Here is a 45,319-nt window from a genome sequence, read left to right as displayed (position 1 = left end):
GGTTAAGATCTTTCGCCTCAACCGAGGCGCGCATTCTACAGCAGCCTCATTTGCTGTCAAGTGATTATTTTCAGAAGTTTTTGAAGATTTCTTCAACAACTTCAACCACTTGCGCTTCCGATCTCTCGTCAGCGGGAGGCGAATTCTACAGCGTTACACGCTGCTGTCAACACCTCTTTTTCAACTTCCTTTTGGCTTCGATGAACTGAAGCAACTTACCGTCAAAACCTACGTAACTCATTGTTTATCAAAGAGTTTTCCGTTTCGACTGCGCCGGAAGTGAGGCGAATTATAGACAGATATAATTCGCCGTCAACACCTAATTTCAGCTTTATTCGGATTTGAGCGTGATACGCGCAAACGCCTTCTTCCCAGCCTGGCAAACGTGGGTAGCGCCCAGCTCGTATATAAAGGTGCGATCGACAACCTCACCATCTATACGCACACCACCCGACCCCAGAAGGTCCCGCGCAACCGCCGAGTTCTTAACCAGGCCCGCCTTATTAAGGACAGCCGCAATTGGCATCGCCTCAGCAGCAGAAAGCTCGATCTCCGGCAGATCATCCGGCAACTCGCCATCCTTCATACGGTTGCCCGCCGCGCGGTGAGCATTGGCTGCAGCCTCTTCACCATGGAACCGCGCAACAATCTCTTCCGCCAGCTTGATCTTCACATCACGCGGATTGGCACCCGCCTCGACTTCAGCACGCAGTGCATTGATCTCATCCATCGAGCGGAAGCTCAACAGTTCGAAGTAACGCCACATCAGCGCATCCGGAATAGAGACCAGCTTGCCGTACATCACACCCGGCGCCTCTTGGATACCTACATAGTTGCCCAACGACTTGGACATCTTCTTGACGCCATCCAACCCTTCCAACAAAGGCATGGTGAGGATGCACTGGGCTTCTTGCCCATACGCACGCTGCAGCTCACGCCCCATCAACAGGTTGAACTTCTGGTCGGTACCGCCCAACTCAACATCCGCGCGCAAGGCCACCGAGTCATAGCCCTGAACCAGCGGATAAAGGAACTCATGGATAGCGATCGGCTGGTTAGTGGAGTAACGCTTGTCGAAATCATCACGCTCAAGCATCCGCGCAACGGTGTACTGAGACGTCAGGCGAATGAAGTCGGCCGGACCCATCTGATCCATCCACGTGGAGTTGAACGCCACTTCGGTCTTGGCCGGATCGAGAATCTTGAATACCTGGGTCTTGTAGGTCTCGGCATTGTCGAGAACCTGCTCACGAGTCAACGGCGGACGCGTAGCACTCTTGCCGCTCGGATCGCCGATCATCCCAGTGAAGTCACCTATAAGGAAGATGACCTGATGCCCCAGCTCCTGGAACTGACGCAGCTTATTAATAAGCACGGTATGACCCAGGTGCAGATCCGGCGCAGTCGGGTCAAAGCCGGCTTTAATACGCAGGGGCTGGCCACGCTTAAGCTTTTCGATCAGCTCAGCTTCCACCAACAGTTCTTCCGCACCACGTTTTATCAGCGCTAGCTGCTCTTCAACCGACTTCATAACAGACCCGCAAGGCTCAGATTCAAAAGGGAACCAACCATACAAGATCAGGGACTAATTACAAGTTTTGCCCTGCGAACGGACACCGTTCAACAAGCCCAGCGTTCGCGAGCTTGCGCCACAGATGATTTGGTTATATTTTATACAGTTATTTCATCTTCATCATGTCATTCATCTTTTCCATTTCATCTTCAAAGTCAAAATTACTTATGACCACAGAACCGTCTAAAGCGCCGCCGCTTTACCCGAAGACCCACTTGCTCGCCGCAAGTGGCATCGCCGCCCTTCTCAGCCTGGCACTCCTGGTATTCCCTTCCAGTGACGTAGAAGCCAAACGAACATCCCTGAGCCTTGACCTGGAAAGTCCTGTTGAACAACTGACACAAGATCAAGACGCTTCCGACGCCCAACAAGCCACAAATGCGCCAACCGAATCGCCGTTCGCACAGATAGAAAGCACACCTGAGGACACCCAACAGGCTACCCAGGAAGCACCCGCCGCCAAGAACCCTCAACACCGCGAAGTCATCGTGGCCAAGGGCGACACGCTTTCCACCCTGTTCGAGAAAGTCGGGCTGCCCGCCGCAACCGTTAATGAGGTGCTGGCAAGCGATAAACAAGCCAAGCAGTTCACACAGCTCAAACACGGCCAGAAGCTTGAGTTCGAACTGACGCCCGACGGCCAGCTAAACAACCTGCACAGCAGCGTCAGCGACCTCGAAACCATCACCCTGACCAAGGGCGCCAAGGGTTTCGCCTTCAATCGCGTCACCACCAAACCGGTCATGCGGTCCGCTTATGTACATGGCGTGATCAACAGCTCCCTGTCGCAATCCGCCGCCCGTGCCGGCCTGTCCCACAGCATGACCATGGACATGGCCAGCGTGTTCGGCTACGACATCGACTTCGCCCAGGACATCCGCCAGGGCGACGAATTCGACGTGATCTACGAGCAGAAAGTCGCCAACGGCAAGGTGGTCGGCACCGGCAACATCCTCTCGGCACGCTTCACCAACCGCGGCAAGACCTACACCGCCGTGCGCTACACCAACAAACAAGGCAACAGCAGCTACTACACGGCTGACGGCAACAGCATGCGCAAGGCCTTCATCCGCACGCCAGTGGACTTCGCTCGCATCAGCTCGCGTTTCTCCATGGGTCGCAAGCATCCAATTCTGAACAAAATCCGCGCCCACAAAGGCGTCGACTATGCCGCTCCACGCGGTACGCCGATCAAAGCAGCAGGTGACGGCAAGGTGCTGCTGGCAGGACGTCGCGGCGGCTACGGCAATACCGTAATCATCCAGCACGGCAATACCTATCGGACCCTGTATGGCCACATGCAAGGCTTCGCCAAGGGTGTGTCCACCGGCAGCAACGTGAAACAGGGCCAAGTGATCGGCTATATCGGTACCACCGGCCTGTCGACCGGCCCGCACCTGCACTATGAGTTCCAGGTCAATGGCGTCCACGTCGACCCACTGGGCCAGAAGCTGCCGATGGCCGACCCGATCGCCAAGGCAGAGCGTGCGCGCTTCCTGCAACAGAGCCAGCCGCTGATGGCACGCATGGATCAGGAACGCTCCACCCTGCTGGCCTCGGCGAAGCGTTAAGCCATGACGCTCTATATAGGTGTGATGTCCGGGACCAGCCTTGACGGCCTGGACATTGCCCTGATCGAACAGGGCCCGGCGATCAACCTGATCGCCACGCATTACATCCCCATGCCGGACACCCTGCGCACCGAGCTGCTGAGCCTGTGCGCCAGCGGCCCGGACGAAATCGCCCGCTCCGCCATTGCCCAACAGCACTGGGTAAAACTCGCCGCCCAAGGCATTCACACCTTGCTCGACCAGCAAAACCTCAAGCCCCAGACCATTCGTGCGATTGGCAGCCACGGCCAGACAATCCGCCACGAACCTGCGCGGGGCTTTACCGTCCAGATCGGCAACCCCGCGCTGCTCACGGAGCTGACCGGCATCACCGTGGTCAGCGACTTCCGCAGCCGCGATGTTGCCGCAGGCGGCCAGGGCGCACCGCTGGTCCCCGCTTTCCACGAAGCACTGTTTGGCGAGCGCACTGGTAACCGTGCGGTATTGAATGTGGGAGGTTTCAGCAACCTCAGCCTGATCGAAACCGACAAACCTGTAGCCGGTTTCGACTGCGGCCCAGGCAACGTCCTACTGGATGCCTGGATCCACCTGGTCCGCGGCGAACACTTCGACCGCGACGGTCAGTGGGCAGCCAGCGGCCATGTCATGCCACAGTTGCTCAACGCCCTGCTCAGCGATCCGTTCTTCGTGACCAAAGGCCCGAAAAGCACCGGGCGCGAAGTGTTCAACCTGGGATGGCTGCAACAACACCTCGGGCGTTTGCCGGCATTCCCGCCACAAGATGTGCAAGCGACGTTGCTGGAACTCACCGCCCTTACCATCGTCGAGTCCCTGCAAGCGGCCCAATCCAACACCGAAACCTTGCTGGTCTGCGGCGGCGGCGCCCACAACGCCACGCTGATGCATCGCCTGGCAGCACTGCTACCTTCCACACAGGTCGCCAGCACCGCCGCTTACGGTGTAGACCCTGACTGGGTCGAGGCCATGGCCTTTGCCTGGCTGGCCCACTGCTGCCTGGAAGGCATTGCCGCCAACCGCCCCAGCGTCACCGGCGCACAAGGGCTTCGAGTACTGGGCGCGATCTACCCCGCTTAAGCCCCAGACAGCAAAACGCCGCTTGACCTATGGAGGCCAAGCGGCGTTTTTGTATCCGCAATCGATCAGATCGAGAACGAAGACCCGCAACCACAGGTAGTGGTGGCGTTAGGGTTCTTGATCACGAAACGCGAACCCTCCAGACCTTCCTGGTAATCCACCTCGGCACCTGCCAGGTATTGGAAGCTCATCGGGTCCACGACCAGGCTTACGCCCTCGCGCTCAACGATGGTGTCGTCATCGGCCACATCTTCATCGAAGGTAAAACCGTACTGAAACCCTGAACAACCGCCGCCCGTAACAAATACGCGCAGCTTCAAGCGATCATTACCCTCTTCATCGACCAGGCTCTTCACCTTGTGCGCAGCACCGTGGGTGAATTGCAAAGCCGTGGGGGTGAAGGATTCAACGCTCATGCTGATAATCTCCCGGCGTACCGCCGCCATATGCGTAATGGCGAGCATTATCCGCTTCTCCTAGAAAAGCGGTCAACTATTGTTACGGTATATCAATCGGCGTTGCCGCCATTAAAAACACAAAAGGCCCGATCAACGGGCCTTTTGCTGAGCGGCTAAACAGCCTTAAGGCAGCATGCCCGCGTGGGACAGGCCCAGCTTCTCATCCAGGCCGAACAGGATGTTCATGTTCTGCACCGCCTGGCCCGACGCGCCCTTGACCAGGTTGTCGATCACCGACAACACCACCACCAGGTCGCCATCCTGCGGACGGTGCACGGCAATCCGGCACACGTTGGCGCCGCGCACGCTGCGCGTTTCCGGGTGGCTGCCAGCCGGCATCACGTCGACAAACGGCTCATTGGCATAACGCTTTTCAAACAACACCTGCAGGTCGACCGAGCGATCCACCACGGTTGCGTACAACGTGGAGTGAATGCCACGGATCATCGGGGTCAGGTGCGGTACGAAGGTCAGACCTACGTCCTTGCCCGCAGCGCGGCGCAAGCCCTGGCGGATTTCCGGCAAGTGACGATGCCCTTTTACCGCATAGGCCTTCATGCTTTCGGACGTCTCGGAGTACAGCGAACCCACCGCAGCACCACGGCCGGCACCGCTGACACCCGACTTGCAGTCGGCGATCAGGCGCGAGGTATCCGCCAACCCAGCTTCCAGCAACGGCAGGAAGCCCAGCTGCGTAGCCGTTGGATAGCAACCCGGCACCGCGATCAGGCGTGCCTGCTTGATCTGCTCACGATTGACTTCCGGCAGTCCGTAAACGGCTTCTTCCAACAACTGCGGCGCACCGTGAGGCTGGCCGTACCACTTGGCCCACTCATCGGCGTCTTGCAGGCGGAAGTCCGCCGACAGGTCGATCACCTTGGTGCCAGCCGCCAGCAGTTCACCTGCCAACGCATGGGCAACACCGTGCGGCGTAGCAAAGAACACCACATCACAGGCGCCAAGAGTCTTGATGTCCGGAACGCTGAATGCCAGGCCGTCGTAGTGGCCTCGCAGGTTCGGGTACATATCAGCAACGGCCAGCCCGGCCTCGGATCGGGAAGTGATGACCACCACCTCAGCTTGCGGATGCTGAGCCAACAGACGCAGCAATTCGACACCGGTGTAACCCGTGCCGCCGACGATACCGACCTTGACCATAAACCTGCCCTCAACGAACCCACTGGAAAGCCGTCGATAATAGGGGCCGCATCGTCCTGCGACAACCGTCAACGTGACGTACGGGCGCATGAGCCACTACTATCGTGGCTACCGTGAACCTGGGAATAACTAAAAATGCTTTATCTATGGGTCAAAGCCTTCCACATCATCAGCATCGTCTGCTGGTTTGCCGGGCTGTTCTACCTGCCACGCCTGTTCGTCTACCACGCCCAAAGCGAAGACACCGTCAGCAAGGAACGCTTCAGCCTCATGGAGCGCAAGCTGTACCGCGGCATCATGGGCCCGGCGATGGTTGCGGCACTGATCTTCGGCGGCTGGCTGATCTACCTCAACCCGAGCATCTTTCATTCGGGCGGCTGGATCCACGCCAAGCTGACCCTCGTGGTACTGCTCATCGGCTACCACCACATGTGCGGCGCGCAGGTAAAACGCTTCGCCCGTGGCGAAAACACCCGCAGCCATGTCTTTTATCGCTGGTTCAATGAAGTGCCCGTTCTGATATTGCTGGCTATCGTAATTTTGGTCGTGGTCAAACCGTTCTAACTTCAATCACACGGGGTACCTCCAATGTCGCTGCCCGCTCTGCTTGAACAACGTCTGCGCCTGCCCGTGGTGGCGGCGCCGATGTTCCTGATTTCCAACCCGCAACTGGTCCTGGCGTGCTGTCGCAATGGAGTGGTGGGGAGCTTTCCCGCCCTCAACCAGCGCGAAAGCAGCGGCTTCAAGGCCTGGCTGGAAGAAATCGAGGCGGGCCTGGCACAGCTGGACAACCCCGCACCGTATGCCGTCAATTTGATTGTGCATAACAGCAACCCACGGCTGGAGGCCGACCTGGCGATCTGCGTCGAGCACAAAGTGCCGATCGTCATCACCAGCCTGGGGGCTGTGAAAGAGCTGGTCGACGCCGTCCACAGCTACGGCGGCCTGGTGTTCCATGACGTCACCACCCGACGCCATGCCGAAAAAGCCGCCGAGGCCGGTGTCGATGGCCTGATCGCCGTAGCAGCGGGCGCCGGTGGCCATGCGGGCACCTGGAGCCCGTTTTCCCTGATTGCCGAGATTCGTCAGTTCTTCGACAAGACCTTGCTGCTGGCCGGTTGCCTCAACCATGGCCACGAGATCCTCGCCGCCCAATTGCTCGGCGCCGACCTCGCCTATTTCGGCACACGCTTTATCGGTACCACTGAAAGCCACGCGCCGGATGCGTATAAAGAGATGCTGCTCACATCGCGCGCCGCCGACATCGTGCACACTCCCGCAGTCTCCGGCGTGCCCGCAAGCTTCATGCGCCAGAGCCTGGAAAACGCCGGCTTTGACCTCGCCACCCTGCAGGGCAAGGGCGAAGTCAACTTCGGTTCCAAGCTCAAGCCGTTGAGCGACGAGGCCAAGGCGTGGAAGACTGTATGGTCTGCCGGCCAAGGCGTCGGTGAGATTGATGATTTGCCCAGCGTCGATGAACTGATTGCCCGCCTGGATGCCGAATACCGCAAGGCACGCGAGCAAGCAGCACAATTGCGCTGGCCACGCTGACCCAACCGCAAGGCCTGCCAACCGAGCAGGCCTGCCCCCCCTCCCAGACAAGTGACAAGGATGCCCGCATGAGCGACAACCGTTTCAAGATTGTGTTTGACGGAGCCTTGCTCCCGGGTGTCGAAAGCACCACTGCCAAACTGAACCTCGCCGAACTGTTCAAAAGCGACGTGGGCGCCATCGAAAAGCTGTTTACCGGTCGCCCGGTTGCGCTCAAGCGTGACCTGTCCCGTTCCGACGCCGAAACCTACCTTACTGCGCTGAAAAACGCCGGCGTCGACGCGCGTATCGAAGCGGAACAACCCGTGGCTTTCAGCCTGGCTGAAACCCACGAGACTGATTCCAGCGCGCCTGATTATTCGCGCCCCGCCGCATCGCCCTACGCGCCACCCCGCGCGGCCGTCGGTGATAACGGGGCAGAATTCTCGACACTCAAGGTGTTCACCATCCATGGCCGTATCGGCCGCCTGCGCTACCTGGCGTGGACACTGGTGTTGACCCTTGCAATGCTCGTAGCGGGCGGCATTATCAGCACCGTCAGCTTTGCCGTGGCGACCGCTTCGCCGACGTTGGGCGCCATTATTGGTGTGCTGCTGGGCTTGGCACTGTGTGTGGCGATTGTTTGGGTCAGCGTGCAAATCGGAGTGCAACGACTACATGACTTGGGCTGGTCCGGCTGGCTGTGGCTCTTGCATCTGGTGCCACTGGTAAACAGCGTCTTCCCTATCCTGCTGCTGGTATTGCCGGGTAACGCTGGTGCCAACCAATATGGCGCGCCACCACCGCGTAACTCCACGGCAGTAAAAGTCTTGGCCGCCCTGTGGCTCGCGTTTATTCCACTGATGTTCGGCCTTTTGCTGACGCTGGGTATGAACGGCTACCTGAACCAACTCGAAGCCAATATGGACAGCAGCTATGAAAGCAGCTCCATCACCTCCGATGACGCCACCGATCAAAGCGTCACCGTTGATGAAGAAGAGCGCGCGCAAAGTGCTGACGACACAGCCGAACCTGTAGACTCTCCAGAACAGTGAAGAAACGCCCGTCGCCTGTGATGCCTCTGTCACAGGCCCGGTCGCGTTGCGATGGAGAAAGGCATGACCCGTTACGCTCTGATCACCGGTGCCTCCAGCGGCATCGGCCTGGCCTTGGCCGAAGCATTGGCCCGTCGCGGCCGCAGCTTGATTCTGGTGGCCCGCCAGCGTGATCAGTTGGAAAGCATTGCAATCGAATTGACCCAACGGTTTGGCGTCGAAGTGCTGTTTCGGGCCTGCGACCTGGGCGAGCCGCTGCGCTTGTCCGGTTTTTTGCTGGAGCTTGAAGAGGGTGAGCGGCAGATCGACCTGTTGGTCAATTGCGCCGGTATCGGCACCAGCGGGCCGTTCCTGGCCCAGGACTGGATGACCGAACAGGACCTGATCGAAGTCAACATCCTGGCCCTGACCCGTATGTGTCACGCGCTCGGCAACGCGATGGCGCTACAGGGGGGCGGGCAGATCCTCAACGTGGCCTCGGTTGCAGCCTTTCAACCCGGCCCGTGGATGAGCAGCTACTACGCCAGCAAAGCGTATGTACTGCACTTCTCCGAAGGCCTGCGCGAAGAGCTGAAGACCTGTGGCATCAAGGTCTCGGTGCTCTGCCCCGGCCCAACGCGCACTGCCTTCTTCGGCACGGCACAGATGGACTCCACCAAGCTCGACGCCAGCGAAAAGCTGATGAGTTCCGAGGAAGTGGCACTCTACACGGTGCGCGCGCTGGAAAAGAACAAAGCCATCATCATTCCCGGCCGACGCAACCGCTGGATCACTTTCAGCCCACGACTCAGCCCGCGCTGGCTGACACGCAAGATCGCCGGCGCCATCAACAAGGCCTATTGCCCGCGCTGAACGCCTGGGTACACTCACCCTGCACTTTCATAATGGAGAAACAGCTGTGGATACTCTGTTCACCAAGATCATCAACAGAGAAATACCTGCGGACATCATCTACGAAGACGACCAGGTCCTGGCCTTCAAGGATATTCATCCAGCGGCGCCCGTGCATTTCCTGGTCATTCCGAAGAAACACATCCCGACCCTCAACGACCTGACCGAGGAAGACAAAGCCCTGGCCGGTCATATCCTGTTCACCGCCCAGCGCCTGGCCGTGGAACAAGGCTGCGAGGAAGGTTTCCGCGTGGTGATGAACTGCAACCCGAAAGGCGGGCAGACCGTTTATCACATCCATATGCACGTGCTGGGTCAGCGCCAAATGAACTGGCCTCCGGGCTGATCACCCTTTGGGCGGCGGTCGCGGCCTGCAGGCTGCGACCCTATGCCCTTGACTCAGCGCAAACGCTCGCCCTTCTCTTGCGGTAAACTGGCCGCCGAGATTCTTCCCGGAGGTCAGCATGACTACCCAACGTCACTACTCGCCGATTGATCGTCTGTTGCTGCAAGCCGACATGGCCATGCGCACGTTGTTGCCGTTCAGCGGCCAACCATACCGCCCGTCGCCCGCCATCGTGCAGCCCGACGCACAGTTGAGCGAGACCGACACCCGCCATGTTGCCGGCCTGATGCGCATCAACCATACCGGTGAAGTCTGTGCCCAGGCGCTGTATCAAGGCCAGGCCCTGACCGCCAAGTTGCCGCAAGTGCGCGCAGCCATGGAACATGCCGCCGAAGAAGAGATCGACCACCTGGCCTGGTGCGAACAACGCATTCGCCAGCTCGGTAGCCATCCCAGCGTGCTGAACCCACTGTTCTATGGCTTGTCGTTCGGCATCGGCGCCGCCGCCGGCTTGATCAGCGACAAAGTCAGCCTGGGTTTTGTCGCCGCCACCGAGCATCAAGTGTGCAAGCACCTGGATGAACACCTCGAGCAACTGCCCGCCGAAGACGAAAAGTCCCGGGCCATTCTTGAGCAGATGCGCATCGACGAAGAACACCACGCAGAAAGCGCGCTGGATGCTGGCGGCTTCCGTTTCCCGGCGCCGGTGAGGTTTGGCATGAGCCTGTTGGCCAAGGTCATGACTAAAAGCACGTACCGAATCTGAGCCGAAAAAAGGGCGCTATCAAAACGCCCTTTCTTTTTGCCCACCGATTGCGCGATCAACCCAATTCGATGATTTCGTAATCATGAGTGATGGTCACGCCAGCCGCACCCAGCATGATCGACGCCGAGCAATACTTCTCGGCCGACAGCTCGATAGCACGCTTGACCTGGGCTTCCTTCAACGCCCGGCCCTTCACCACAAAATGCATGTGGATCTTGGTGAACACCTTGGGGTCTTCAGTGGCGCGCTCGGCTTCCAGGAAGGCCTCGCAGCTTTCCACGGCCTGGCGGGATTTCTTCAGGATGCTGACCACGTCGAAATTGCTGCAACCGCCCACGCCAAGCAGGAGCATTTCCATCGGGCGTACGCCCAGGTTTCGGCCACCGGCTTCCGGCGGGCCGTCCATGACCACCACATGGCCACTGCCCGACTCACCGAGGAACATGGCTTCGCCCGCCCATTGGATGCGTGCCTTCATCGCCCAGACTCCACTGCTAAAAAAGGGTCGCCAGCTTAGCACAGGGTCAGATCGCTACAGCGTTTCCCATCAAAGCGATCAATAGCAGGCTTTCCCCAGTAAATTGGCTAATCGAGTCAGAATGTGTCTGGTAAGCTGGCGCCAGCGAAATGGCGCATTGCCATCCTTTGTACAGCGTGTATCAATGCCGATACCTCTGGATAAAAACAACTCCAACCACACCGTGCAGTCTTTTCGGGATACAACCATGGTTGCTCTTACTCCCATACCCAAGATCAAGAATCTCGACAAACTGTTGATGCACTGCCAGCGTCGCCGCTACCCCGCCAAGCACAACATCATCTGCGCGGGGGAACGTTCCGAAACACTGTTCTTCATTATCAAAGGTTCGGTCACCATCCTGATCGAGGATGAAGACGGCCGCGAAATGATCATCGCCTACCTGAACACTGGCGATTTCTTCGGGGAACTAGGCCTGTTCGAACAAGCCGGCAAAGAGCAGGAGCGCAGTGCCTGGGTACGGGCCAAAGTCGAGTGCGAAGTGGCCGAAATCAGCTACACGAAGTTTCGTGAACTGGCCCAGCACGATCCCGACATCCTGTATGCCCTGAGCGGCCAGATTGCCCAGCGCCTGCGCGACACCACCCGCAAAGTGGGCGACCTGGCATTCTTTGATGTCACCGGTCGTGTAGCTCGCTGCCTGCTGGAGTTGTGCAAGCAGCCTGACGCCATGACCCACCCCGACGGCATGCAGATCAAAGTCACACGCCAGGAAATCGGGCGCATTGTCGGCTGTTCACGGGAAATGGTCGGGCGCGTGCTCAAGGACCTGGAAGAACGCAACCTGGTGCACGTCAAAGGCAAGACGATGGTGGTGTTCGGGACGCGTTAACCCGGCAGGAAACCGGTCAGCATCGTTCGGTACAGCTCATCCAGCCGACTGATTGCCTCCGGAGCCGGGAAGGCTTCGTGCAAGGCGATGTGGCTGGCGGCGCGGACACGCTGGTCGAGACCACACGCTTCATTGAAGCGATTGACCGCCGCGATCAGTTCTTCACGGTCGTTTTCCAACAGCAATGCGCCATGGATCAGGCCCACCGGGCGCCCGCCACTTTGTCGCCAACGCTGTGCGGTGCCGACCATCTTGCGGCCATTGAGGTTGACGTTGTAACGACCGTCGCAAAACGCCCCGTCGATTTCGCCAACGGAGGCATCGCCGCCCAACTCGATCAGCAAATCGCAGATCGGCTGGCACAAGCGCAGGTAGCCGGTTTCGATACGCCCCTGGTCGCCTTCGCTGCGGGGCGGCGCATAAACCAGGGCGATATTGACCGTGGCACTCGACTGCGGCACCGGCTCGCCACCGGTTTCCCGCAGCAATACGGGCCAACCGGCATCGGCTGAAACCTGGCTGGCGGCGTCGAAGGCCGGCAGGCGGCTCAAGCGACGCGGCATGACGAGGGCTTGATCGATGGGTTGCCAGAACAGCAGGCCGAATTCCTGTTCGCCTGCGCAAACAGCGGCCAATAGGGATTGCTCGGCAGCAAGCCCTGCTTCAACCGTCATCCTTACTGGCTTATCCATCAACACCCACCTCCCTGAACAAACACACTGCCCCTGTAGGAGCCGGCTTGCCGGCGATCGCATCACTTAGGTGCCATAGAAACACCGAGGTGTCTGCATCGCAGGCAAGCCAGCTCCCACAAAAGCCAGCCCCCACAGTTATCGCGTTTCGATCAGTCTAATGTAGAGCCGCTGACCGCCACACCACGCTCCGGGAAGAACAGGCGCTGCAATTCCGCCCCCGGGTTCTCGGCACGCATGAAGGTCTCGCCCACCAGGAACGAATACACCCCACTGATTTCCATCAACTCGACATCGGCACGGTTGACGATGCCACTCTCGGTGATCACCAGGCGGTCGCGCGGGATGCGCGGCAGCAGGTCGAGGGTGTTTTCCAGGCTCACTTCAAAGGTGTGCAGGTTACGGTTGTTGACCCCCACCAGCGGTGTGTCGAGGGTTTTCAGTGCGCGCTCCAGCTCATCGCCGTCGTGCACTTCCACCAGCACATCCAGGCCAACGCTTTTGGCCACGGCCGCCAGCTCGGCCATCTTAACGTCGTCCAGTGCGGAGACGATCAGCAGCACGCAATCGGCGCCCAGGGCACGGGCTTCGACGATCTGGTACGGGTCAACCATGAAATCCTTGCGGATCACCGGCAACTTGCACGCAGCGCGGGCCTGCTGCAGGAACAGGTCGGAACCCTGGAAGTAATCGATGTCGGTCAGTACTGACAGGCAAGTTGCGCCGCCCTTCTCATAGCTGGCGGCAATTTCTGCCGGTACGAAGTGCTCGCGGATCACACCTTTGCTCGGCGAGGCTTTTTTCACCTCGGCAATTACGGCCGGCTGCTTGAGCTTGGCCTGGGCAATCAGCGCATTGGCGAAACCACGTGGCGCATCAGCAAGCTTCGCCTGGCTTTCCAGCTCGGCCAAACTTACGCGGGCACGGCGCTCAGCGACTTCTTCGGCTTTGCGGGCCAGGATCTTTTCCAGAACGGTCGGCACACTCATCCTTCATTCTCCATCTTGAACACCGCAGTAAAGGCACCCAGTTCTTCGAGCTTTTCGCGAGCGAGCCCGGTGTGCAATGCATCGTGAGCGAGGGCCACGCCCTCCTTAAGACTGTAGGCGTGATCGGCGGCATACAGCGCCGCACCGGCATTGAGCACAATCATTTCTGCCGCTTTCTGGCCATTTTCGGTCTTGCGACGCCCCAGGGCATCGCGGATCAGCTCCAGCGAGGCGGCCGGGCTTTCCACCGACAGACCGTGCAGGCTCTGGCTCTTCATGCCCAGGTCTTCTGGCTCGACCCAATATTCGGTGACCTGGTCATTCTTCAGCTCCGCGACAAAGGTCGGCGCCGCCAGGCTGAATTCGTCCAGGCCGTCCTTGGAATGCACCACCAGCACATGCTTGCTACCCAGGCGCTGCAAGACTTCGGCCAATGGCCGGCACAACGCCTGGCTGAACACGCCCACCACCTGGTGCTTCACGCCGGCCGGATTCGTAAGCGGGCCGAGCATGTTGAACAGAGTGCGCAGGCCAAGGTCCTTGCGTGGACCGGCAGCGTGCTTCATCGCACCATGGTGCGACTGGGCAAACATAAAGCCGATGCCGACGCTGTCAATGCAGCGTGCCACTTGCACCGGGGTCAGGTTCAGGTAGATGCCGGCCGCTTCCAGCAAGTCGGCACTGCCGCTCTTGCCGGATACGGCACGGTTGCCGTGCTTGGCCACGGTGCAACCCGCCGCCGCCACGACAAAAGAAGACGCCGTCGACACGTTGAAGATGTTCGCACCGTCACCGCCGGTGCCCACCACATCCACCACGCCGTCGAGGGTGTTGAGTTCGACCTTGTCCGCCAGCTCGCGCATCACCGACACAGCACCGACGATCTCGTCGATGCTCTCGCTCTTCATGCGCATCGCCATCATGAACGCGCCGATCTGCGCGTCGGTGCATTGACCGGTCATGATTTCGCGCATCACATCGCTCATTTCAGCGGTGCTCAGGTCCAGGTGGCCGACGATACGGCTCAGGGCAGTCTTGATATCCATGGAAAGTCCTTAGCGCGTGCCGCCGCTCTGCTTGAGAAAGTTGGCGAACAGCTCGTAGCCCTGCTCGGTCAGGATCGACTCAGGGTGAAACTGCACCCCTTCGATATTCAGTGTCTTGTGGCGCAGGCCCATGATCTCGTCGACCGAGCCGTCTTCCAGCTGGGTCCAGGCGGTCAGTTCCAGGCATTCCGGCAAGGTTTCGCGCTTGACCACCAACGAGTGGTAGCGGGTCACGGTCACCGGCAAGTTAAGCCCATGGAACACGCCCAGATCATGATGAAATACCGGGCTGGTCTTGCCGTGCATCACCTGGCGCGCGCGCACCACGTCACCGCCAAAGGCCTGGCCGATGGACTGGTGGCCCAGGCACACGCCCAGGATCGGCAACTTGCCGGCGAAATACTTGATCGCCTCCAGAGAAATGCCCGCCTCGGTCGGCGTGCACGGACCTGGCGAAACCACGATGCGCTCCGGGTTCAGGGCGGCGATCTCGGCCACGGTCAGTTCGTCGTTGCGCACCACCTTGACCTCGGCACCCAGTTCGCCCAGGTACTGCACAACGTTGTAGGTAAAGGAGTCGTAGTTATCAATCATCAGCAACATGGGGCAAACCTCAGGAATTGGGAGTCTGTTCAGCCAGCGCTACAGCGCGGAACATCGCGCGGCGCTTGTTCAGGGTTTCTTCCCATTCGAGGGCCGGCACCGAGTCAGCGACAATCCCGCCACCGGCCTGTACGTGCAGCTCCCCGTCCTTGATCACGGCCGTGCGGATCGCAATCGCCGTATCCATGTTGCCGTTCCAGGCGAAATACCCCACGGCACCGCCGTAGACACCCCGCTTCACCGGTTCCAGCTCGTCGATGATTTCCATCGCACGAATCTTCGGCGCACCCGACAAGGTGCCCGCCGGCAGAATCGCGCGCAGTGCGTCCATCGCCGTCAAGCCGGCCTTCAGCTCGCCGGTGACGTTGGACACGATGTGCATCACGTTGGAGTAACGCTCGATGACCATCTTCTCGGTGAGCTTCACCGAACCGATTTCCGAGACGCGCCCGGTATCGTTGCGGCCCAGGTCGATGAGCATCAGGTGCTCGGCGATCTCTTTATCGTCGCTGAGCAGGTCTTCTTCCAGTGCCTGGTCGGCCTCTTCGGTCGCGCCACGGGGGCGAGTACCGGCAATCGGGCGCACGGTGATCAGGTTGTCTTCGACCCGCACCAGCACTTCCGGCGAGCTGCCCACCACGTGGAAGTCACCAAAGTTGAAGAAGTACATGTACGGCGTCGGGTTGAAGCAGCGCAGCGCGCGGTACAGATCGATCGGCGCGGCCTTGAAGTCGATGGACATGCGTTGCGACGGCACCACCTGCATGCAGTCACCGGCGAGGATGTATTCCTTGATGGTGTCGACGGCGCGCTCGTAGTCATCCTGGGTAAAGCTTGAGCGAAACACCGGGTCGGCGGCCGGTGGACGGCTGAGGTCCAGGCCACGACGCGGGGTGATCGGCTGGCGCAGCTTTTCCAGCAAGGCTTCGAGGCTGGCCTGGCCCTGTTCGAACGCATCCGCCTGGGCCGGGTCGGCCAGCACAATGGCGTGCATCTTGCCGGCGAGGTTGTCGAACACCACCACCGCGTCGGAGACCATCAGCAGAATGTCCGGCACGCCCAGCGGATCCGGGTTCGGGCATTTGCCCAAACGCTTTTCCACATAGCGCACGCAGTCATAGCCGAAATACCCCACCAGGCCGCCGTTGAAGCGCGGCAGGCCAGGAATGGTCGGCACGTTGTAGCGCGCTTTGAAGGTTTCGACGAACGCCAGCGGGTCTTCTACGTCGTGGCTTTCGATCTCGACGCCATCATGGGTGATGCTCACATGGTGGTCATGCACCCGCAGAACGGTGCGGCACGGCAAGCCGATGATCGAGTAACGGCCCCACTTCTCGCCGCCCTGTACCGATTCGAGCAGGTAGGAGTTGGGCTCGTCAGCCAGTTTTAGGTAGATCGACAGCGGCGTGTCGAAGTCGGCCAGGGTTTCGCAGGCCAGGGGAATGCGGTTATAGCCGGCAGCGGCCAAACGCAGGAATTCTTCGCGGATCATGTGTGCCTCGTGGCTTGAGGGTCTAACAGTCAGGTATGCAAACGTGCCGCAGAGCGCGGCCAGGATCAGTCAGGCGCGCCAACGCCAGCGGGCCAGGGCCTTGATGACTTTCATCCAGAGTTTGCGAGTGACCACCACGATGGAATTTCCAGAAGGGGACGAATCAATGTCGGGCAACGTTATCTCAGCGCCAGCTCCCAAGCAACCGGGGATTAACAGTCGCAGGTCGTCAATCACCAGCGCAGGCGACTCTTCGGCAATCGGCCGGCCGTGGTTATAGCCGTAACTGAGCGCTACGCACTGCACGCCAGCAGCCTTTGCCGCCAACACGTCACTGCGCGAATCGCCGACGAACAAGGACTGGGAGGCCGGGATATTGGCCATTTTCATCACGAAAAACAGCGCCGCCGGGTCAGGCTTTTTCTGCGGCAAGGTATCGCCGCCAATGATCCAGCGAAAATACCGGCCGATTTTCATCTGGTCCAACAGCGGCGCGACAAAACGCTCCGGCTTGTTGGTGATCAGGGCCATTTCCACGCCCTGCTTGTGCAGCCATTTGAGGGTGTCGCGCACGCCGGGGTAAACCACCGTCAGTTCGTGGCCGTCCTCGTAGGCGGCGTTGAACAGTTCCAAAGCATGCTCGGCCTCCACGTCATCGACACCTTCGGCATCGATGTGGTTGGCCAGGGCGCGGCGTACCAGCATGTGCACGCCGTTGCCCACCCACTCACGCACTGACTCAATCCCCGCAGGCTTGCGCCCCAGCTTGAGCAGCATCTCGTCCACCGCCGCCGCCAGGTCTGGCACCGAGTCGATCAAGGTACCGTCCAGATCGAACATCACCAGCCGTGGCAGTTTGCCGGGGAACAGCTGCTCAAAGCCGCTCATGGACGTGCCAGCGCCAGTTCGGCGCGCATCTTGTCGATGACGTCCTTATAGTCCGGCGCGTTGAAGATCGCCGAGCCGGCCACAAAGGTGTCGGCGCCAGCGGCCGCGATTTCGCGGATGTTGTTGACGTTGACCCCACCGTCGATTTCCAAACGGATGTCACGGCCCGACGCATCGATCAGCGCGCGGGCTTCGCGCAGCTTGTTCAGCGTGCCGGGGATGAACTTCTGCCCGCCGAAACCCGGGTTGACGCTCATCAGCAGGATCATGTCGACCTTGTCCATCACGTACTCAAGCACGCTCAGCGGAGTGGCCGGGTTGAACACCAGGCCGGCCTTGCAGCCACCCTCGCGGATCAGTTGCAGGGTGCGGTCGACGTGCAGCGAGGCTTCCGGGTGGAAGGTGATGTAGGTGGCGCCGGCTTCGACGAAGTCGCCGATGATGCGGTCCACCGGGCTGACCATCAGGTGTGCGTCGATCGGCGCGGTGATGCCGTACTTGCGCAGCGCCGCGCAAACCATCGGGCCGATGGTCAGGTTGGGCACGTAGTGGTTGTCCATGACGTCGAAGTGCACGAAGTCGGCACCGGCGGCCAGTACCTTGTCCACTTCCTCACCCAGGCGGGCGAAATCGGCGGAGAGAATCGATGGAGCAATGACGAAGGGCTGCATGACGCACCTTTTTTGAGCTAAATCACGATGGCGCGCATTGTATACCTCATGCTTTGCTGCGCGCACCGTGACCTAACTCAACGGTTAGTAGGCAGCCCGGTAGATTTTCTCGATATCGGCTGCACTGAGCTTGCGCGGGTTGTTGCGCATCAGGCGCTCGATACCCGCGGCTTCCGTGGCCATGACCGGGATGGCCTCCTCCGGCACGCCAAAGCTGCGCAGCCCGGCGGGGATCTCCACTGCGGCACACAGTCGCGTCATCGCGTCGACCGCTTGATCGGCCGCCTGGTTGACGCTCAGGCCCGTCACATTCACCCCCATCGCCTGGGCGATGTCCTGCATGCGCTCCACACAGGCCAGCTTGTTCCAGTGCATCACGTAAGGCAGCAACAGCGCGTTGCTCACGCCGTGGGCGATGTTGAACCGCCCACCCAACGGGTACGCCAGCGCATGCACTGCGCCAACCCCGGCATTGCCGAACGCCATGCCGGCCATCAGGCTGGCGGTGGCCATGTCGTCGCGGGCCTGCAGGTTGGCCGGGTTGGCGTAGGCCTTGGGCAACGCACTGGCAATCAACTTGATCGCGCCGATGGCCAACGCATCGGTAATTGGCGAGGCGTTCAGCGACAGGTAGGACTCGATGGCATGCACCAGCGCATCCACGCCACTGGCAGCCGTGACGCTGCGCGGGCAGGTCAGGGTCATCTGCGGGCTGATCAGCGCCACATCCGGCAGCAGGTAATCGCTGACGATGCCTTTTTTGAGTTGCGCGGCCTTGTCGGAGAGGATCGCCACATTGGTCACCTCCGAGCCGGTGCCGGCCGTGGTCGGGATCGCGATCAGCGGCGGGCCCTTGCGCGGCACCTGGTCGACGCCGAACAGGTCCGCCAGCGCGCCGTGGTAACCGGCATAGGCTGCCACGCTCTTGGCGATGTCGATGGCACTGCCGCCGCCCACGCCAATCAGGCCGTCATGCCCGCCTTCGCGGTACACGCGCATGCAGTCTTCGACGATAGCGATTTCGGGGTCGGGCAGCACGCGATCGAAGATTTCGTAAGTGCGCTCGCCCAGGTGTTCGAGGGCCAATGCCACGGTGCCGGACTTGACCAGCGCGGCGTCGGTGACAATCAGCGGGTTGTCCACATCCAGGCGAGTGAGTTCGGCAGCCAGTTGTTCGATGGCGCCAGCGCCGGTGAGCAGTTTGTGGGCGATCTTGAATGAGGAAGTACTCATGTGCGCGGCCTCTTATTCAGAAATGGGCTGGCACAAGAGTAGCTGTCTGTGGCGTGTTGTCAGCTATTCAGCGAGTGAATACGGAGGCAATTCAAAGTGGGCACGGTCAATGTGGGAGCTGGCTTGCCTGCGATAGCGGTGTGTCAGTGCCAGATGAACAAGCTGGTCCACCGCTATCGCAGGCAAGCCAGCTCCCACAGTTAAATTTGTGCGGTACGCAGTTTTTCGCTACGGCCGCGCAGCCATTCCAGGGTCAGCAACAGCAACACCGAGAAGGCAATCAGCAAGGTGGCCGCCGCCGCAATCGTGGGGCTGAGGTTTTCGCGGATGCCGCTGAACATCTGGCGCGGCAAGGTCGCTTGCTCGGGGCCGGCGAGGAACAGCGTCACCACCACTTCATCAAACGAGGTGGCAAAGGCAAACAACGCCCCGGAAATCACCCCCGGCGCGATCAGCGGCAAGGTCACCCGTCGAAACGCGGTCAGTGGCGAAGCGCCCAGGCTGGCCGCCGCACGCACCAGGTTGTGGTTGAACCCCTGCAACGTCGCCGACACCGTGATGATCACAAACGGCACACCCAGCACCGCGTGCACCACGATCAGCGAGAAAAAGCTGTTGCCCAGCCCCAACGGCGCAAAGAACAGGTAACTGGCCACGCCAATGATCACCACCGGCACCACCATCGGCGAGATCACCAGGGCCATCACCAGCGCCTTGCCGGGGAAGTTGCCACGGGTCAGGCCAATCGCCGCCAGGGTGCCGAAGACCATGGCCAGCACCGTGGCGGCAGGCGCCACGATGATGCTGTTCTTCAGGGCGCGCATCCATTCGGCCGAGCCGAAGAAGTCCTGGTACCAATGCAGCGAGAAGCCTTGCAACGGGTACACCAGGAAACTGCCGCTGTTGAACGACAGCGGGATGATCACCAGCACCGGCAGTATCAGGAACAGCAGGATCAGGCCGCAGAGGATCCGCAAGCTGTAGAACCACACCCGTTCAATGGGCGACATATAAGGGCTCAGCATCGCAAGGTCTCCTTAGCTCAGGCGCAGGCGGCTGGCGCCGACCAATCGGTTGTAGATCAGGTACAGCAACACCGTGGCCAGCAGCAGCAAGCCGCCCAGCGCGGTGGCCATGCCCCAGTTGATGCTGGTGTTGGTGTAGAAGGCCACGAAATAGCTGACCATCTGGTCGTTCGGGCTGCCCAGCAAGGCCGGGGTGATGTAGTAACCAATCGCCAGGATGAACACCAACAGGCACCCGGCGCCGACACCGGCGTAGGTCTGCGGGAAATACACGCGCCAGAAACTGGCGAACGGGTGGCAACCCAGGGAAATCGCCGCCCGCATGTAAGTCGGCGAAATACCTTTCATCACGCTGTAGATGGGCAGAATCATGAACGGCAGCAGAATGTGCACCATCGAGATGTAGACCCCGGTGCGGTTGAACACCAGCTCCAGGGGCTTGTCGATCAGGCCCATGCCCATCAGTGCGCTGTTGATCAGGCCGCCGGATTGCAGCAACACGATCCACGCGGCAACCCGCACCAGGATCGAGGTCCAGAACGGCAACAACACCAGAATCATCAGCAGGTTGCTTTTGCGTGCCGGCAAATTGGCCAACAGGTACGCCAACGGGTAGGCCAGCAGCAGACAGATGGCGGTGATCACCAGGCCCATCCAGAAGGTGCGGGCGAAGATGTCCAGGTAGATCGCCTGGTCAGGCGTGGCCGGGGCCACTTCACCCAAGTCGTCGATACGGTGGTCGACGGCCGCCAGCAGGTAGAACGGCGTCAGGTTGCTGGTATTGCGCCGGATCGCCTGCCAGTACGCCGGGTCGCCCCAGCGTTCATCCAGGCTTTCCAACGCTTCTTTATAGGAGGCAGGCGCTTCGCTGAACGGCAGCGCCCGCGCGGTTTTGGTCAACAGGCTGCGGTAGCCCGCCAGTTCCATGTTCAAGCGCTTGGACAGGTCGCCCAAGGTCTGGTTTTTGCGCGCTTCGCCCAGGTCCTCACTGAGGGCCTGATACACCGGCTCACCGGGCAAACCACGCCCGTCCCAGGCAGTCACGGCCACCACGGTGCGCGGCAAGCCGCCCACCACTTCCGGGTTGCCCACGCTTTTGTAGAGCAGTGCAATGATCGGCACCAGGAACACCAGCACCAGGAACAGCACCAGCGGCGCAATCAAGGCCTGGGCCTTCCAGCGGTTGACCCGCTCGGCACGCGCCAGGCGCTGCTTGAGGGTGGGGAGAGCGGCGATGGCCATGGAAAACTCCAGATCTTGAAAATGACTACAACTCTGTAGGAGCCGGCTTGCCGGCGATGCTGACGACTCGGTGCAATGGTCACACCGAGGCGATGCCATCGCTGGCAAGCCAGCTCCTACACCCGCCCGTTCCCACAGAGGGTTATGCGGGGTTACTTGGCGGCCCAGGCGTTGAAGCGTTGCTCGAGCTGCTCACCGTTATCCGCCCAGAAACTCACATCGATCTGCACCTGGTTGGCGATGTTTTCCGGGGTGGTCGGCATGTCCTTGAGGATGTCCTTGGCCAGCAACGGCACGGCTTGGGTGTTGGCCGGGCCGTAGGCGATGTTTTCCGAATAGGTCTTCTGCTGTTGCGGCTGTACCGAGAAGGCGATGAATTTCTTCGCAGCGTCAGCACGGTCCTTGGCCAGGCCTTTAGGGATGGCCCAGGCGTCAAAGTCGTAGATGCCGCCGTTCCACACCACTTTCAGGTTGCTTTCTTTCTGCACAGCGGCGATGCGGCCGTTGTAGGCGGAGCTCATCACCACGTCACCGGAAGCGAGATATTGCGGCGGCTGGGCGCCCGCTTCCCACCATTGGATGTAAGGCTTGAGTTCGTCGAGTTTCTTGAAGGCGCGGTCCTGGCCATCTTTGCCGGCCAGCACTTTGTAGACGTCCTTCGGTGCGACGCCGTCGGCCATCAACGCAAATTCCAGGGTGTACTTGGCGCCTTTGCGCAGGCCGCGCTTGCCCGGGAACTGCTTCACGTCCCAAAAATCTTTCCAGCCGCCTGGCGGTGCTTTCAGCTTGTCAGCGTTGTACGCCAGCACGGTCGACCACACAAAGAAGCCCACGCCGCACGGTTGGATAGCGCCCTTCACATAGTCGGCGCCATTGCCGAACAGTTTCGGGTCCAGCGGTTCGAACATGTCTTCGTCACAGCCACGGGACAGTTCCGGCGACTCCACCTCCACCAGGTCCCAGGACACACTCTTGGTGTCGACCATGGCTTTGACCTTGGCCATTTCACCGTTGTATTCGCCAGCGACAATCTTGCCGTTGCCCGCGCTTTCCCACGGTGCATAGAACGCCTTGACCTGTGCGGCCTTGTTCGCGCCGCCAAAGGACACGACCGTCAGGTCCGGGCCTGCCATGGCCTGGGTTGCGCCAATCAGGCCAAGGGCCAGAGCGGAAAATTTCAGGGATCTCAACATTGTTGTTCTCTCCACGTGCAGGGTTGGTGAAGCCATGGGGCGATCAATTCGCCTCTAGAAGTGGGTCGAGTGCGCGAACGTGCTCGACTTGCCAGCCAATCGGTACCACGTCGCCGACCGCCAACGCCGGGTCCAGCTCGGCAATCGGTTGTTTCACAAAAAAATCGGCCTTGCCGCAGACTTCCAGGCGCACACGCACGTGGTCGCCCAGATAGATAAATTCCGCCACACGCCCCGAGAAGCGGTTGATGCAGCTTTCGCTGGAGCCATTGAGGCTGACGCGCTCCGGACGCACCGACAGGGTCACCGGGCCGCCGACCTGGCCGACATTCACCGCCAGCGCCTCGACCTTCTCGCCACGCGCCAACTCCACCACGCAGCGCTCGCCGGTGTGGCTGTGCAGGCGGCCGTTGAGGCGGTTGTTCTCGCCGATGAAGTTGGCGACAAAGGTATTTTTCGGCTCTTCATACAACGTGCGCGGCGCGGCGATCTGCTGGATCTCGCCTTGGTGGAACACCGCCACACGGTCGGACATGGTCAGGGCTTCGCCCTGATCGTGGGTCACGTACACCACCGTCACGCCGAGGCGCTGGTGCAGGTGCTTGATCTCCATCTGCATGTGTTCGCGCAGTTGTTTGTCGAGGGCGCCGAGGGGTTCATCCATCAGCACCAACTGCGGTTCGAACACCAGCGCCCGGGCCAGGGCCACCCGTTGCTGCTGACCGCCGGAGAGTTGCGCCGGATAGCGCTGGGCGAAGGCGTCGAGCTGGACCATGCTCAGCACGCGCTTGACCCGCTCGCTGATGTCGGTCTTGCTTAAGCCTCGCACCGACAGCGGAAACGCGAGGTTCTCGGCGACGGTCATGTGGGGGAACAACGCGTAGTTCTGGAACACCATGCCGATGTCGCGCTTGTGCGGCGGCACGTTGTTGATGGAGCGCCCGGCCAGCAGGATTTCGCCGGCGGTCGGCGTTTCAAAGCCGGCGAGCATCATCAGGCTGGTGGTTTTGCCCGAACCGGAAGGCCCGAGCAGGGTGAGGAACTCGCCCTTGCGAATCTCCAGGTTGAGGTCTTTGACGATCAGGTTCTCGCCGTCGTAGCTCTTCTGCACGCCACGAAAGCTGACCAGCACATCATTTGAATCCACCTCGCTCATACCCGCACCTTTTTGTTTTGGACTGCTGTGGCACAAGCGTAGTCCAGGCCGCAAGCCCCGGAAATCGGGGGCCGAGAGAGAATTGCATCAGCCGGATGGAAGGTTTGGGGTAAGGATTGCCCTACACGGATGGCGGGGATAGAACAGTGCAATCACGACAATGGGCGTCCAGCTGCCAAGCCCACGTCGCAAACAGACACGCGCCCCCTGTAGGAGCCGGCTTGCCGGCGATTGCACCCGCAAGATCACCGTTGGCCTTAAGGGCCTCATCGCCGGCAAGCCGGCTCCTACAGGGGGCTGGCGAAGATCACAAGAGCTTGTGCTCCATGGCGTACTTCACCAGTTCAGCCAGGGAGGTGATATTGAGCTTCTGCATCAAGCGCGCCTTGTGGGTGCTGATGGTCTTGCTGCTCAGCGCCAACTGCTGGGCAATATCGTTGACGTTGGCACCCTGGGCCAAGCGCTCGAACACCGAGAACTCACGCTCGGACAACAACGAATGCAGCGGCCGCGTATCGGTGAGGCCCACTTCAAAGACCATGCGGTCGGCCAGGTCCGGATCGATGTAACGCCCGCCCGCCGCGACCTTTCGAATCGCCGTCAGCAACAATGCCGGGTCACTGTCCTTGGTGGCATACCCCGCCGCACCGACCTTCAAGGCGCGCGCGGCCATCTGGGCCTCATCGTGCATCGACAGCACCAGGATCGCCGGTGGATTGTTCAAGGCACGGATACGCGCAATGGCCTCAAGACCGTTGACCCCCGGCATGGAGATATCCAGTAACACCACCTCGCACGGCACATGGCGCAAGGTCTCCAGCAACTGCTCGCCATTGCTGGCTTCACCGACCACCTGCAGGTCCTTGGCCAGGCCGATCAATTGCTTGATGCCTTCACGGACGATGGTGTGGTCTTCGGCTACCAATACGCGAATCACAGGGGTTTCCTCTTATCGTTATGCATCCAACGGCACCGTGACGCTCAAGGTGGTGCCCTCCCCCAACTCGCTCGTCAGGCTCAATTGCCCGCCCATGATCAGCACCCGCTCACGCATGCCGACCAGGCCGAACGATACCGGCCGCCCCTGAACCTGGACAAAACCCACGCCATCGTCGCTGATGGTCAGCCGCAAGTCGTTGCCTTCCACCGCCAGGGTCAATTCCACAGTATGCGCCTGGGCATGGCGCATCACATTGGTCAGCGCTTCCTGCAGTATCCGAAACAAACCGATGGCTTTGGCGTCACTCAGGCTCGGCAAGTTATCCGGCACCTGCACCAGGCAAGGAATCTGCGTGCGCGCCTCGAAGCGCCGCGCTTGCCACTCGATAGCCGAGGCGATCCCCGCGTCGAGGATCGGCGGGCGCAGCGCCGTGGCCACATCACGTACCAGCTGGAACAACTGGGCGATCAGGCGCTTCATGCTGTTGAGTCGCTCGTGCAGCCCGGGGTCAAGTTGCGCATACGCCAGCTCGCACATGGAGGTTTCCAGCTTGAGCACCGTGAGCATCTGCCCCAGTTCGTCGTGCACTTCACGGGCGATGCGCGCCTTTTCTTCTTCGCGCACGGTTTCGAGGTGGGCCGACAGCTCACGCAACTGCGCGCGGGAGGCGTCCAGCTCAAGCTCGATGCGCTTGCTCTCGCTGATGTCCCAGACAATCCCGTCCCAGACCACCGTGCCGTCGTCCAGGCGGCGGCTTACGGCCTTGATGTCGGCCCATCGCTGCTGCCCGAGCCGGGTAAGGATGCGGCCTTGCCACGACCAGTTGCTTTCAGTCTCGATGGCCTGGTCCTGGGTGCGGTGGTAACTGGCGCGGTCATCGGGATGCACCAGACTGCGAATGCCCATGGCCGGATCACTGAGCACCGACGGCGAGTAACCCACCAGGCCTTCGCTGCCTTGGCTGATATAGGCGAACTCGATGGCCTCACTGCGTGGCAAGCGCTCCAGGCGGAACACCAGCCCCGGCACGTTGGCGGCGATGCCCTGCAGGCGCGCTTCACTTTCCTGCAAGGCGGCCAGGGCACGGCGGCGCTCGGTGACGTCGTTGAGGTACACCACCAGGTATTCGCCGCCGCCATAACGCAAGAAGCTCAAGGACACATCGGCCGGCAACACGCTGCCATCGGCGCGCAGGCAATTGGTGGCAAAACTCTGCGGCCCATCTTCGCTGGCGCGGGCGCGCTTCCACAGGTTGAGCCAGCGGTCCATGGTGAGGGTCGGGTCGAATTCGATCAGTGGGCGCTCGATCAACGCGCCAGGCTTGTAGCCAAGCATGGTTTCGGCGGCCAGGTTGGCGTAGCGCACATGGCTGTCCCAGTTGACCCACAGGATGCCCACGGTGCTCTGATCGATGGAAAACTGCGTCAGCCGCAACGCCTCGGCGCCCGCGGCGCGCGCCGCGCTTTCTTCCCGGGCCGCCAACAGGTTGTGCTCCAGCACGCGCTGCTGACGGCGTTGCCAAAACACCACCGCCAGGCTGGCCAGCAGGAACAGGCCCAACAACAGGCTCAGGTTTTGCCAGAAGCCTGGGGACTCCGACAGCCTTGGGTACTTGGGTTGCAGCCAGCGGCTGTGCAGTTGGTCCAGGTCGCGGGCAGGGATGGCACGCAAGGCGCTCTGCATGATGCTCGCCAGCTCTGGCCATTCGCGCCGCGTGGCCACCCGCAGCAACTGCGGCAAGCCGATATCGCCCACCACGGCCAGCCCGGCGAATTCCGCCTCGCCCGACAGCCGACTCAACTGCGCCTCATCCACCACGGCGTAGCGCGCTTGCTGGCTCACCAGCAACTGCAACGCCTGGCGCTCCATGGGCACGCCTTGCACATTCAACTTGGGGTAGGTGCTGCGCAAATAGTCGGCAACGGCACTGGGCATGCGCACCGCGACACGGGATTGTTCGTCGAGTTTTTCCAGGTCGACGGCGGCACCGCCTTCGCGAATCCCGACAATGTGCTGGGGCACGCGCATATACGGGTCGGTGAACAACCACAGGCGCAAGCCGGCCGGGGTCTGTTGCAGGCCGGGCGCGATGTCCACCTCGCCCTCACGCACGGCGGCTTCCAGTTGCTCCTGGGTCGGGAAGTTGCGCCAGGTCAGCTCGATGTTCAGCGCCTTGGCCAACCACTGCATCAACTCGACGTTGGCCCCGGATAAACGCTGCAGGCGTCGGTCGTATTGCGCATAAGGCGCTTGCAACACCAGGCCCACTCGTAGTTCCGGGTGTTGAGCCAACCACTCACGTTGCTGTGCATTGAGCTGCGCCTGGGGTGTGACAGGCGCAGGCGCGGCACTTGCCATCAAGGCAAAGCACAAGCAGCCGATAACCAGCAGACAGCGAAAACCCATGATCCACGTCTCACATCACTGACAAATACTGACCAACCCATTAGGCTGCTGGAATCACTTCTGGCCGGGAATTAACGATGCAATATCGAAACCGTTCGGCACTGCCAGCATTGTGCCTGTCGCTGCTATTTACCAGCGGCTTTTCTGTTCAGGCCGCTGACGCCCCCGCTCCCGCTGCGGAAAAACCGGTTGAGCGCCAGCCCTTGCCCGAGCGTAGCCAGGAAGACGCCAACGCCCTCGAGCGGCAGATCCCGCAGCAGGAACAGCAACAACTGCAAGCCGGCAGCGATTCGTTCCTGGCTCTGTGGAAACCGGCCAACAGCGCCGAACCCGAAGGTGTGGTGATTATCGTACCGGGCGCTGGGGAAAGTGCTGACTGGCCGCAAGCAATCGCACCGTTGCGGCGCAAATTGCCGGACGCCGATTGGGGCACTCTCAGCCTGTCGTTGCCTGACATGAGTCTGGACACGTTGCCGCCTCGCGTCATCGAAGCACCCAAGGCAGCCGTCGATACCAGCAGCAAAGAAGGCAGCACCGCCGCCAAGCCCATCGAGCAGGCCGCCAGTGCCGAGTCCGAAGGGACAGACCCTGCGGTGGTGCCCGGCACGGATGAACAGGACAAGACCGATGCCAAGCGCATCTTCGACCGTATCGATGCCGCCGTCGCGTTTGCACAAACCCACAGCGCGCGCAGCGTGGTGTTGCTCGGCCATGGCACCGGTGCCTGGTGGGCGGCACGCTACCTGAGTGAAAAGCAGCCAACCCAGGTGCAGAAGCTGGTGATGGTGGCCGGCAAGACGCCAGCGGCGCGTGAGCCCAGCCTGCAACAAATGGCGCCGGCCTTGAAAGTGCCCACAGCCGACGTCTTCTATCAGGACGACAGCCAGGCGCGCAAAACCGCCCTGGAACGGGTGCAGGCCGCCAAGCGTGCGAAGAATACGGGTTATAAGCAGGTGTCGCTCACGACCTTGCCCGGCAATAGTTCGGCCGAGCAAGAGCAGTTGTATCGGCGGATTCGCGGTTGGTTGAGCCCGCAAACGCAGGCGGACTGAACCCCACCCCCCTGTAGGAGCCGGCTTGCCGGCGATAGCGGTGAATCAGCCACTGGATGTGCAACTGACCTACCGCGATCGCCGGCAAGCCGGCTCCTACAGGGAGATTGGGTTTCCAGGGCCACATTCGGCAGCTAGCGGAAGTCCCGGCGCTCGCGAATCAACGCGTAGGCGTTGTGCAGCTCGCGGGTCCGCTCGGTGGCCTCGCGCACTTGCGCGGGGCTGGCGCCACTGCCGGCAATCTTGTCCGGATGGTGGCGGCTGAGCAGGCGCCGGTAAGCGCGCTTGATCGCCGAAGGCTCGGTGGTGGCTGTCACGCCCAGCACCCGAAGCGCTTCCTGGTAAGTCGCGTTACGGCTGACCAGGGGTTTGCGCTCCGGCGCGAAGTCGGCGGCCAGCGCTTGAAGCTGTTGCGGTGTCCAACCCAGCCACTTGCCCCATAGGTCGATCAGGTCGCGCTCGGCATCATCAGCCCTGCCGTCAGCCCAGGCCATGCGCCAGCACGCACGCAATACGCCTTCGGCGGCATGGGGTTGGGCCTTGAGCACACGCAGGTAACTGCGCACACGGTCGGTGCCTGACTTGCCACGGTTGAAGGCGGTGATGGCACGGCGTTGGGCCGACTCGGTCATGTCCAGCGAACGCATCTCTTGCCGCGCCTGCTGGATATGCCCGTCGGCCACCCGCCCATTGCTTTTCGCCAGGCGTCCCAGCAGCACAAACAGCAGTTCGTCGTTGCGCAGTGCCGGGCGCCCGCCCAAACGTTCGCGCAACTGTGCCCAACTCTGCAGTTGCAGGCGACGGTCCAGTGCCTGGCCCAACAAAGCCCCCAACAAGGCCCCCGGAATACTGGCAATGGCAAAGCCAGCCCCGGCGCCGATCAGCGTCCCTGGCCACAACATCCTATTGCTCCGCAGTCAGCAAGGCTTCGACTTGCGCCAAGCGTTCCAGCGTGCCGACATCTATCCAGCGTCCCGCCATGTGTTCCCCCGTTACCAGACCTTTAGCCATGGCCGCACGCAACAGCGGCGCCAGCTTGAAGGCACCTGCGCTACAACCCACGAACAACTGGGGGTCGAGCACTGAAATGCCACTGAAGGTCAGGTTATCGGCACCGGGCGCGGCATCATGAAGCAAACCCTGATCCAGATAAAAATCACCGCCCGACGGGTGATGCGCCGGGTTGTCCACCATCACCAGATGGGCCAGGCCCTGGAGCGGCTGGCGCAACCGGGCGAAGTCGTAGTCGGTCCAGATGTCGCCATTGACCACCAGGAACGGCTCATCCCCCAACAAAGGGAGTGCCTGGAATATTCCGCCGCCGGTTTCCAAAGGCTCGCCTTCGGGCGAGTACTGGATGCGCAAACCGTACTGCGCCCCGTCGCCCAGGTAGCTTTCAATTTGCTGGCCCAGCCATGCGTGGTTGATCACGATATCGGTGAAGCCGGCCTTGGCCAGCGCCTCCAGGTGATACTCGATCAGGCGCTTGCCACCCGCCTGCACCAACGGCTTGGGCGTGTGCAAGGTAAGCGGGCGCATGCGCTCGCCTTTGCCGGCCGCCAGGATCATGGCTTTCATACGCGGGCCTCGGTCGGAGCGCGCAGGCTGGCCAACAACTCGGCCAGGTCACTCAGCTCCGGGCGCTCGGCCAGTACCGCTTCTATATAAGCAAAGAAGCGAGGCACGTCCGCCAGGTAGCGTGGCTTGCCATCGCGGTGGCAGATACGCGCGAAAATACCGATGACCTTGAGATGGCGCTGTACGCCCATCAAGTCGCTGGCACGCAGGAACTCGTCGAAATCCGCCTGCACCGCAATGCCGGCTTGCTGGGCGCGCTCCCAATAACCACGCTGCCATTCCCGCACACGGGCTTGGGGCCAACTGAGGAAGGCGTCCTTGAACAGGCAGGTGATGTCGTAGGTCACCGGGCCGTACACCGCGTCCTGAAAATCCAGCACGCCGGGGTTCGGTTCGCTGATCATCAGGTTACGCGGCATATAGTCGCGGTGCACCAGCACCTTGGGTTGCGCCAGGGCGCTGTCAATCAGTTGATCGCTGGCACGCTGCCACAGTGTTTGTTGATGGGTATCCAGTTCGATACCCAGATGGCGGCGCACGTACCACTCTGGAAACAATTCAAGCTCGCGACGCAACAAGGCGACGTCATAGCTGGGCAGTGGCGCGTCCATCGGCAACTGCTGGAAAGCCAGCAAGCTGTCGATGGCATCGGCAAACAATTGATCGGCGTTTTTGTCGTCAATCACGTCCAGATAGGTTTTTCGGCCCAGGTCATTGAGCAAAAGAAAGCCGCGCGGCAAATCTTCTGCATAAATTTTTGGCACATTTATTCCCGATTTCGCGAGCAAATGGGCGATATCGACGAAAGGTTTGCAGTTTTCCTGGGGGGGTGGTGCGTCCATAACGACAAATGTATGGGCCCCACCTTCCCAGCGAAAATACCGCCTGAAACTCGCGTCGCTGCTGGCCGCAGTCAATGTGGCCGGGGGGACTGCACCCCATCCCTGAGCGTTGAAAAGGATCGGCAGCTGCTCATCAAGCCAGACTTCCAGCTGTTGCAAACGTAGATCTTGATCGGGCATTACAAGGGTCTCCGACGGCGCTAGCCGTCAAGCGGGTCATGCTTTATTATCACGCATCTTTTTCAGACCATCGAGAGGCGTGCGGCCCACACCGCGGGCAGATGGCACGCAGGAAGCCCGGACTAATAAGATGGCATTGAAATCCCCCGCGTTTCGTAGAAAATTTCCGTTGCTGGTAACCGGCAGTCTGCTGGCCATGCAACCTTTCGCCACCTCATTCGTGGTCGCCGCGGAACAGTATGACTGCTCAGTCTCTGCTTCGGGTGCCTGGGATTGCGCGCCGAAAACCGCCGCTGCCCCTTTACCACCGCGTCCTGTGCATGACGGCGCTGCCGTCAGCTCGGCCACCAGCACGGCGCAAACCGATGCTGGCGGCAAAGCCGATGCCGGACCGCAGACCACACTGGTCACCGAATCCAAGGGCCGTGGCCTGCGCTCGCGCAGCGCCGACTACAGCCACCTGGACTGGGTGCCTCGCGAGAAGCTGACCGCTGCCCAACTGGCTGAAACCGGTCCTTACTGCGGCGGTGCGTACATCGAGCCGACGCGTCCTGGCATGAACGACAAGACGAACAAGAGCGATGCGCCAACTTTCATCGGTGCCAAGGCCTCTCGTTACGAGCAGGAACAACAGGTCGCGACCCTGGCCGGTGACGTCGTCATGCGCCAGGGCAGCATGCAGCTGGAGGCTCAGGAAGCCAACCTGTATCAGGCCGAGAACCGTGGCGAGCTGAACGGCGATGTCCGTCTGCGCGACAACGGCGCCCTGATCGTGGGCGACCACGCCCAGGTCCAGCTCGACACCGGCGCTGCACAAATCGACAACGCCGAATACGTCCTGCACAAGTCGCGTATCCGCGGTAACGCGCTGTATGCCAAGCGTGCCGAAAACGCGATCATCCGTCTCAAGGACGGTACGTACACCACTTGCGAGCCAGACAGCAATGCCTGGCAGCTCAAGGGCAACAACATCACGTTGAACCCGGCCACCGGTTTCGGTACGGCCACCAACGCGACGTTGCGGATCAAGAACATTCCGATCCTCTACACCCCTTACATCTATTTCCCGATCGACGACCGTCGCCAATCCGGCTTCCTGCCACCGAGCTTCAGCACGGGCGGCGAAACCGGCTTCACCCTGGTGACGCCGTACTACTTCAACCTGGCGCCCAACTACGACGCCACGTTGTACCCGCAATACATGACCAAGCGCGGCCTGTTGATGGAAGGCGAATTCCGCTACCTCACCAAGTCCAGCGAAGGTCAGGTGGGCGGCGCGTACCTGAACGACGACAACAGCGAGCGTAAAGGTCAGACCGACTACGAAAAAACGCGCTACATGCTCAACTGGCAACACAAGGGCGGGCTGGATTCGCGTGTACTGACCCAGGTCGACTACACCAACATCAGCGACCCGTACTACTTCCAGGACCTCAAGTCTTTCCAGGAAGGCGTCCGCAGCCAGGACTACATCAACCAACAGGGTTCCGTGACCTATCGCGGCGACTCCTATCAGGCACGCCTGAACCTGCAGGCCTACCAGCTGGCAACGATCTCCCAGATCACGCCGTATGACCGCCTGCCGCAAATCACCTTCAACGGCGAGCTGCCGTTCCACCCGGGTGGTTTGAACTTCAGCTATGAAACCGAAGCGGTACGTTTCGAGCGTGACCTGGAAAACGGCAACTTCACCGACGAGAACGGTCTGGTTTCGCCGCGCCTGGACACCTACGTGACTGGCCTGACCCGTGCAAACGGTACCCGCCTGAACGTCGCACCGGCCGTCGAATACCCGATGAACTGGACCTACGGCTTCGTCACGCCGAAGCTCAAGTACGTCTACACCAAGTACGATCTTGACCTGGACAGCATCGGCAAGAACCAGATCATCGCGGCGCAAGCGGCCTCGACTGCCGCCAACCCGTATGCCGGTGGCAGCTTCAGCAGCTCCCAGGACCGTGCGGTTCCGGTTGCCAGCATCGACAGCGGCCTGTACTTCGATCGCAACACCAACTGGTTCGGCAAAGACTATCGCCAGACCCTTGAGCCGCGTGCCTTCTACCTGTACGTGCCGAACAAGGACCAGAGCGACATTCCGGTCTTCGACACCAGTGAGTACTCGTTCAGCTACGCCTCGCTGTTCCGCGACAACCGCTTCAGCGGTAATGACCGGATCGGCGACGAGAACAAACTGTCGCTGGGCCTGACCAGCCGCTGGATCGAAGACAACGGCTTCGAACGTCAGCGTGTGTCCGTGGGCCAGGCGCTGTACTTCAAGGATCGCCAGGTTCAACTGCCAGGCATCCTGGCCTCCGACCGTGCTGATGCGAACACCGACGTGTCGCCAATCGCACTGGACTACGAGTTCCGCTTCAACCGCGACTGGCGCGCCACTGCCGACTACAACTGGGACACCGAGAACCACAGTCCTCGCTCCGGCAGCGCAATGTTCCACTACCAGCCGGAAGACAACCCGAACAAGGTTATCAACGTCGGCTATCGCTATCGCAACGACCAGGTGGTGTACAACCAGCTGACCGGCAAATGGCAGTTCGGTGGTGACTACGGCACTCCGGGCGATCCGAACTTCGTGAAGGATTACTACAAAATCCAGCAACACGACTTCTCGATGATGTGGCCGATCGTTCCCCAGTGGAACCTGATCACCCGCTGGCAGTATGACTATGCCCGCAACCGTACCCTGGAAGCCTTCGGTGGTTTCGAGTACGACAACTGCTGCTGGAAACTTCGCGTGATCAACCGTTATTGGGTTTCCAACGACGAATACACTCAGATCGCCCCGTTGAACGAAAAGGGTGACCACGGGCTCTTCTTCCAGATCGTCCTCAAAGGACTCGGCGGCCTGACCGGCGCCAAGGTAGAGAGCTTCCTCGACAAAGGCATTGAAGGTTATCGTGAACGTGAAGACCAAGCTTTCTGATTGCTTGCGCCCGCTAGTGCTGGGCGCGCTGTTCCTGGGTACTGTTTCGGCACACGCTGCGGTTCAGCAACTGGATAAAGTGGCAGCCATCGTCGATAACGACGTGATCATGCAGAGCCAACTGGACCAACGGGTCAAGGAAGTTCAGCAAACCATCGCCAAGCGCGGTGGTGGTGTGCCACCTACCAGTGTGCTGGAACCACAGGTTCTGGAACGCCTGATCGTTGAAAACCTGCAACTGCAGATCGGCGAGCGTTCCGGCATCCGTATTTCGGACGAAGAACTGAACCAGGCCGTTGGCACTATTGCTCAACGCAACAACATGAGCATCGACCAGTTCCGCGCCGCCCTGGCCCACGACGGCCTGTCCTATGAGGACGCCCGTGACCAGATCAAGCGTGAAATGATCATCAGCCGTGTGCGTCAGCGCCGCGTGGCCGAGCGTGTTCAGGTGTCCGAGCAGGAAGTGAAGAACTTCCTGGCGTCCGACCTCGGCAAGATGCAGCTCTCCGAAGAGCTGCACCTGGCTAACATCCTGATCGCGACCCCGGACAGCGCCAGTGCCGAACAGCTCAATGCTGCTGCCGCCAAAACCCAGGCCGTTTATGACCGCCTGAAAGCCGGTGCCGACTTCGCCCAGACAGCCATTGCCGTTTCCGGCAGTGACAACGCTCTGGACGGCGGCGACATGGGCTGGCGTAAAGCGGCTCAACTGCCACCTCCGTTCGACCGTGAGCTGAGCGCCATGAGCGTGGGTGACATCACCCAGCCTGCACGTACACCGGGTGGTTTCATCATCCTCAAGTTGCTGGGCAAGCGCGGCGGCGAGAACTCGCTGAAAGACGAAGTGCACGTTCGTCACATCCTGGTCAAACCAAGCGAAATCCGCACCGAAGCCCAAACCAAGGAACTGGCCCAGAAGATCTATGACCGCATCGAAGGCGGTGAAGACTTCGCCACCCTGGCCAAGAGCTTCTCGGAAGACCCGGGTTCTGCCCTCAACGGCGGCGACCTGAACTGGATCGACCCTAAAGCGCTGGTACCGGAGTTCCAGGACGTCATGGCCAAGACGCCGCAAGGTGTTCTGTCCAAGCCGTTCAAGACCCAATACGGCTGGCATGTGCTGGAAGTCCTTGGCCGTCGCGCCACTGACAACACTGCTCAAGCCCGCGAGCAGCAAGCACTCACCGTACTGCGCAACCGCAAATACGATGAAGAACTGCAGACCTGGTTGCGTCAGATCCGCGACGAAGCCTACGTAGAAAACAAGCTGCCCGCCGCCGAGCAAACAGGCGCCGATCAGGCAGCCCAGTGAAACCCCAGCGTTTCGCGGTGACACCCGGCGAGCCAGCCGGCATTGGTCCAGACCTGTGCCTGCTGCTCGCCTCGCAACCCCAGCCACATCCCCTGATCGCCATTACCAGCCGCGACCTGCTCCTTGAGCGGGCCGCGCAGTTGGGGGTGGCTGTCAATTTGCTGGACGCAGCACCGGGCAACTGGCCCGACCTGCCTGCGCCTGCGGGCAGCCTGTATGTGTGGGACACCCCGCTGCAGGCCAAGGTCGTCGCCGGGCAGCTGGACAAGGCCAACGCGGCCTTCGTTTTGGAAACCCTGACCCGCGCAGGCCAGGGCTGCATCGACGGCACCTTTGCCGGCATGATCACCGCCCCTGTGCACAAGGGCGTGATCAATGAATCCGGCATCGCGTTCTCCGGGCATACCGAATTCCTCGCCGAGCTGACCCACACCGAACAAGTGGTGATGATGCTGGCCACTCGGGGGCTGCGCGTCGCCCTGGTGACCACCCACCTACCGCTGCGGGATATCGCCGATGCGATCACCGCCGAGCGCGTGGAGCGCGTTACGCGCATCCTGCACGCCGACCTGCAACAGAAATTCGGCATCGCCCAGCCTCGCATCCTGGTCTGCGGGCTCAACCCCCACGCCGGCGAAGGCGGCCACCTGGGCCATGAAGAAATCGACATCATTGAACCGACATTAGAGCGCCTGCGCCAAGAAGGCATGGACCTGCGTGGCCCACTGCCTGCGGACACTCTGTTTACCCCCAAATATCTGGAGCACTGCGACGCAGTGCTGGCGATGTACCATGACCAGGGGCTGCCCGTGCTGAAGTACAAAGGCTTCGGCGCCGCAGTCAACGTGACACTGGGCCTGCCGATCATCCGTACCTCCGTCGACCATGGCACTGCCCTGGACCTGGCGGGCAGCGGCAAGATCGATACCGGCAGCCTGCACGTGGCCCTGGAAACCGCCTATCAGATGGCCGAGACCCGTATATGACTGAGCATTACCAACACCGGGCGCGCAAGCGCTTCGGGCAAAACTTCCTGCACGATGCGGGCGTAATCGACCGCATCCTGCGCTCCATCCATGCCAAGCCCGATGACCGCTTGCTGGAAATCGGCCCGGGCCAGGGCGCACTGACTCAAGGCCTGCTGGCCAGCGGTGGTCAGCTGGACGTGGTTGAGTTGGACAAGGACCTGATCCCGATCCTCAACCAGCAGTTCGCCGGCAAACCCAACTTCAACCTGCACCAGGGCGATGCGCTGAAGTTCGACTTCAACACCCTCAACGCGGCGCCAAACAGCCTGCGGGTGGTGGGCAACCTGCCGTACAACATCTCCACGCCGTTGATTTTCCACCTGCTGAACAACGCCGGGATCATCCGCGACATGCACTTCATGCTGCAAAAGGAAGTGGTCGAGCGTTTGGCGGCAGGCCCTGGCGGCGGTGACTGGGGTCGCCTGTCGATCATGGTTCAGTACCACTGCCGTGTAGAGCACCTGTTCAACGTCGGGCCGGGCGCGTTCAACCCGCCGCCGAAGGTCGACTCGGCCATCGTGCGCTTGGTGCCTCACGCCGTACTGCCGCACCCGGCCAAGGACCATCGCCTGCTGGAGCGAGTGGTGCGCGAAGCCTTCAACCAACGCCGCAAGACCTTGCGCAACACGCTCAAGGCCCTGCTGAGCAACGCTGAAATTGAAGCCGCCGGTGTAGACGGCAGCCTGCGCCCGGAGCAACTGGACCTCGCCGCCTTCGTGCGCCTGGCTGACCAGTTGGCGATCCAACCCGCCCCAGTCGCCGAATAACCGTGTAGGAGCCGGCTTGCCGGCGATGCATGCGCCGCGGAGCATCCGTCAGCGCGCGTTGATGCAATCGCAGGCAAGCCAGCTCCCACATGTCTGGCCTAGTGCCCGGCTGATGGCCTAGACTGACCCGCATCTGCTGTCCTCCGCTTTTGCTTTTAAGGCCTCTTGCATGTCCGATCCTCGCTACCAGATCGACGTCAGCGTCGTCACCCGCTTCCTGGCGGACCAATCGCAACCTGACCAGAACCGCTTTGCCTTTGCCTACACCATCACGGTGAAGAACAACGGCCTGGTGCCTGCCAAGCTGCTGTCTCGTCACTGGGTCATCACCGACGGTGATGGCCAGGTCGAGGAAGTGCGCGGTGCCGGCGTGGTCGGCCAGCAACCCTTGATCGACATCGGCGCCAGCCATACCTACAGCAGCGGCACGGTCATGACCTCCAAGGTCGGCACCATGCAAGGCTCGTATCAGATGAAGGCCACCGACGGCCAGCTGTTCGATGCTGTCATTGCGCCCTTCCGCCTCGCCGTACCCGGAGCTCTGCACTGATGGCGACGTACGCGGTCGGCGACCTGCAAGGCTGCCTGGAACCGCTCAAGTGCCTGTTGGAGCGGGTGGCTTTCGACCCGGCCAAGGACCGCCTGTGGCTGGTCGGCGACCTGGTCAACCGCGGCCCGCAATCCCTGGAAACCCTGCGCTACCTCTATAGCCTGCGCGACGCCTTGGTGTGCGTGCTAGGCAACCACGACTTGCACTTGCTGGCAGCGGCCAAGAACATCGAGCGTCTGAAAAAGGGCGATACCCTGCGGGAAATCCTCGAAGCGCCAGACCGCGCCGAGTTGCTCGACTGGGTTCGTCGACAAAAGCTCATGCATTACGACGAGGCCCGTAACACGGCGCTGGTCCATGCCGGCATCCCGCCGCAGTGGACGCTGAAAAAGGCGCTCAAGTGCGCGGCTGAAGTCGAATGTGCCCTGGCCGATGACAACCTCTACGCAGCTTACCTCGACGGCATGTACGGCAACGAGCCAGTGAAGTGGGACAATGACCTGAGTGGCGTAACCCGCCTGCGCGTCATCACCAACTACTTCACACGCATGCGCTTCTGCACCGCCGAAGGCAAGCTGGACCTCAAGAGCAAGGAAGGCGCCGACACGGCGCTGCCAGGTTACAAGCCATGGTTCGCTCATAAAGAGCGCAAGACCCGCGACACCAAGATCATTTTCGGTCACTGGGCGGCCCTGGAAGGCCAGTGCGAAGAGCCCGGCGTATTTGCCCTCGACACCGGTTGCGTGTGGGGCGGCGCCATGACCCTGATGAACATCGACACCGGCGAGCGCCTGAGCTGCCAGTGCGAATCTCCCCTTTCCGTTACCCTGCCGGCCGCCAAGCCCTAGGAGCCCCCGTGAGCGAATTCAAACGTATCCCCCCCGAACAAGCCCTGGCCCTGCGTGAAAAAGGCGCTGTGGTGGTCGACATCCGTGACCAACCAACTTACGTGGCAGCCCACATCAAGGGCGCCCAGCACCTGGACAACGTCAACATTGCCGATTTCATCCGTGCCGCCGATCTCGACGCACCAGTGATCGTCGCCTGCTACCACGGCAATTCCAGCCAGAGCGCAGCGGCTTATCTGATCAGCCAGGGCTTCTCCGACGTCTACAGCCTGGACGGCGGCTTTGAGCTGTGGCGTACGACGTATCCTGCGGAAATTGCCTCCGGCGATTCGCAATAATTTTTTTCACACCCCGCTACCCCGCGTGACGCTTGGCCTCGCGCCGTTTCTGACGAACGGCGCAGCCAAACTAATTACGCATCGCGCCTTGACCTCCCTGATTCCGAACTATCCTTAAGCGCAGGCCATCCGAATCAGGGGAGAGCCGGTACACCGGCGTGCGGGTCATCGGTAGCGTTTCAGGGTGTTCTGGGGGGAAAACAGCCATTGGCGATCGTCAATGGCTGCCAGCATCGACTGATTGATCCGGCGTCGGCTCCACGTATCGAGCGAGGTGACGACGTCATGAGTATCTTTAGCCACTTCCAAAACCGCTTTGAGTCCACACAACAGGAAGAACTCACGCTTCAAGAGTATCTCGACCTGTGCAAAAAGGACCGCAGCACCTACGCGTCTGCCGCCGAGCGCCTGCTGTTGGCGATTGGCGAGCCGGAGCTGGTAGACACCTCGAACAATTCGCGCCTGTCGCGAATATTCTCCAACAAGGTGATCCGGCGCTACCCGGCCTTTGAAGACTTCCACGGCATGGAAGAATGCATCGACCAGATCGTCTCCTACTTCCGCCATGCTGCCCAAGGCCTGGAAGAGAAGAAACAGATCCTCTATCTGCTCGGCCCCGTCGGCGGCGGCAAGTCGTCCCTGGCCGAAAAGCTTAAACAACTGATCGAGAAAGTGCCCTTCTACGCCATCAAGGGTTCTCCGGTTTTCGAATCGCCTTTGGGGTTGTTCAACGCCACGGAAGATGGCGCGATCCTCGAAGAAGATTTCGGCATCCCGCGTCGCTACCTCAACACCATCATGTCGCCCTGGGCCACCAAGCGCCTGGCCGAGTTCGGCGGCGATATCAGCCAATTCCGCGTGGTCAAGCTCTACCCGTCGATCCTCAACCAGATCGGTGTGGCCAAGACCGAACCGGGCGACGAGAACAACCAGGACATCTCGGCACTGGTGGGCAAGGTCGATATCCGCAAACTCGAGGAATTCCCACAGAACGACGCCGACGCCTACAGCTACTCAGGCGCACTGTGCCGGGCCAACCAGGGCCTGATGGAGTTCGTGGAGATGTTCAAGGCACCGATCAAGGTGCTGCACCCACTGCTCACCGCTACCCAGGAAGGCAACTACAACAGTACCGAAGGCCTGGGCGCGATTCCGTTCACCGGGATCCTGCTGGCCCACTCCAACGAGTCGGAATGGCACACTTTCCGCAACAACAAGAACAACGAAGCCTTCATCGACCGGATCTACATCGTCAAGGTGCCGTACTGCCTGCGGGTCAGCGATGAAATCAAGATCTACGACAAGCTGCTGTTCAACAGCTCCCTGGCCAAGGCTCACTGCGCGCCCGACACCCTCAAGATGCTGGCCCAGTTCACCGTGCTGTCGCGCCTCAAGGAGCCGGAGAACTCGAACATCTACTCGAAGATGCGCGTGTACGACGGCGAAAACCTCAAGGACACCGACCCCAAGGCCAAGTCGATCCAGGAATACCGCGACAGTGCGGGTGTGGATGAGGGGATGAACGGCCTGTCGACGCGTTTTGCATTCAAGATCCTGTCCAAGGTCTTCAACTTCGACCCGCACGAGATTGCCGCCAACCCGGTGCATCTACTCTACGTGCTGGAACAGCAGATCGAACAGGAGCAATTCCAGGCTGAAACCCGCGAACGCTACCTGCGCTTCCTCAAGGAATACCTGGCACCGCGCTACATCGAGTTCATCGGCAAGGAAATCCAGACGGCGTACCTCGAGTCCTACAGCGAGTACGGCCAGAACATCTTCGATCGCTACGTGCTGTACGCCGACTTCTGGATCCAGGACCAGGAATACCGCGACCCGGAAACCGGCGAAATCCTCAATCGCGTGGCCCTCAACGAGGAACTGGAGAAAATCGAGAAACCGGCCGGCATCAGCAATCCGAAGGATTTCCGCAACGAAATCGTCAACTTCGTGCTGCGCGCCCGGGCCAACAACAACGGCAAGAATCCCACTTGGCTCAGCTACGAGAAGCTGCGGGTGGTCATCGAGAAGAAAATGTTCTCCAACACCGAGGATCTGCTGCCGGTCATCAGCTTCAACGCCAAGGCCAGCAAGGAGGATCAGCAAAAACACAACGACTTCGTCACACGAATGGTCGAGCGTGGCTACACCGACAAACAGGTACGGTTGCTCTCCGAGTGGTACCTGCGGGTGCGCAAATCGCAGTAAGGCAGCCCTAGGCGTGCACTGCCGGGTCACAGGCCCGGCATGTGACCGCTTGTCTCGAAGCTTCCAGCGCGTAGCGTGAAGCTTGTAACGTGAAGCTGCCCGGAGGGCTCCCCATGAGCTATGTGATCGACCGACGCCTCAATGGCAAGAACAAGAGCACGGTAAACCGCCAGCGTTTCCTGCGGCGTTACCGTGACCACATCAAAAAGGCCGTGGAAGAGGCGGTGAGCCGCCGTTCCATCACCGACATGGAACATGGCGAACAGATCAGCATTCCTGGCCGAGACATCGACGAACCGGTGCTGCACCACGGTCGGGGCGGCAAACAGACCGTCGTGCACCCAGGCAACAAGGAATTCACCACCGGCGAACATATCCAGCGGCCCCAGGGCGGAGGCGGCGGCAAAGGCCCGGGCAAGGCCGGTAACTCCGGCGAGGGCATGGATGAGTTCGTGTTCCAGATCACCCAGGAAGAATTCCTCGAATTCATGTTCGAAGACCTGGAACTGCCCAACCTGGTCAAACGCAACCTGACCGGCACCGACACCTTCAAGACCGTGCGCGCCGGGATCAGCAACGAAGGCAACCCGTCCCGCATCAATATCATCCGCACCCTGCGCTCGGCCCACGCACGTCGCATCGCCCTGTCCGGCAGCAGCCGCGCAAAGCTGAAGGAGGCCAAGGAAGAACTGGCGCGTTTGAAGCGCGATGAGCCGGACAACTTCGGCGATATCCAGGAAATCGAGGCTGAAATCGAGAAACTCAGCGCACGCATTCATCGCGTGCCGTTCCTCGACACCTTCGACCTGAAGTACAACCTGCTGGTCAAGCAACCCAACCCCAGTTCCAAGGCGGTGATGTTCTGCCTGATGGACGTGTCCGGCTCCATGACCCAGGCTACCAAGGACATTGCCAAGCGCTTCTTTATCCTGCTGTACCTGTTCCTCAAGCGGAACTACGACAAGATCGACGTGGTCTTCATCCGCCATCACACCAGCGCCCGGGAAGTGGACGAAGAGGAGTTTTTCTACTCGCGGGAAACCGGTGGCACCATCGTGTCCAGCGCACTGAAGCTGATGCAGGAGATCATGGCCGAGCGCTATCCCGCCAACGATTGGAACATCTACGCCGCCCAAGCCTCCGATGGCGACAATTGGAACGATGACTCGCCGATCTGCCGTGACATCCTGATCAACCAGATCATGCCGTTTGTGCAGTACTACACCTACGTCGAAATCACCCCTCGTGAGCACCAGGCCCTGTGGTTCGAATATGAGCGCATCGGCGAAGCCTTTGCCGACACGTTCGCCCAGCAGCAACTGGTCTCGGCCGGCGATATCTACCCGGTCTTCCGTGAACTCTTCCAGCGCAGGTTAGTGACATGACCGCCAAAAAAGAGCAAAAGCGCCAACCGATCTCGACCGGGTCCGAGTGGACCTTCGAGTTGATCCAGGCCTACGACCGGGAAATCAGCCGCATCGCGGCGGGTTATGCCCTGGACACCTACCCCAACCAGATCGAAGTGATCACCGCCGAACAGATGATGGATGCCTACGCTTCCGTCGGCATGCCCTTGGGCTATCACCACTGGTCCTACGGTAAACACTTCCTCAGCACAGAGAAGTCCTACAGCCGCGGCCAAATGGGCCTGGCCTACGAGATCGTGATCAATTCCGACCCGTGCATCGCCTACCTGATGGAAGAAAACACCATCTGCATGCAGGCGCTGGTGGTGGCCCATGCCTGCTACGGGCATAACAGCTTCTTCAAGGGCAACTACCTGTTCCGCACCTGGACCGATGCCAGCTCGATCATCGACTACCTCGTGTTCGCCAAGCAGTACATCATGCAATGCGAGGAACGCCACGGCATTGATGCGGTGGAAGACCTGCTCGACTCCTGCCATGCCCTGATGAACTACGGCGTAGACCGTTACAAACGCCCGTACCCGATCTCCGCCGAGGAAGAACGCCTGCGCCAGAAGGAGCGCGAGGAACACCTGCAGAAACAGATCAACGACCTGTGGCGCACCATTCCTAAAAAGACCGGGAAGAACAGCGACAAGGACAATGCACGCTTCCCCGCCGAACCTCAGGAAAACATACTGTACTTCCTGGAAAAACACGCGCCACTGCTGGAGCCTTGGCAACGGGAAATCGTGCGCATCGTGCGCAAGATCGCCCAGTATTTTTATCCACAGCGCCAGACCCAGGTGATGAACGAAGGCTGGGCGACGTTCTGGCACTACACCCTGATGAACGACCTGTACGACGAAGGCCTGGTGACCGACGGTTTCATGATGGAGTTCCTGACGTCCCACACCAGCGTGGTATTCCAGCCGGGCTTCGACAGCCCTTACTACAGCGGCATCAACCCGTACGCACTGGGCTTTGCCATGTACCGGGATATCCGGCGCATGTGTGAACACCCCACCGAGGAAGACCGCCGCTGGTTCCCGGAAATCGCCGGCAGCGACTGGTTGTCGACCATCAAGTTCGCCATGAGCAGCTTCAAGGACGAGAGCTTTATCCTGCAGTACCTGTCACCCCAGGTGATTCGCGACCTCAAGCTGTTCAGCATTCTTGATGACGACCTCAAGGATGACTTGGTGGTGCCCGCGATCCACGACGAACCCGGCTACCGCACCATCCGTGAAACCCTGGCGGCGCAATACAACCTGGGTAACCGCGAGCCCAACGTGCAGATCTACAGCATTGACGTGCGCGGCGACCGCTCGCTGACCCTGCGTCACCAGCAGCACGACCGCAAACCCTTGGGCGAATCCACCGAGGAGGTACTCAAGCACCTGCATCGGCTATGGGGCTTTGATATCCACCTGGAAACCCTGCAGGGCGATCAAGTGATGAAAACCCATCACGTGCCACCCCGCACCGATCACAACGACAACGACTACGGCCGCCTGGACCTGGCCGTCGTTCACCTCTGAAACAGCAAAGCCTCCATTGGCCAGGCACAGGCGGTATCCTGTGCCGCTAATGGAGGCTTTTTCATGAAAATCTACAAAGTCGGTGGCGCCGTACGTGACCGCCTGCTGGGCATCAAGGTCACCGATATTGACCGCGTTGTTGTGGGCGCGACGGCCGAAGAGATGCTCGCCAAGGGCTACAAGCCGGTCGGCGCTGACTTCCCGGTGTTCCTGGACCCGAAGAACGGCGAGGAATACGCCCTCGCCCGTACCGAACGCAAGAGCGGCCGGGGTTACGGCGGCTTCATATTCCACGCCAGCCCGGAAGTGACGCTGGAAGAAGACTTGATTCGCCGCGACCTGACCATCAACGCAATGGCGGAAGATGATGAAGGCAACCTGACCGATCCGTATCACGGCCAGAGCGATCTTGAAGCACGCATCTTGCGTCACGTTTCCCCCGCGTTCGCCGAAGATCCGCTACGAGTATTGCGCGTGGCCCGTTTTGCCGCGCGTTACGCCCACCTTGGTTTTACCGTCGCGCCGGACACCCTGGCGCTGATGCGCCAGCTCAGCGAGTCCGGCGAACTAGAGGCCCTGACACCCGAGCGCAGCTGGAAGGAAATCTCCCGCGCGCTGATGGAAGATCAGCCACAGGTGTTTATCCAGGTACTGCGTGACTGCGGCGCGCTAAAAATCCTGATGCCAGAAGTGGATGCGCTGTTTGGCGTGCCACAGCCCGAAGCCCATCATCCGGAAATAGACACCGGCGTGCATACGCTGAGCGTGCTAGAGCAAGCGGCTCTGCATAAACAACCACTGACCGTACGCTGGGCCTGCCTGCTGCATGACGTGGGCAAAGGCCTGACACCTGTGGATAAGTTGCCGCAGCATATTGCCCATGAACACACGGGGTTGAAGCTGATCAAGGCGGTCAACGAACGCTTCAAAGTACCAAGGGATTGCCAGGAACTGGCGCTGCTGGTGGGCCAATATCACACCCATGGCCATAGAGCCTTGGAGCTGAGGGCCTCGACGTTGCTGGAGTTGCTGCAGAGTTTTGACGTATACCGTCGGCCGCAGCGCTTTGAGGAGTTTGTGGTGGCGTGCGAGATGGATGCGCGGGGCCGCAAGGGGCTTGAGCAACGCAGTTATCCACAAGCGGATTATTTGCGTGGGGCGGCGCAGGCGGCGCGGGAGGTTGCAGTGGCGCCACTGTTGGAGAAAGGTTTCAAAGGCCCGGAGCTGGGCGAGGCGCTGAAGCGCGAAAGGCTCAAGGCGTTGAAAGCCTACAAGGAACACCACACCCTGTAGGAGTCCGGCTTGCCGGCGATGGCGATATTGCGGACGCCATCGC

The 45,319-nt window shown here is 60.7% G+C and carries 42 protein-coding genes; 21 read left to right on the top strand and 21 right to left on the bottom strand.

Going from position 1 to position 45,319, the window contains the following annotated elements; translation table 11 throughout:
- Positions 1-331: 331 nt before the first annotated feature.
- A complete protein-coding gene (gene tyrS / locus AC07SU_RS14200; RefSeq protein ID WP_065881612.1) occupies positions 332-1,531 on the bottom strand; it encodes a tyrosine--tRNA ligase in 1,200 nt (399 codons plus the stop codon).
- A 209-nt stretch (positions 1,532-1,740) separates the two neighbouring features.
- Between tyrS and AC07SU_RS14195 the strand changes: the two genes are divergently transcribed.
- On the top strand, positions 1,741-3,144 hold the full coding sequence (locus AC07SU_RS14195) for a peptidoglycan DD-metalloendopeptidase family protein (protein WP_178920261.1): 1,404 nt from the start codon (positions 1,741-1,743) through the stop codon (positions 3,142-3,144).
- 3 nt (positions 3,145-3,147) lie between these two features.
- Positions 3,148-4,239 (top strand): anhydro-N-acetylmuramic acid kinase, encoded by a 1,092-nt coding sequence (locus tag AC07SU_RS14190; RefSeq protein ID WP_494997360.1) that lies wholly within the window; start codon positions 3,148-3,150, stop codon positions 4,237-4,239.
- 65 nt (positions 4,240-4,304) lie between these two features.
- Here AC07SU_RS14190 and erpA read toward each other — a convergent pair whose 3' ends face one another.
- Both erpA and argC read right to left on the bottom strand, forming a co-directional pair.
- Entirely contained in the window at positions 4,305-4,655 is a 351-nt protein-coding gene (erpA, locus tag AC07SU_RS14185; RefSeq protein WP_003176443.1) for an iron-sulfur cluster insertion protein ErpA, read from the bottom strand.
- Positions 4,656-4,820: 165 nt separating this feature from the next.
- A complete protein-coding gene (argC, locus tag AC07SU_RS14180; protein ID WP_494997359.1) occupies positions 4,821-5,855 on the bottom strand; it encodes an N-acetyl-gamma-glutamyl-phosphate reductase in 1,035 nt (344 codons plus the stop codon).
- Positions 5,856-5,990: 135 nt separating this feature from the next.
- Between argC and hemJ the strand changes: the two genes are divergently transcribed.
- From hemJ to coq7, 6 genes are all read left to right on the top strand, one after another.
- Complete coding sequence (gene hemJ, locus AC07SU_RS14175; RefSeq protein WP_176996586.1) at positions 5,991-6,419, top strand: protoporphyrinogen oxidase HemJ; 429 nt, start codon at positions 5,991-5,993, stop codon at positions 6,417-6,419.
- Positions 6,420-6,443: 24 nt separating this feature from the next.
- Positions 6,444-7,406, top strand: a complete 963-nt coding sequence (locus tag AC07SU_RS14170) for an NAD(P)H-dependent flavin oxidoreductase (protein WP_494997358.1) — start codon at positions 6,444-6,446, stop codon at positions 7,404-7,406.
- Between the two features lie 68 nt (positions 7,407-7,474).
- Positions 7,475-8,440, top strand: a complete 966-nt coding sequence (locus tag AC07SU_RS14165) for a DUF805 domain-containing protein (protein WP_494997357.1) — start codon at positions 7,475-7,477, stop codon at positions 8,438-8,440.
- A 63-nt stretch (positions 8,441-8,503) separates the two neighbouring features.
- A complete protein-coding gene (locus tag AC07SU_RS14160; RefSeq protein WP_494997356.1) occupies positions 8,504-9,292 on the top strand; it encodes an SDR family NAD(P)-dependent oxidoreductase in 789 nt (262 codons plus the stop codon).
- A gap of 46 nt (positions 9,293-9,338) precedes the next feature.
- The gene (locus AC07SU_RS14155; RefSeq protein WP_010206940.1) at positions 9,339-9,677 is read left to right on the top strand and encodes a histidine triad nucleotide-binding protein; all 339 of its coding nucleotides are present in this window, start codon (positions 9,339-9,341) and stop codon (positions 9,675-9,677) included.
- Between the two features lie 118 nt (positions 9,678-9,795).
- Positions 9,796-10,443, top strand: coding sequence for a 2-polyprenyl-3-methyl-6-methoxy-1,4-benzoquinone monooxygenase (gene coq7, locus AC07SU_RS14150; protein ID WP_176996590.1), 648 nt, complete (start codon positions 9,796-9,798; stop codon positions 10,441-10,443).
- Positions 10,444-10,498: 55 nt separating this feature from the next.
- Here coq7 and AC07SU_RS14145 read toward each other — a convergent pair whose 3' ends face one another.
- Entirely contained in the window at positions 10,499-10,921 is a 423-nt protein-coding gene (locus AC07SU_RS14145) for an OsmC family protein (protein ID WP_169908076.1), read from the bottom strand.
- A 247-nt stretch (positions 10,922-11,168) separates the two neighbouring features.
- Here AC07SU_RS14145 and crp point away from each other — a divergent pair, with 247 nt between their 5' ends.
- Positions 11,169-11,813: a cAMP-activated global transcriptional regulator CRP gene (gene crp, locus AC07SU_RS14140; RefSeq protein ID WP_099585649.1), complete on the top strand. Its 645-nt coding sequence runs from the start codon at positions 11,169-11,171 to the stop codon at positions 11,811-11,813.
- Here crp and AC07SU_RS14135 read toward each other — a convergent pair.
- The 14 genes from AC07SU_RS14135 to AC07SU_RS14070 form a co-directional block, all read right to left on the bottom strand.
- Positions 11,810-12,505, bottom strand: coding sequence for a lipoate--protein ligase family protein (locus AC07SU_RS14135; protein ID WP_494997355.1), 696 nt, complete (start codon positions 12,503-12,505; stop codon positions 11,810-11,812). The two genes, crp and AC07SU_RS14135, sit on opposite strands and share 4 nt — an antisense overlap.
- Positions 12,506-12,657: 152 nt before the next feature.
- Positions 12,658-13,494 (bottom strand): indole-3-glycerol phosphate synthase TrpC, encoded by an 837-nt coding sequence (gene trpC / locus AC07SU_RS14130; protein ID WP_494997354.1) that lies wholly within the window; start codon positions 13,492-13,494, stop codon positions 12,658-12,660.
- Complete coding sequence (gene trpD / locus AC07SU_RS14125; RefSeq protein WP_016972406.1) at positions 13,491-14,540, bottom strand: anthranilate phosphoribosyltransferase; 1,050 nt, start codon at positions 14,538-14,540, stop codon at positions 13,491-13,493. The genes trpC and trpD overlap by 4 nt, the downstream gene beginning before the upstream one ends.
- A 9-nt stretch (positions 14,541-14,549) precedes the next feature.
- On the bottom strand, positions 14,550-15,143 hold the full coding sequence (locus tag AC07SU_RS14120; RefSeq protein ID WP_078050412.1) for an aminodeoxychorismate/anthranilate synthase component II: 594 nt from the start codon (positions 15,141-15,143) through the stop codon (positions 14,550-14,552).
- 10 nt (positions 15,144-15,153) lie between these two features.
- Positions 15,154-16,635 (bottom strand): anthranilate synthase component I, encoded by a 1,482-nt coding sequence (gene trpE, locus AC07SU_RS14115; protein WP_176996593.1) that lies wholly within the window; start codon positions 16,633-16,635, stop codon positions 15,154-15,156.
- Between the two features lie 69 nt (positions 16,636-16,704).
- Positions 16,705-17,523 (bottom strand): phosphoglycolate phosphatase, encoded by an 819-nt coding sequence (locus AC07SU_RS14110; protein WP_494997353.1) that lies wholly within the window; start codon positions 17,521-17,523, stop codon positions 16,705-16,707.
- Positions 17,520-18,194, bottom strand: coding sequence for a ribulose-phosphate 3-epimerase (gene rpe, locus AC07SU_RS14105; protein ID WP_494997352.1), 675 nt, complete (start codon positions 18,192-18,194; stop codon positions 17,520-17,522). The genes AC07SU_RS14110 and rpe overlap by 4 nt, the downstream gene beginning before the upstream one ends.
- Positions 18,195-18,278: 84 nt before the next feature.
- The gene (locus AC07SU_RS14100; protein WP_494997351.1) at positions 18,279-19,427 is read right to left on the bottom strand and encodes an iron-containing alcohol dehydrogenase; all 1,149 of its coding nucleotides are present in this window, start codon (positions 19,425-19,427) and stop codon (positions 18,279-18,281) included.
- A 200-nt stretch (positions 19,428-19,627) separates the two neighbouring features.
- Positions 19,628-20,452, bottom strand: coding sequence for an ABC transporter permease (locus AC07SU_RS14095; protein WP_176996596.1), 825 nt, complete (start codon positions 20,450-20,452; stop codon positions 19,628-19,630).
- Positions 20,453-20,464: 12 nt separating this feature from the next.
- The gene (locus AC07SU_RS14090) at positions 20,465-21,694 is read right to left on the bottom strand and encodes an ABC transporter permease (protein WP_494997350.1); all 1,230 of its coding nucleotides are present in this window, start codon (positions 21,692-21,694) and stop codon (positions 20,465-20,467) included.
- Between the two features lie 152 nt (positions 21,695-21,846).
- Positions 21,847-22,887, bottom strand: coding sequence for an ABC transporter substrate-binding protein (locus tag AC07SU_RS14085; RefSeq protein ID WP_176996598.1), 1,041 nt, complete (start codon positions 22,885-22,887; stop codon positions 21,847-21,849).
- Between the two features lie 43 nt (positions 22,888-22,930).
- The gene (locus AC07SU_RS14080) at positions 22,931-24,043 is read right to left on the bottom strand and encodes an ABC transporter ATP-binding protein (RefSeq protein ID WP_176996599.1); all 1,113 of its coding nucleotides are present in this window, start codon (positions 24,041-24,043) and stop codon (positions 22,931-22,933) included.
- Between the two features lie 307 nt (positions 24,044-24,350).
- The gene (locus AC07SU_RS14075; RefSeq protein ID WP_176996600.1) at positions 24,351-24,980 is read right to left on the bottom strand and encodes a response regulator; all 630 of its coding nucleotides are present in this window, start codon (positions 24,978-24,980) and stop codon (positions 24,351-24,353) included.
- 18 nt (positions 24,981-24,998) lie between these two features.
- A complete protein-coding gene (locus AC07SU_RS14070) occupies positions 24,999-27,389 on the bottom strand; it encodes a PAS domain-containing sensor histidine kinase (protein WP_494997349.1) in 2,391 nt (796 codons plus the stop codon).
- 77 nt (positions 27,390-27,466) lie between these two features.
- Here AC07SU_RS14070 and AC07SU_RS14065 point away from each other — a divergent pair, with 77 nt between their 5' ends.
- Positions 27,467-28,441: an alpha/beta hydrolase family protein gene (locus tag AC07SU_RS14065; protein ID WP_494997348.1), complete on the top strand. Its 975-nt coding sequence runs from the start codon at positions 27,467-27,469 to the stop codon at positions 28,439-28,441.
- A 134-nt stretch (positions 28,442-28,575) separates the two neighbouring features.
- On the opposite strand, the gene AC07SU_RS14060 is transcribed toward AC07SU_RS14065, so the two are convergent.
- The 3 genes from AC07SU_RS14060 to AC07SU_RS14050 are packed head-to-tail and all read right to left on the bottom strand — an operon-like array spanning position 28,576 to position 31,041.
- Positions 28,576-29,343: a TerB family tellurite resistance protein gene (locus AC07SU_RS14060; RefSeq protein ID WP_176996603.1), complete on the bottom strand. Its 768-nt coding sequence runs from the start codon at positions 29,341-29,343 to the stop codon at positions 28,576-28,578.
- Position 29,344: 1 nt separating this feature from the next.
- Complete coding sequence (gene murU / locus AC07SU_RS14055) at positions 29,345-30,019, bottom strand: N-acetylmuramate alpha-1-phosphate uridylyltransferase MurU (protein WP_494997347.1); 675 nt, start codon at positions 30,017-30,019, stop codon at positions 29,345-29,347.
- Entirely contained in the window at positions 30,016-31,041 is a 1,026-nt protein-coding gene (locus AC07SU_RS14050) for an aminoglycoside phosphotransferase family protein (RefSeq protein ID WP_494997346.1), read from the bottom strand. Before AC07SU_RS14050 ends, murU begins: the two co-directional genes overlap by 4 nt.
- Positions 31,042-31,171: 130 nt before the next feature.
- Here AC07SU_RS14050 and AC07SU_RS14045 point away from each other — a divergent pair, with 130 nt between their 5' ends.
- The 11 genes from AC07SU_RS14045 (at position 31,172) to AC07SU_RS13995 (ending at position 45,276) form a co-directional block, all read left to right on the top strand.
- Complete coding sequence (locus AC07SU_RS14045; RefSeq protein WP_494997345.1) at positions 31,172-33,982, top strand: LPS-assembly protein LptD; 2,811 nt, start codon at positions 31,172-31,174, stop codon at positions 33,980-33,982.
- Entirely contained in the window at positions 33,957-35,297 is a 1,341-nt protein-coding gene (locus AC07SU_RS14040) for a peptidylprolyl isomerase (protein ID WP_176996607.1), read from the top strand. The genes AC07SU_RS14045 and AC07SU_RS14040 overlap by 26 nt, the downstream gene beginning before the upstream one ends.
- Positions 35,294-36,283 (top strand): 4-hydroxythreonine-4-phosphate dehydrogenase PdxA, encoded by a 990-nt coding sequence (gene pdxA, locus AC07SU_RS14035; protein WP_176996608.1) that lies wholly within the window; start codon positions 35,294-35,296, stop codon positions 36,281-36,283. The genes AC07SU_RS14040 and pdxA overlap by 4 nt, the downstream gene beginning before the upstream one ends.
- Positions 36,280-37,092, top strand: coding sequence for a 16S rRNA (adenine(1518)-N(6)/adenine(1519)-N(6))-dimethyltransferase RsmA (rsmA, locus tag AC07SU_RS14030; protein WP_494997344.1), 813 nt, complete (start codon positions 36,280-36,282; stop codon positions 37,090-37,092). Before pdxA ends, rsmA begins: the two co-directional genes overlap by 4 nt.
- Positions 37,093-37,261: 169 nt before the next feature.
- On the top strand, positions 37,262-37,642 hold the full coding sequence (gene apaG, locus AC07SU_RS14025) for a Co2+/Mg2+ efflux facilitator ApaG/CorD (RefSeq protein WP_176996610.1): 381 nt from the start codon (positions 37,262-37,264) through the stop codon (positions 37,640-37,642).
- Positions 37,642-38,490 carry a symmetrical bis(5'-nucleosyl)-tetraphosphatase gene (locus tag AC07SU_RS14020; protein ID WP_494997343.1) on the top strand — a complete coding sequence of 283 codons (849 nt, stop codon included), beginning with the start codon at positions 37,642-37,644 and terminating at the stop codon, positions 38,488-38,490. The genes apaG and AC07SU_RS14020 overlap by 1 nt, the downstream gene beginning before the upstream one ends.
- 8 nt (positions 38,491-38,498) lie before the next feature.
- Positions 38,499-38,828, top strand: coding sequence for a thiosulfate sulfurtransferase GlpE (glpE, locus tag AC07SU_RS14015; protein WP_494997342.1), 330 nt, complete (start codon positions 38,499-38,501; stop codon positions 38,826-38,828).
- Positions 38,829-39,113: 285 nt separating this feature from the next.
- The gene (locus AC07SU_RS14010) at positions 39,114-41,036 is read left to right on the top strand and encodes a PrkA family serine protein kinase (protein ID WP_176996613.1); all 1,923 of its coding nucleotides are present in this window, start codon (positions 39,114-39,116) and stop codon (positions 41,034-41,036) included.
- Between the two features lie 113 nt (positions 41,037-41,149).
- The gene (locus tag AC07SU_RS14005) at positions 41,150-42,421 is read left to right on the top strand and encodes a YeaH/YhbH family protein (protein WP_176996614.1); all 1,272 of its coding nucleotides are present in this window, start codon (positions 41,150-41,152) and stop codon (positions 42,419-42,421) included.
- Positions 42,418-43,983: a SpoVR family protein gene (locus AC07SU_RS14000; RefSeq protein ID WP_176996615.1), complete on the top strand. Its 1,566-nt coding sequence runs from the start codon at positions 42,418-42,420 to the stop codon at positions 43,981-43,983. The genes AC07SU_RS14005 and AC07SU_RS14000 overlap by 4 nt, the downstream gene beginning before the upstream one ends.
- Before the next feature lie 63 nt (positions 43,984-44,046).
- A complete protein-coding gene (locus AC07SU_RS13995) occupies positions 44,047-45,276 on the top strand; it encodes a multifunctional CCA addition/repair protein (RefSeq protein WP_494997341.1) in 1,230 nt (409 codons plus the stop codon).
- Positions 45,277-45,319 lie beyond the last annotated feature (43 nt).

Source organism: Pseudomonas sp. GW821-FHT05H12 (assembly GCF_059419385.1).
The sequence above is the reverse complement of the archived record's forward strand: the minus strand, read 5'-3'. Positions and strand labels throughout refer to the sequence as shown.

Excerpts from the sequence above, each read along its gene's own strand:
- tyrS (WP_065881612.1), bottom strand. The coding sequence starts at position 1,531 with ATGAAGTCGGTTGAAGAGCAGCTAGCGCTGATAAAACGTGGTGCGGAA.
- AC07SU_RS14195 (WP_178920261.1), top strand. The coding sequence starts at position 1,741 with ATGACCACAGAACCGTCTAAAGCGCCGCCGCTTTACCCGAAGACCCAC.
- AC07SU_RS14190 (WP_494997360.1), top strand. The coding sequence starts at position 3,148 with ATGACGCTCTATATAGGTGTGATGTCCGGGACCAGCCTTGACGGCCTG.
- erpA (WP_003176443.1), bottom strand. The coding sequence starts at position 4,655 with ATGAGCGTTGAATCCTTCACCCCCACGGCTTTGCAATTCACCCACGGT.
- argC (WP_494997359.1), bottom strand. The coding sequence starts at position 5,855 with ATGGTCAAGGTCGGTATCGTCGGCGGCACGGGTTACACCGGTGTCGAA.
- hemJ (WP_176996586.1), top strand. The coding sequence starts at position 5,991 with ATGCTTTATCTATGGGTCAAAGCCTTCCACATCATCAGCATCGTCTGC.
- AC07SU_RS14170 (WP_494997358.1), top strand. The coding sequence starts at position 6,444 with ATGTCGCTGCCCGCTCTGCTTGAACAACGTCTGCGCCTGCCCGTGGTG.
- AC07SU_RS14165 (WP_494997357.1), top strand. The coding sequence starts at position 7,475 with ATGAGCGACAACCGTTTCAAGATTGTGTTTGACGGAGCCTTGCTCCCG.
- AC07SU_RS14160 (WP_494997356.1), top strand. The coding sequence starts at position 8,504 with ATGACCCGTTACGCTCTGATCACCGGTGCCTCCAGCGGCATCGGCCTG.
- coq7 (WP_176996590.1), top strand. The coding sequence starts at position 9,796 with ATGACTACCCAACGTCACTACTCGCCGATTGATCGTCTGTTGCTGCAA.
- AC07SU_RS14145 (WP_169908076.1), bottom strand. The coding sequence starts at position 10,921 with ATGAAGGCACGCATCCAATGGGCGGGCGAAGCCATGTTCCTCGGTGAG.
- crp (WP_099585649.1), top strand. The coding sequence starts at position 11,169 with ATGGTTGCTCTTACTCCCATACCCAAGATCAAGAATCTCGACAAACTG.
- AC07SU_RS14135 (WP_494997355.1), bottom strand. The coding sequence starts at position 12,505 with ATGGATAAGCCAGTAAGGATGACGGTTGAAGCAGGGCTTGCTGCCGAG.
- trpC (WP_494997354.1), bottom strand. The coding sequence starts at position 13,494 with ATGAGTGTGCCGACCGTTCTGGAAAAGATCCTGGCCCGCAAAGCCGAA.
- trpD (WP_016972406.1), bottom strand. The coding sequence starts at position 14,540 with ATGGATATCAAGACTGCCCTGAGCCGTATCGTCGGCCACCTGGACCTG.
- AC07SU_RS14120 (WP_078050412.1), bottom strand. The coding sequence starts at position 15,143 with ATGTTGCTGATGATTGATAACTACGACTCCTTTACCTACAACGTTGTG.
- trpE (WP_176996593.1), bottom strand. The coding sequence starts at position 16,635 with ATGATCCGCGAAGAATTCCTGCGTTTGGCCGCTGCCGGCTATAACCGC.
- AC07SU_RS14110 (WP_494997353.1), bottom strand. The coding sequence starts at position 17,523 with ATGAGCGGCTTTGAGCAGCTGTTCCCCGGCAAACTGCCACGGCTGGTG.
- rpe (WP_494997352.1), bottom strand. The coding sequence starts at position 18,194 with ATGCAGCCCTTCGTCATTGCTCCATCGATTCTCTCCGCCGATTTCGCC.
- AC07SU_RS14100 (WP_494997351.1), bottom strand. The coding sequence starts at position 19,427 with ATGAGTACTTCCTCATTCAAGATCGCCCACAAACTGCTCACCGGCGCT.
- AC07SU_RS14095 (WP_176996596.1), bottom strand. The coding sequence starts at position 20,452 with ATGCTGAGCCCTTATATGTCGCCCATTGAACGGGTGTGGTTCTACAGC.
- AC07SU_RS14090 (WP_494997350.1), bottom strand. The coding sequence starts at position 21,694 with ATGGCCATCGCCGCTCTCCCCACCCTCAAGCAGCGCCTGGCGCGTGCC.
- AC07SU_RS14085 (WP_176996598.1), bottom strand. The coding sequence starts at position 22,887 with ATGTTGAGATCCCTGAAATTTTCCGCTCTGGCCCTTGGCCTGATTGGC.
- AC07SU_RS14080 (WP_176996599.1), bottom strand. The coding sequence starts at position 24,043 with ATGAGCGAGGTGGATTCAAATGATGTGCTGGTCAGCTTTCGTGGCGTG.
- AC07SU_RS14070 (WP_494997349.1), bottom strand. The coding sequence starts at position 27,389 with ATGGGTTTTCGCTGTCTGCTGGTTATCGGCTGCTTGTGCTTTGCCTTG.
- AC07SU_RS14065 (WP_494997348.1), top strand. The coding sequence starts at position 27,467 with ATGCAATATCGAAACCGTTCGGCACTGCCAGCATTGTGCCTGTCGCTG.
- AC07SU_RS14060 (WP_176996603.1), bottom strand. The coding sequence starts at position 29,343 with ATGTTGTGGCCAGGGACGCTGATCGGCGCCGGGGCTGGCTTTGCCATT.
- murU (WP_494997347.1), bottom strand. The coding sequence starts at position 30,019 with ATGAAAGCCATGATCCTGGCGGCCGGCAAAGGCGAGCGCATGCGCCCG.
- AC07SU_RS14050 (WP_494997346.1), bottom strand. The coding sequence starts at position 31,041 with ATGCCCGATCAAGATCTACGTTTGCAACAGCTGGAAGTCTGGCTTGAT.
- AC07SU_RS14045 (WP_494997345.1), top strand. The coding sequence starts at position 31,172 with ATGGCATTGAAATCCCCCGCGTTTCGTAGAAAATTTCCGTTGCTGGTA.
- rsmA (WP_494997344.1), top strand. The coding sequence starts at position 36,280 with ATGACTGAGCATTACCAACACCGGGCGCGCAAGCGCTTCGGGCAAAAC.
- apaG (WP_176996610.1), top strand. The coding sequence starts at position 37,262 with ATGTCCGATCCTCGCTACCAGATCGACGTCAGCGTCGTCACCCGCTTC.
- AC07SU_RS14020 (WP_494997343.1), top strand. The coding sequence starts at position 37,642 with ATGGCGACGTACGCGGTCGGCGACCTGCAAGGCTGCCTGGAACCGCTC.
- AC07SU_RS14010 (WP_176996613.1), top strand. The coding sequence starts at position 39,114 with ATGAGTATCTTTAGCCACTTCCAAAACCGCTTTGAGTCCACACAACAG.
- AC07SU_RS14005 (WP_176996614.1), top strand. The coding sequence starts at position 41,150 with ATGAGCTATGTGATCGACCGACGCCTCAATGGCAAGAACAAGAGCACG.
- AC07SU_RS14000 (WP_176996615.1), top strand. The coding sequence starts at position 42,418 with ATGACCGCCAAAAAAGAGCAAAAGCGCCAACCGATCTCGACCGGGTCC.
- AC07SU_RS13995 (WP_494997341.1), top strand. The coding sequence starts at position 44,047 with ATGAAAATCTACAAAGTCGGTGGCGCCGTACGTGACCGCCTGCTGGGC.